Origin of the sequence: Bradyrhizobium sp. LA6.1, from assembly GCF_040547805.1 — a bacterium.
GTDB lineage: Bacteria > Pseudomonadota > Alphaproteobacteria > Rhizobiales > Xanthobacteraceae > Bradyrhizobium > Bradyrhizobium barranii.
Window position 1 is genome coordinate 452,873 of sequence record NZ_JBEPQK010000003.1, and the last position, 56,382, is coordinate 509,254.

Here is a 56,382-nt window from a genome sequence, read left to right on the forward strand (position 1 = left end):
GTGACGCCACTGATTTCGAGAGCTTCGCCAATCAGCTGGATCAACGCCAGTTTGCCACGCTCCGCGCCTTGTTGCAGCGATCAAGGCCCCACGAGAAATCTCCGACTGTAAGGTCTTCCCGACTCGGTCGCACGAAGCGCACCTCGCGACCGGCGCGGCTCAAGAACAAGAAGCGGAAGTGAAATAACGACGGCGTGGTAGCGCGATGTCAGTTGCTACCGCTTTCTCTCGCGCTCACCACGAGGGCCCGTGGGTCGGAAGGCCGATCGAGTATTTCTGGAAGAAATGCCGTTTGACTATAGGTCGATGATATTGGACAATATTTGTTTCACTGCCTTGCACATATTGATCACGGCCTAACGACCACCACCATCGGGAGGTAAGCAATGGCCTTCATCGCGTTTACGAAGGTGATCGATTTTACGACATTGACCGCCGAGCAGCGAAGACAACTCAAGAGCATTCTTGGAAAGCGCGAGAAGCAGCTCAAGAAGGCAATCAAGGATGTCGAGAGCGCCCTTAGCAAACTTGAACGAACAGGTGGCAAGTCCGGAAAGCGGGCGAAGGGCAGGCGTTGATCGGACGCTGATCAATTTACGTCAGGCATGATGTTGAGCGGTGCTGGTCAACAGCTGCCACGCTTTGGCTCATCTTTCATTCCTGAAACCGATTTCATTCCTGAAACTGAGCGTAGTTCGTCCACGAGATTTCTCGCGTCTGTCAGATCGGGTGTATCCTGACCTTCGGTGAACCAAGTGTATATAGGCTCTAAGAGGGACCAAGCCTCGAAATATCTGCCTTCGTTACTCCAATGCCGCGCGAGACAGATCGAGGCACGCAACTCCCACCAGCGAGCTTGTTGTCGCCGCGCAATCGCCACGGCTCGCTGCAGTGCGGCCTCTGCCTGGTCACGCCTGCCGAGTTTTAGGTTGATGTTGCCCCGAAGACGATACAACTCGGCCTCAAAGAAACTCTCCCCTGTTGTTTCGGCCAGCTGAACGCCTTCGTCCAGCAGGCGCAGTCCAACTTCAAGCTCTCCGAGCTGGGCATGAGCGAAGGCGAGATGGCCCAAATAGAGAGTGCGGCGGCACCGTTCAGAGTTTTGGTAAGTTGCCGTCAAAGCGCCGCGCATCAGTTCGATCCCGACTTGAAGATCCCCTCCTTGGGCTAATAGCGCTCCGCGGAAAAAACGTGCTCTTCGTTCAATTGCCGCAAATTCATGCTCGATGCTGAGCGATATCGCTTCGTCGGCGTGAGCCAAAGCGCGCTTTGCGTCGCCGCCGATTGTGCCCAGAACGACTATGTTCCCCAGGGCCAGGGCCGTCGTAAAGCTTTGTTCCCTCGTTCGAGCAAGAGTTTCAGTACGCTCGACGATTGTTGTAGACTGTTTAGGATAGCCAAGGACCAATAGCGTCGTCGAGAGCCACGCCAGGCTGTTCACCGCGTCATCGACTCCGAAGCGGCGATAGGTCGATATCGTGGCTGGATTGGTTGAGCACAGTGCGAGGGCGCGATCGAGGTGTTCGCGTGCGTCGGCGAAGGCACCCGTGAGATGCAATGATTGTCCAATAAAGCGCGTGGCTAGGACGGCCACGCCGGGATGATCATGCTCTGCGGCCAACGCGAGGCCGTACCGGGCATCCTCCAGCGCTGAGCTATACTCCGCGCGCATACTGTGGGCTAGGTAGCTGCCCCACAGGATCGTCATCCGTTCTTCTAGGCTGACACTTTCGCCTAGCAGCGCGCGAGCCCGTGAGAAGACCCGCGACGTTTCAGCCGCGGCATCGCCCTCAGTTGCGGCGACTGCAGGACCAAGGGCCAGATAGAAATCCAGTTCTTTGCGATCGCGTTGCGGCGAGCTGAGCAGTTGCTGGGTCAGCTCCATTCCTCGCGTGAGATGTTTTACAGCCTCGGCATTGGAGGAGCGCCCGAGCGCGCGCTTTCCGGCCTTGAGCCAATAGTCCGTTGCCTTCTCAAGCATGCCGGCTTCGGTGAAATGGTGCGCAAGGATTTCAGGGTCGTTCACGACGGCATCCTGGAATCCTTCCTCTAGCACGCGCGCTATTTGCGCATGGAGTTGCCGCCGCCGTGTCTTCAGCAGGCTCTGATAAGCCGCATCCCTCACCAATGCGTGTTTGAAGCTATAAATGGCATCCGGCAGGTCACCTTCGCGGAAAATAAGCCCGGCCTCCTCGAGTTCGGAGAGGGAATGCTGCAACCGTGTTTCCTCTCGAGCGACCACAGCCCGCATCAAGGAATAGGAAAATTCGCGACCGATGGTGGCGCCAATCTGGGCGATCTCCTTCACCGAATGCAGGCGGTCGAGCCGCGCCATCAGGGAGTCGTGAAGGGTTTCCGGGATGGCAAAGGGCGGTAACGGTCCCCCGAGCTGATAGCGATCCTGGCATTCGATCAGAATGCCAGCTTCGAGGACAGCCTTGGTGAGTTCCTCCACGAAGAGCGGATTTCCGTCAGTCTTTGTTACGATCTGCTTCATCACGTCGATCGGAAGCGCTCGGCCATTGGCCACCTGCGTGGCAACACCTTTGACATCATCTGGGTTGAGCCGTCCGAGGACCAGGCTTCCGACATTTGCAAGACCGGTCCAGGGAGGCTCGAACTCTGGTCGAAAGGTAACCAGCGCAAGGATAGACAACTGTCGGGCTCGCTCTACGATGAGGTCGAGCAATTCGAGGGTAGTGTCGTCGGCCCACTGAACATCTTCGATAAGCAACAGGATGGGCTGTTTGCGAGAACGGCTCTCGAATTGATCGAGCAGCGCGGCAAGTGTGCGGCGACGCTGCTGGGCGGGGCTTAGCTGCGGTTTTGGATAACGGCTCGCGAATGGGATCGATAGCAGCTCAGCAAAAAGTGGTACTACCGTCTGAACTTGCGGTGCTCTCAACGAGAGGAGTGCCTCCAGCTTGTCAAGCCGCGTCTCGACGGGATCGTCCGCCTTAAATCCGGCACTCCTTTCCAACTGCTCGACCACGGGATGAAGTGCGCTGTTGGCGTGGTAAGGCGAGCACTGATAACGGAAATGCACGTGTGGTTGATGCTTAGCTGCACGTTCAGCCAGAGCCGCTGCTAAGCGCGATTTCCCGATACCCGGCTCGCCTGAGATGAGAACGATCTGGCCTTCGCCCGTGCGAGCCAAACGTTGACGTTCCAACAAGAACTCCAACTCGGAATCGCGGCCGATGACAGGGGCGAGTTCTGTCGGACGCACCGCCTCAAAGCGGCTCTCGGAAGCCGAGACGCCCTGGACGGCCCACGCGCTCACCGGCTCGCTAATGCCTTTGAGGTGGTGGGCGCCAAGGTCGCGAAGACTAAAGATATCGCCAAGGAGACGACGGGTGGAGTCTGCGACGACCACGGTGTTCGGCTCGACCAAGGCTTGCACGCGAGCCGCGATATTGGGAGCGCCCCCAACCACGGAGTGCTCCCGAAGTTTGCCTTCGCCGCCCAGGTCACCGACTACCACCATGCCGGTAGCGATACCGATACGCACCGCGAGCGGTTCTCCAGCGCGGGTTTCAAGCCGTGCGACAGCAGCAATGATATCGAGCGCAGCTCTTACAGTTCGTTCGGGATCGTCCTCGTGCGCAATGGGATAGCCGAAATACGCAAGAATGCCGTCTCCGCGAAAGTCGGCGAGAAAGCCGTCATAGGAGCGCGTGATACGAGCACAAGCAGCGTGATAGGCATCGATGACGGCGCCCATATCTTCCGGGTCAAGGCGTGCCGTCAGGGCGGTCGAATCGACCAAGTCACAGATCATTACCGTGAGGTGGCGCCGTTCCGCGTATTGCGCAATTGCAGCATTCACGACAGTGGAGGGAAGGCTGGAGGGAAGCGCACTGATCGCATTCACGAGGCGTTTCCGGTCGCCGAGTGGGATGCCAACCTTTTCGAAGTCAACTTCTGTCAATTGCGGCAACACATCGCAATCTATGGCGTTCGCGATGAACAGGGACTCATGTCGTCCTAGGCCCAAACTTTTCAGCCAAGTCCCGATTTCCATGGCAGGACCCTTGTGTGTACGAACAGCTTCAGCGCATCAGAGCCGAATATTTGCTCGTCCTACTTAATTCTATTGGAAGCCATTCAAACGAACAGTTCGGCATGACCGCACCGACAATAGCATGCTGTCGGGTCCGGACATGTGAACAGCCTCGCAATTCGCAGCATCCAAATACCTGCGGAAACGCGCGAGCGCTTCCGGTTCGCGATGATGGTTGCGACCTGGGCGGCCCGTGAAATTGAGCGGACGATACGTCCGTGAAGCCAGGCCCGCCGGCTCACGCGGGCGGCCTACTTCGCGATCCGATATTTCCTGGCCGCCTTGCGCCTTGGTGGTGTATCCGGCGTACGCTGCTTTCCGAGGTCTCAAACAGAGGCAGGAGATAATGTCGGCTACAGAAATCCTAAAGAGCGCGCTCGCGCTAGCCCTTTATACTGCGGCGACAACAACGACGCTCGCAACCGCCCAAGAAGCGACATTTTCAGAAGGCGAGCGACTTGGCCTTGCGGCGTGTTTGTCCAAATGCCCCGATAACGACAAGGCATGCAACAATCGATGTATCTCGAGTTCTCAAACCAAGGGCCGTGTGTGGGGCGACGATGTGCGCGCTTGCATTAGGGGTTGCCGGGTAGGCACCCAAATGAAAGATCAGATATTTGGTTGTATAACGGGCTGCCGTCTTGATCGGATCGTCCGATAGAAGCGCGGTGGTAGCGTCGACACAAGCCGCTAGGGATTGCGGTACCGAAACGCAGGCGGCCCAAGCAGCAACCCGCCGGTTCACGCTGGCGGGCTGAGCGTCTCTCGCAATGCCCTAGTAGGCGCGGCGGCCGTGCCGCCGATAAGCTGCGGGGTTTTCCACGCCCGCGAAGTATGGATTAATGGCGCACTCTGCGGCGCGGCCCGATGCCGAAGCATTGCACTGAGGCAGCGATGTGTAGCTGCAATCGTAATAGTTGGCCCCCGCGCGGTAAACGTGCAGGCAAACCGGAAAGGCCGGATTATACGTCTGAGCTGCCGCCGGCTCTGTTGATGCCATCCCGATTGCCAAAATCGCCAAGGCCGGAGTACGCATTGGAACCTCCATTCGGACATTGAGAACGCGCGCGAAGCTCCACGAGCCAGTACTTCGATCGTACCCCGCGGAGGTCGCGACTGCGCCTGACGATCGCTACCAGCCCGCTGGTCACGCTGGCGGGCCGTCCCTTCTAAACTTCATTGCGATCGGTTCCGTTCCCGATCTGGAACTATACTGCTTTGGGCACAAGTGGACAGAACTGATTGCCGGTTTTTCCTATGCTCATGACCACCTGGCGACCCCATTACCGCCAAGGTAGCCTCCAAACGGCCCCGGCAACTTAGTCTTTTGCTGGGGCCGCTTTTGCGCTGGTGTCGATCAGCCGGACATAGGTCCCGCTCTCGTGCAGCTCGAGCCAGCCCTTCTCAACTGCATGCTTGATGCCGGCGCCGAACTCCAACCCGGTGGCCTTGAGCGTGTAGAGAAACGGAGCATTGAGCTTTTCGATGTGAATGCGACCGTCCTGGACAGCTTCAATGGTCTTCGCGAGCTCGACCAGTTTGCGGGCGGCGGCTTCAGGAGCGGCAAAGGCACGTTCGGCGGCGAGTTTCATGCAGATCGACTACCCGACTCTTCGTCCCCAGGCCGTACTGCTTCACCCGCACTTGTGGTTTTTGGCGTGCAGCGCGGTTCGGTCGCCAGTCATCTCACCGACGTAGTCGTCAATGGCGCTCATCAGCTTCTCGCGGTCGGCACGGCGATCCTTTCTGCCAAAGATGAGGTAGTGGCGAAGCCGGCCGAGTTCGGCCAGGTCGGCTGCTACCGCCTCGGCCCGCACTTCTTCCGCGCGCTGACGCATGCGCTCTTGGTGCCAAGCTCTCGCCGCCGCTCTGTTCTCTGCCTTGGTCATGACGCCATCGAACCGCGGCGCAGGCGAGAGTCAAATTATCGATTCCTAGCGGCGCGGAATGCTCGCGAGCTACTGCCGGTCGTGGGTGTGGATAGATGCGCGACGCCATCGCTGTGATTCAAGGACCGTCTTGTCGCTCCTTCGATGCATCGCGTCGAAACACGACAGTCCATCGCGACGTCGGAAAGCTGATGAGATCGGCGGCGGCATCAGTGTTGGGATCGGGCGTCGCCTCGTCCGAACTGCGACAAATCGACTCGATCTCACCGCGACGCTTACGGCGCCACCAAGCGACGATTGTACGTTCGATTGTGCGCTGAAGCGAAAACCACGAGCTAACTAATTGATTTTGTTGATGTTTTGGCGGAAGGGGTGGGATTCGAACCCACGGTACCCTTGCGGGCACGCCGGTTTTCAAGACCGGTGCCTTAAACCACTCGGCCACCCTTCCAGACCTTGAAATTGCTTAGCTTTTCGCCTCGGCACAGAGAACAGACGGTGACTCTGCTACCGGTTTGCTACCCAACGTCGTCGGTTCGCTTGTTTATGGCGGCGCGCAGCACGCCGTCAACCGTCGCGGCAGCTTCTCCCTGCATGTTCGGCATCAAGTGGCTGTAAATATCCATCGTGATCGCGATGGAAGAGTGACCAAGGCGCTCCTGTACGATCTTGGGGTGGATATTCGATGCGAGCATGTGGCTGGCGTGGCTATGCCGCAGGCCGTGCAGGGTAACCCGCCATTCCTTCAAGAATTCGGAAACGACATGGGTCAGGCTCCTCGGCTGCAGGGGGGTGCCGTCGGCTTGCGTGACCACATGCCAGTCATCGTCCGCCCGCACCCCGAGCCGAAGGAGCTCCTGGGCCTGCTGGAGCCGCCACCGGCGCAGTTCCTCAACCGCCATGGCGGGCAGGGCGACAGTCCGGGAGCGGCCGCTCTTGGCTTCCTTCTCTCGGATAGCGCCTGCGTCGGTCTGCTCAGTGCTGGCGACGACGGCGAGCTGGCCTGCGTCGAGATCGATCGCTTTCCACCGGAGCGCTGTGATCTCGCCGCGCCTGAGGCCGCAGAGGGAAGCCAGCACCAGCGGGATGAACAGCCGGCGCTCGCGCGCGGCGTCAAAGACGGCGGCGGTGGCGGCCGGAGCAATGACCGTGACGGTCTTCCTTTCGATCTTGGGCCGGTCCCGCTTTTCGAGGAGCGCGGCGGGGTTGCGGACGATCAGTTTCCAGCGTTCGGCTTGGCCCAGGGCCGAGTAAAGCACCCGGTGCATGTGGTGGACCGTGCGGGGCGATAGGCCGCCGCCGCCGTCGCGCCGGCCACTTTCGAGTGCCTTGGCATAGGCTTCGCTGATGTCGATAGGCTGCAGCTTGGAAAGGATCTTGCCGCCGATCAGGGGAGCGATGTTTTTCAGGGCGATTTGCTCGTACCGCTCATGTGTCCGCGGTGAGACGTTTGGCTTGATGTGCTTCAGCCAGCGATCGAAGTATTGCAGGACCGTCAGTTTGGACGGTTCGACGTAGCTGCCGTCGTTTGTCTCAGAGATCAGTCGCGCGCATTCGACCTGGGCTTGCCGCTTGGTACCGGTGAAACTGTGCCATTTGCGCTTGCGCTTGCCGGTGCCCGGGTCGCGCTGATCGAGAATGATCGCCCAATGTCCTGGAGACCGTTCACGTAAGTGTCCCTTCATTTGCCCCTCCGCTTGGCGTTGTTGAAAGCAATCCTGCATTCGTCGCTGTGAAACTGTGCGATCGTGCGTTTTCCGCCAGCGCGGCCGGCTTGGAACAACAGTCCGCAGTTTTTGCATGGCACCAGTCGGCCGCCACCGCTGATGAATTGGGCCATTTCCAAATTCATGGCTTGGAGAAGATCGCCGGGCTCCAGCACCATCACCGGTGGAGAACCTTCGCCGTGGCCGGGCACTAGAAGCACATCCACTGTCGCGACTTTGGCGTACGTCCCGCGAGAGTTGGCGATGCGAATGACGTTCGGGAGCGCTCGGAGGTTGCCGGACATGCGCTTGATCTCGGCTTTCCAGAGTGTGAGTTCTTCCGAAGGAGGTTTGCTGTGACGCGCCGAGGTGCATAGGAGGCCGTATTTTTCAGCGAAACCGAGGCACGATTCCGGCGAGCCATCCAACTGCGCGAACTCGAGATAGACGGGATACACAGCCCCGAGCCTTAGAGGAGCGTAATTCTCCCGGCGGTCCCCAACCTGAACAATCTTGCCGCCTTCAATCGCGTATGCGGCACGACCGGGTTTGGTCGAATAAGCACGGCTCCATTCAAAATTGATCGCAACCTCGGACATTTTGCCCCTGATACGGTGATGATACGGATGATGCACATTATCCAAATCAACCGTTGCAGTCAAGGACGGCGCGGGATTACCGTTTGCGCAAGTCAATTCATCGCAACCAGCGAGGCGAAAAATGAACGCGAACGACCGCGATCTTCCCATTACGATCTCGGTGCCTGAGTATGGACTTATTGCCCTCGGGCTGCATCGAAATGGCAGCTATGAGGCGGCGAAGGCCGGGGTTATCCCGGTGATCGAGGTTCAGGGGAAGAAGCGGGTCCCCGTGCGCGTCGCGCTGCGCAAGCTCGCCGGTGACGACCCGGACACCCTGAAGGCAGTGGCCGACGATTTTGCTTCGAAGTTCTTTCGGCTGAAGGGACAGGCGGCATGACCGAACCCGCCGCTCAAAAGCGGGTTCGGCATGCAGGCAGGAATCGTCGGGAAAACGATCATCTGGATATCTGCTCCGATCCGCAGTTCGCAACGTCCTCCCTGGATCCGCTCGCCGAGCCGATTGTGGTGTTTCAGCTCTGGAAAGGGCGCCGGCGCAACCAGTGCATTCGGCTGACGCTGTCCAGGCTTAACGGACGTGCGATCGGTGACCTGCGCGTTTTCTTCACCACCGAGACCGGCCACATGCAGGCGTCCAAGAAAGGCGTCGCCTTCGCGATCGAGAAGCTGCCGGAACTACGCCGCGCTCTGGAGCGCGCCGAGGCTAAGGCGATCGAACTAGACCTGATCGAGGCTACGTCATGAACTCGCCCGTCCGGCTCTCAGAGAGGGCGATGTTGGGCGACCTCGACGACTTCGTCGAGTGCTGCGGCGATCATGCGTGGTATCACGCCGACGGCTGGATCTCACTCCAGTTCGCTGCGGACAACCTGCAGGCGCTCGCCGAGCGTTGGGGTCTCGTCGCCGAGATCGGCCAGGACGGCGTGCAAGCCGTGATGGCCGAGGCCTTCGCACCCGCGCCCGAACTGCCGTCCGATTACGTTTTGCAGCTCGTGAAGCGGTTCGAGCTCGATGACCCCCGCGATCGCTGGAAATGGACGGGCAAACTGCCTCCGGCGCCCGAGAAGGCGTCTGAGCCACGTCCGCGGCCGATTCCGCAAAGCACAGTCGATGCCTTCAATTACGTCGTGAGCTTGGGCGACGCCGATCGCCTTCGCAAATGGCTTCGCGATCACACTAGCGTTGCCCACATGCTGGTCAGCGAGGCCGCTTGATGCTGAACCCAGCTAACCGAGCGATTCTCTTGCAGGTGTCCGAGGAGGAAGGTTTCCTCGACCGTGGTGATGCGGATCCTCGCAGCGATGTCCCGTCGGTGGATGGGTTCGAGGCATTCGGGGAGCAACCACCCGAATTGCCCGCGGGAGAAGGAAATAGGTCGGGGAGCGAGCAACAAGCGGCCGCTGGTCTCAAAGAGTGGGACGCCGGCGACGTCGTCGACATCCCGCCGCCGCGGGAATGGCTGCTCGGCAACCAATTCTGCCGCCGCTTCTTGTCAGGCTTGCTTGCCCCCGGCGCCACGGGCAAGACGGCGCTTCGGACGCTCCAGTATCTTGCGGTCGCCACGGGTCGGCCGCTCACCGGTCAGCACGTCTTCAAGCGCTGCAGGGTGCTCCTGCTGAGCCTGGAGGACGATGACAGCGAGCTCCAGCGCCGGCTCGCCGCCGCGCGTATCCATCACGGCATCGAGCCGGCAGAGCTCAAGGGCTGGCTGTTCTGTGCGACCCCTAAGGGCATCAAGCTCGCCGACATGAAGGACGGAGCGCGCGCGGCCGGGCCGCTGGAGGCGATGCTGCGCCAGGCGATCGCGACCCGGCAGATCGACCTGCTCGGACTGGATCCTTTCGTGAAGCTCCACGGCATGGAGGAGAACGACAACGGCGCCATGGACTTCGTCTGTGGCCTGCTCGTGAAACTGGCGATCGAATTCAACATCGCGGTCGACGTTCCGCATCACACCAAGAAGGGGCAGCAGCTCGCCGGCGATGCCGATGCCGGCCGCGGAGCCAGCGCCGCCCGGGACGCCGGACGCCTGATGTACACGCTCACCAGGATGAGCGACGGGGAGGGGGACACCTTTGGCATCCCGGCCGAGGAGCGGAAGCTGTACGTGCGGCTCGACTCCAGCAAGGTCAACATTGCCCCACCGTCGTCCGAGGCCACATGGTTCAAGCTGATTGGGGTCCGGCTCGAGAACGGCACACCGGACTACCCGCAGGGCGACGAGGTGCAGACCGTCATCCCATGGCATCCGCCTAAGACATGGGACGGCGTCAGCGGCGCCCAGCTCAACGCCGCCCTGGACGAGATTGAGGCCGGCATGCCGAACGGCCAGCGCTATTCGGACGCGGGCCCAGCCAAGACGCGCGCTGCATGGCCCATCGTGCAGCGCCACTGTCCGGACCGCACCGAGCCGCAGTGCCGTCAGATCGTCAACACGTGGGTGCTCAACGGCGTCCTGTTCAACGAGGACTACGACGACCCAGTTGACCGCAAGAGCCGCAAAGGTCTCCGCGTCTGCCACGGAAAGAGGCCGTCCTGATGCTGCGCCATTGCCTCAAAACCGTTGGCGCACCGTTGGCGCAAACCGGGCTGCGCCAACAACGCCAAAACCCTACCCATGGGGTTGTCGTTGGAGCACACGACAATGCCCCCCTCATGCGTTGGCGCAGTGATGGCGCACAACGCCTCGCGCGCATCCATCCACAACCCGCTATGCGCCAGCAGCGCTCTGCCTACGGCGACGCTCGCTAGCGCACCGCTGATCACCAAGGAATAGGCCCATGACCGACCAACCGACCCGCCAAGCCATCGCCGTTAAAGAAAGATCAGGGAAGCTCACCGTATCCGGCAAGCTCGCCCGAGCCATCGAGTTCATGGTCTGGGAGGGCGCACGTAGGCAGGACGCCGCCGAGAAAGCAGGACTCAAGGACCATTCCCTGCGTGCAGCGCTGCGAAAGCCGCATGTGCTCCAGCATTACAATGCGGAATTAGGTGTCTTGCGTGAAAGCGTGCGCGCCAAAAATTTCCACCGACTCGATGAGATAGCCGACGGCCCCAACGCGATGGCGCGCGTGCAGGCGATCCGGACAATGGAAGGGCAGGCGGAGGAGCAACGGAATGCGCCGGCGTCGACCGTGCGGCCAGGCCTAGTCATCGTGATCAACGCAAAGGCGACACCGACCGATGCGCCGGCAACGATCGACGTCACGCCGAACCTGTCTGGTAGCAATCACGGTAGCAGTGGTGAAGGCGTAGAATGAAAAGACGAGTGATTGCGACGCTTTGGCGCGAGACCTGCACCGGTTCGTCAATCCGGTCAGCGTTGAAACGGCAACTACACGGATGAGCATGATCGCTGTGATCGAGCATCCAAGAGAGATTGCAAGCGCATGCAAATCGGACGCTACTTACGGCGCGCAACGCACTACGAAAGGGATTTATGCGCACGAGGGCAGGGGGCTGCCTACGCTTTGGCGCGGCCGTCGGGTGGCACCCCCGGGGGGAAAATTCGCGGCTCGGCCAGGGCGCTGGTAACTCGCACGCACGCCTTCCTTCGAAAACACCCTGAGCCGATTTTTTTGGAGTCCTGAGAATGTCTGAACCTGAGACCGTTTCACCGTTCGCCGCGCCGGCGCGCGACAACGCCGGGGCCGTGTTGCCGCCGCTTCAGGCGCACACGCAGCGACCGGATCCGCAGCCGAGCGCGGAGGATATCCGATTGTGGGCGATGCCGGCCGGCCAGCGGGGCGAACTCGAGATCGCGGACCAGGTCCGTGAAGCGCAATCGACCGTGCACCGGCGCCAGCCCGACGGCACGGTGACGATCGAACCGCGCAAGCCCGGCGCCGAGCCGGCCGCGCCGAAACTGGGTGACCAGCCGGCGCCCGCCGGATCCACCCACGTAGACGGTGAGACGATCACGGTCGGCGACATGACGCTGACCTCGACCGAGGTCAAGGAGCTCTTCCAGGCGAAGGCTGACGCCGAATTGCGCAAGACGTCGCTGCCGGCGACGCCGGCGGATTACAAGGCTGAGCTCCCGGCTGATCTCCGTCTGCCTGTTGAGTTCAAATTCGACGAAGCGGATTCAGCGCTGTCCGACATTCGCAACCTGGCTCACAAGAAGGGCTGGTCTCAGGGCGACTTGTCCGATGTGCTGGGCATCTACGCGGGCATGAAAGCGCAGGAGCAGGCGCTGTTCAACACCGCCGCCGCGGCGGAGGTTGCCAAGCTGGGGGCGAACGGCGTGCAGCGCGTGACGGCGCTCGAAACCTGGATGCGCGGCATGGTTGGCGATGAGTTGGCCGGCGCCATGCGCGGCATGCTGGTGACCGAGAAGATCGTCCGGGGTTGGGAGACGCTACTTCGCAAGTTCACCACCCAGGGCGCCGCGTCGTTCTCGCAGGCGCATCGCGATCCGCCGCACATGCAAGGTCGCGTTTCCGAGGAGCAGTGGACTGGCATGTCCGAGGCCCAGCGCCTCGATTACGCGCGACAGTTTCCGCAGCCCACAGGAGCCCGCTGATGAGCACGCCTGATCGTCTTGGCCGAAACTGCCCCAATCCATCGGCCGCCTTGACCAAGTTGTGGGACGTGAGTGGCCCCAAGCCAATTATCGTCGAGCTCGCCGCAACGGACGCGCGGGATGCGCTCCAGCGATCGCCGACGATCTTTTTGTGGGCGCTGCCCGGCGAGACCGCGCCGCCAATCGATGTGGCGCAACCCGAGCAGGAGAGCGCGGCCTGATGCCGGCGCTCAGACCCATCGCTATTGCGGACAGCTACGGCGCCATTCATTCGGCGCTGCGCGCCTATGTCGACGAGGTGGGAATCTCGCGACTGGCGCTGGATGAACTCATTGGGTGGACGTCCGGCTACAGCTCGAAGGTACTTGGGCCACGGCCGACGAAACACCTCACGAGCAAGACCCTCAGCGAGCTCTTGCAGGCGACAGGCCTGGTCCTGATCGTCGCCCAGGATGTTTCTGCCTTCGCCCGCCGGCAGCACCAGTTTCAACGCGACGCTTCACAGGTTCGACCCGACAACGGTCGCAAGCGCGGCCCGCAGAGCATCAGGCAGGCAAGGGGGAATGCATGAGCACGTTCGTCGTCACCTTCGATGTCGAGGGGCATGACCATTCGCTGCGCGCGCATCGTGTTGAGATCGGGACATTCCTGGATCAAGTGAAACAAGCCGTCGGCGCCACCGAGCAGGCCGAGGGCATCATCACACGCAACGAGCCGTTCAAGCAGACGCCGATCGGCTCATGGAAGATCATCGACGACGAAACCGAGAAGGATTCCACCAATGGCTGACAATCAGAACGTGGGTTTGAAACAGCAAGGTTCGCTCGTTCAGATCATCGACACGGGCAACGGAAACGCGCGGCTGCGACTGAATTCGGTCAGCGCGAAGGAGTTCATGGGGCGCGATGCGCGTTATGTCGAAACGGTTGCCGGCGCGCTGGGGCCTGTGATCATCCTCGAGTCCGGCATGATTGGGAATTGATCACGTGTCTTGGATCGCGCACCGACTAACGCCCCGCAGTTCTCAGCCCTGTTGCGCCATCTGTCTCGTTCTCGACGAACGGAGGCCGGCCGTTCGGGGCTGGTCGGGATTCCCGATTTGCCGTGACCACTTGATCGCATGCGGCGGCCCCGAGGATCTTCGCCCGCCACCGCCGCGCTTCGTCGTGATCGATGGCGGCAAACGTGCGCTCCATGTCGCAGCTATCGCCGTCTGCGCCCTTATTGCAGCGCTGGTGTTCACACTATCGAGAGCGGCCGCCGAGCCGATGGCGCTGGTTGCTCCGACCGCCCCGATTTCAGAAAATAACAATCGCATCGCGACCACGGCATGGGTCAACAGTTGGGCCGCCAGCGCGATACCGCTCGCTTCCGGAAAAATCTGGATCGGCTCGGTCGGCAACATCGCAACGCCGCAGAGCTTGGGTACAGGCGTTGCAACTGCGCTTGGTGTGAACGTGGGCACGGCTGGTGCGCCCGTGCTTTTCAACGGAGCGCTGGGAACGCCTGCGTCCGGCAACGGCTCCAACCTGACCAATATCCCCACCACCAGCCTGACTGGCACGCTGCAGGCGGCGCAGGAGCCTGCGCACACCGGCGACTGCACGAATTCCGTCGGCAGCCTTGCACTGACCTGCACGAGCATCAACGGCGTCAACCAGACCACGGCCTGGACGACCTATGCCCCAACCCCGACGTCAGGCGGCGGCGCGTATACGTCGGCGAGCTCGTCCGGCTCGTTCAAGGTCATTGGTAAGCTGGTCCATTTCACAATCACGATCACCATCACGACGGTAGGGTCTGGGAGCGGCACCATCAACGTTGCGCTCCCAATCGGAACGACGGCGCGGGCAGCGAATGCGTCTTGTGGCGAGACGGCGCTGACAGGAAAAGGCGCTTCGGGCCGCATCGCTTCCGGCGGCAGCAGCATGATCATCATGTATGTCGACAACACCGCACCATCAGCGTCCGGCGTGACGATGACCTGCACCGGCATTTACGAACAGACCTGACGATCCATGATTGCAAAGATCCTTGGCGCGCAGCGCGATTTCTCTTACGGCGAGGTTGATGTCTCGCTGAAGCGGGCTGACGATCATCCGGCCCGCAAGGCCGGCCTCCGCCAGATGTCCAATGCGCGCATCTTGAACTCCGGGGCGATCCAGGTTCGCTCGGGCCGCCGTGCGATCTATCCGATCTCCAGCTCCACCAAGCGCATCGAGCGGTTTGCGATGAAGCCTGGCAAGGAGTTCGACATTGCCTTCACCCCTGGAAACGTGACGATTGTCGATCCTTCGACGGGCGCAAGCGTTGGAGCATTTACAAATCAGGGTAATGGCGCCGCTCTGCCTTGGGTGACAGATGCTGACATCGATTCCATCGTCTATGCATTTTTGAACTTTTCGATCTACATCTGCTTCGGCAACAGCATGCGCCCGCAGGTGGTGACATGGGACGGCGTATCGACGTGGTCGATCGCCGACTACAACGAATTGCTGGTCGGCAACCAGAAACGCACGCTGTTCTATCGGATCAGCCCGCAGGGCATCACGATGTTCCCGTCCGGCCGCGTCGGCGCGATCACGCTGACTGCCTCGCAGGCGCTGTTCACCGCGGCGTGGGTCGGCACGCGCATTCGCTTCGTCGGGCGTCAGGTCCTGATCACCGGCTACACCAGCCCGACTGTGGTCAGTGCGACCGTGCAGGAATCGCTGCCCGGCCGCCAGGCGCTGACCTTCGGCACCGACCCGGCTACCGCGTACAGCGTCGGCGACGAGGTGATCGGCATCACGTCCGGCGCCAAGGGGCTGATCGTGAACGTAGACAGCGGCGCCGGCACTATCACCGTGCAGTTGCTCTCGGCGCCCGTCGCCTCGGTCCCGGGCCCGACGGTAACCGGCTTCCTGGCAAACGAGGCAGTAGTGGGCCCGGGTGGCGGCTACACCACGTCTGATGCCGATGCTGTGAATAATCCGGCGCCGGTGACGGTGTGGGACGACGAAGTCATGAACGACTTCCGTGGTTACCCGGCGTCGTGCTTCGTCGATCAGTTTCGTCTCGGCTTCTGCAATTTCTCGTCCGTGACCGGCGGCATCTCGTGGTCGGCTATCAACGCGCCGACCGACCAATACACCGGCCCGAACCCGTCCGATGCCATGTTCGAACTCGCACCGCGCAAGGTGCAGGTCTACTACGTCATTGCCGGCCCCGAGGGCTCGGAGTTCGTCGTCTGCGATCGCGCACTCTATTACATCCCGATTTCGGTTACCAATCCGCTGAAGCCCGGCAGCGTTTCATTTCAGCTTCTGTCGAGCGACGGCTGCGCGCAGGTGCAGCCTCGTGTCTCGCAAGAAGCGCTCCTCTACATCAACGCTGGGCAGAATAGCGTTATGGCAGTTCTGGCCACGGGCGCTTACACGCGGCCGTTTAACACCAAAAACCTGACCGAGCTTCACGCGCACCTCTTCAACGGCATTCTCGCGATCGCGGCTCCGTCTGCCGATGGCACGTTCAATGAGCGATACGTCTATATTCTCAACGGCGACAAGTCGATCACCGTTGGGAAATACGACGCCGACACGCTGCAGGACAAGACGCCCGTGATTGGGTGGGGCCCTTGGTCAGGTGCAGGAATCGTTACGTGGGTTTCCGCCTACGCAGCTGATGTGAGCTTCACCTCGACCTATGGTAACGGCACCGGTGTCTGCGAGGTTCTTGACGACACGTTCTATCTGGATTGCGGACTTCCAGTGAATGCCGCGCCGGCGCCATTCGCGCCTCCGGTTGGAAAGGGACCGCTGTGGTTCATGGCCGGTCTGACCGTCTCGCTGATGGACCAGGGCACGCGGTCGATGGGGACCTATCAGGTTGACGCCAACGGCTACATCGTCCCTCAATTCAAGAAAGGTGAGGATCTGACACGGCTCGACCTTGTCGCAGGCCAGCAATGGACGATGAATGTTGAACCGTTCTGCCCGGACGCTCCTCCAGGGAACGATGTTGGACAGCGAAATCTCAGGCGCCGCGTGGCGCGCTTTTCGGCTCATGTTGTACACTCGACAGGCTTCGTGATGGGGCGGCTCTTCTCCGGGCCCACCACGCCGACATCACCACCGCTCGGGACACTGATGAACGCTCGACGCTTCCCGGCGTGGAATTTCGGCGATGATCCAACGCAGCCGCCGCCGCAGCGCGAGACCGCGGAGCGCATCCGGCCGCTGGGGCGCTCATACGACCCACGCGTCGTGGTGATCAAGGACACCCCGGGACCGTTGCTGATCGCCGAGCTCGACATCGAGGCAACGATTTGAGCCTCTTCTCGGTGCGTTGCGGCTTCCCGGCGCTGAATCATCCTCACGCGCATCAGCTCGCTCGGAAGGCGGGATGCGCGGACGCCGATTTCACCAACCTCCATGGCGCCCGGTGATCTCCTAGATCACCCTTTCACCGCGCAGGGCTTTCCGACCGGGTCGCCATGGAGCCTTCGTCCGATGCGCCTCGCTCGTCTCGTTCTCGCTCTCACCCTAATCGCCGGGGCAACTCCGGCCTTCGCACAAGCCCCCGGACCCGTACCGGCGCTGCCCGATGCAGAACGCCGGACGAGCTATTCGATCTCCGGCACGACATGCACGTGCAACGTCAACTTTGCGCTCTATGGGGACTCGACTGACTTTCAGAATTGGGTCGAGGTCTACCTCAATGGCGTGCGGGTCAACTTCAACGACACGACCTACGGCTGGGCCATCACGTCGCCGTCCGGATCGCTCGGCTCGATCGCGCGCCCGATCACCAATGCGGTGCTGACCTTCAATAGTGCTCAGACGGGGACGGTTCAGATCGTCGGCGCCCGTCGGCCGCGCCGCGCCGCGCAGTTCAGCGAGAACAGCGGCGTCTCCGCGCGCGACATGAACCAGGTCTTGACCGATATCGTCGCGACCCAGCGGGAGACGTGGGACAAGACGAATGACGTAACAGGTCGCGCGGTGCTAGCCGCGCCCGGCGAAACGCTCGCGTTGCTGCCATCTGCGGCCTCACGTGCAAACACCGGCGCATGCTTCGACAACAGCGGCAACCTCACATCCTGCATATCGGTGCCGTCGGGCTCCTTCACGCCTGGCAGCGGCATCTCCTTCACCGGAACTAACCCGACGACGATCGCGGCGGATATCGCGGCAGGCGGCGGCATTAACTTCTCCGGGAGCCACCCGCTTACCATTTCCAATGCGTACAAGGTCAAGTTCGCGTCGCAGTACGGCATGGCTGATTGGTGCGCGAATCTTGTGGCGGCTATCGCCGATCTCGGCAGCGTTCCAGGCAAGATCATCGTTGACGGCAACCAGACCACCAACGCCTGCAGCGGTGCTGGCAACATATCCCTTGGGAATGACCACCTTCTGTATTTCGTTGGTGGTGGCGTGTTCACGCTGAACCGTACAATCCAGTTCGGCAATTATGGATCCGGCATCGTCGGTGCCGGCGGTGGCGGCAACGGCGGCAACCCGCCAATCACGACCGGCAACGTGCTCAAGTGGACCGGCGCGACCGGAACGCCGATGCTGTACATGTTCGGATCGTCCTTTTCGCAATTCCGGAACATCGGTCTTGACTGCAACGGCGTGGCGAACTGCATCGGCATTTGGGTGAATAGCAATAACGTTCCGATTTCGACGCGGAACGTTATGGAGCACTTCGAAATCTCGGGCGCGCATGTTGGCATTATTATCGGCTCAGCTTCCACAAGCGCAGTCAGCGGTGCCGCGTGTAACTCGAACGTCAATCAGGATGGGTGCAGCGAGAACGACGTCTTCACCATCCGTCAGTTTCAGATCTTTGGCCAGTGTGGCGATACGACCGCTGAGGGTGTCCGCATCAACAGCCTGAACGCGGCGCAGTTGTCTACGCTCGGGCCTGGCAACATTCAGTGTGCCAATGTCGGCGTGAACGTCATCAACATGAACGACAATTTCACGATTACCGGTCTCACGCTCGGCAGCGTGTCCGGCACCAATCCAACGCTTATTCAGATTGGGGCCGGTGTTCTCAACGGTCCGGACATCGTCAGTTGCGAGAGCGAAGCAGGTTCGTTCGCCGTCGTTGATAACGCAACCGGGGGCACGCAGAACTGGAGCGGCAACCAGTTCAATCAGCCGAGCATCATCCAGGGTTCGGTTATCACTGTGTCAACGGGTAACATTTACAGCACGCTTACGGTCTCCGGTAATGCCGCTGTGACCTCAATTGGGGACGTCATAGTCGGTGGGCCGCCGACGCTTGGCGGTTCAGGACGGTTCATCACTGCCGGCAATATTCTGCCGGCTCCCGTTGCGGCGTTGCCAGCATGTGTTCCCGGTCGACGCGGTCAAAGCCAGTATGTGACCGACGCCAACGCGACCACCTTCAATTCGGTCGTCGCCGGGGGCGGCTCGAACATCCTCAGGGTTGGTTGCGACGGGACGAACTGGCGGATCGGGAATTAAAGGGCCGTGGAGTATGGCGGGCCTACATATCTTGTGCGCGCCATTGATGAACCCAATCAAGCTCAGACTCTGGCAGCACCGTTATCGGCTGACCGCCAAGCCCGGCGAGTGCAAAGAAGTAAATGTGCTGTTCATCTCCGTGCCCGCCGATAAGTCGAACTCTCACTTTGTTCATAGGCATAACTGGATAATTCTTTTCCGGATCTCCCCAAAAAAAGGCCGGGCTGAAGCCGGGATTAGGCGAGTTCACAGCTCTGAACACCAATTGAACCTCTATACGACCTCCTCTGACAATCGCATCCTTCAACTCTTTGATCAGGACGAATTGTGCAGGTTGAAACGACATTCCTAAGCCTAGCATGGGACTGGAAACGTCGAGCACAACTCGCAACCGATCCGTAGTAGTTGCGACGCTTCCGGAAAGTGTCAGTGGAATCTGGGCATCTCCCCATCCGTATTGGATGTTCCTAAGGAAGTCGGCCCGATGTTTTGGCAGAGGGGTGGCGGCACCGTCGGATTTGCGATCGATCGAGGGGGGCGCTGGCTCGGCGAGCGAGGACCCGATCTTTTTTTCATGTTCTGTGAGTCGCCGTTCAAGGATCGCGATTTCGGAGTTTTTGAACCATGTGCCCACGATGTAAGTGATGGCTGCACTGAGCATCGCTAGGCTCGCAAAAACCCAGGGCGCGGAGGAAAGCACGTTCCAGTTCTTGGACAACCATTCGATGGAATCAGCCAGCATGGGTTGAGCTAGCCCTAGCTCAACGTTAGAGGCAACAGATGGGCCGGGCGCAACCCCCAGCTTTCCCTTCCAGCAGTTTGACTCGCTAGGCAGATGTTATTCGTGCGGCGGCTTCACTCGCGCTGCTACTGCTGGCGGTGGATAGTCTCACCGCAGCCATTGACCCGCCGCGACTCAGGAGCTGGGTGGCTTACGTCCAGGCAGCCGCGCTCGGCGCTTCGGCGGCTTCCGCGAAGGCCTTGGTCCTAAGACGCTTGCAATGGCCAAATCGCCGATGAGTTTAGCTTCCGGTGACGGCTGCTTTGGATTCGCCTTTCTCTCTTCCGCCGCCTCGCGTACGGCGACCAGGTGATCATAACCACCAACGCGCGACATGAGACCGGCCAGGCGGGCCTTAGCCTTGATGCTTGGGCCAAGGCGGGCGGCTTCCGATTCGCGGAGATGAGTGAGTATGCGTTCGATGTCCCGGGGCTCGAATTTAAGACGGCTGCCCATCCGGAGATAGAAAGGGACGCCGGCAGCATCGACCGGGTTATCGACAAGCCAATACTTCAACCACTGCTGAGAGACACTTAACTCAGCGGCAGCTTGCTTGATGGTGAGGAGTCCTGTCATCGCGGCGAAGGGCTTGACGAAATTCTGAAGCCATAATGTTGGTCGAAGTAGCCGACGACGGCGGGCCAATATCGCCGATCGCCCCACAGCTTTTGCTTTTTCGGAAAGTCGCCGGGTTTGGCGTCCAGCATGCGCAGGTTCACGCGTGCGATCTTCTCAGGCACGCCAAGGCGCCGGATCAACTCCGCGTCGGTCAGGAACAGCTTGTCTCTCTCGCATTCGAGTGTTTGGGGTGATGGCGACGTCATGGCGATCCTCATAGGGCACCACACGAGGCTGACGCTTTCGACCGGCCTTGGCGAATCCGGATGCGCCGGCATCCCCGCAATCCACCAGCATGAGGACGCGCCGAGGCGCCCCGAAAGGGGATGGATTTTTAACCAAATCAGTGATGGGATGGCTCTGGGTTTGATCACCCTGACCAGAGCTAGGCCGCATTCCCTTGGTCAAGGAACCACTCGTTTGGCGACGAGTGATCGCGGCTGAAATGACGGACGCGCTTGGCGGCGCGGCTCCGACCGGCCTTTTATGGCCGGGGGCGAGCGTGCTGTCCAGAGGGGCAACCCTTAAAAGCGTCTCGACCAGTCGCTCTGGCTGGTGATCAACCCCCGGCTGCCCGGTCTGACACCGCGCACGGCTTTGATCGGCCAAACCCAGAGCACGACCATGAAAACCACCGTAGGAAGGCCAGCGGACTCCGCTGGTGAGCTTTACCGTCGGACAGGCATGCCCCCCGACCAGTTCTTCCAAGCGCTGGGGCGACTCCGCAGGGAGGCCCGGGACGAGATTGAGCGGCTGCTGGCCTTCCTTGACCGCACCGAACCTGATCCGGACATGGAGCCATCACTCGGTAGCCTCGGAGAGTATCATACCGACCAAAGGCGATGGGCAACCGGCGATCGGGGCGACCTCGAGGTGGACGCCGCCGAATCCGGCATCGGCGACCTTGACGGCTTGCTTGAGCAGGTTGGTTCGCAGGACTGGCAGCAAGGAGCGATGGCATGAAGGAAAATTCCTGGCACCGCCGCCACGCCATCCAGCTTGCCAGCCAACTCCCGGAAGGGACTGAGGACGCGATGATCATTCTGCGCCTGATGGCGCGGCTTGTTACTGACTTCCTGGACGCTCCAGAGCCAACACAGAAGCCGGCGCCGGTAGTAGTGCTGATCGGGGGCAACGAATGCGCCTGATTCGCCTCTACATCGGCCGGCTCTGCTTCAAGCTGAGCCTGCCTTGCAGTCGCTGGCAAGAACATCAGTGGGATATGACGACAGAGGCCCGCCGGTTCACGCTGGCGGACTCATGTTACATCAACCTTCAAGCGACCGGTGCCCGCCGGTCTATATCTCTGTTAACTCCCGCCGCCGGCTCACAAGGTCGGCGGACTTTCTTTGGACTTGGGAAATTTACGGGGTCACGCTGGCGGGCCTCTCAAGCCCAAATAAAACTTCGGAACAATTGTTCACTTCGGTACTTAGGAACATCGACACGGCAGGCGGCGGTTCGATGCTCGAAATGGTTTTGATAATGTCAGCGCTCGGGACTGCGCTGATCGGCACCATAATGATCGTATACGAGTGGCGCGCGCTGGTTGGTTACTGGCGCCTCAAGAGGCGCCCGCCGGCAAATTCCACAATGGACGTGCAATAGGCCACCTCAGTTGGCTGGTGGAACCAATTCCCAGGGTCGGCGTTTGGTCCCTCGCTTCTGGCTCAGCCCCTGCGGCCAGAAGACTGGAAATAGCGGCTCCGGTTCCCTAAGACTGGAGCCGTTTTTCATGTGCCTCTGCTGGCGGGAAATTACAGAGGTGACTTTGCGATCGCAAATTGCGGCGGCTTGCCGCTGTCGAAGTCCGGCCGAACCTCGGCGCCGCGATTACCGCAACCCCGGCAGACGAACCGCGGCTCGAGATCGGAGAGCCTCGCGGTGTCAGGCCAGCGGTCCGCATCCAGCGCTACGTGATGACCACAATGGCAATAGACCAGCACGCCGCGCACGCCCATTTGGCGCATCTCGCCAAACGTGATCTTGCGCGGTCGACCGTCACCGTGTGTAGGCGTGTGGCGTCTGGCAGGGCGAGGCATGCCGCCATCGAAAGCCCGCGATGGCAGGAGTCAAATTATCGATTCCTGGGGTCCCGTGGCTCGCTCGAGCTACTGCCGGTCGTGGGTGTGGAAGACTTCGTATCGTCCGTAAACACAATGTCCCATCGTGATGTAGGAAAACTGATGCGATTGTGCGCTACATCTGGGCCGGCTGGAGTGTCCGGTCGGCGCTCGATGCGCCATCTCGCCCAGAGATCGCGCCCAGCAGCTCCGATTGCAATTCCGCCAATCAGCCAAAACAGCGCTGTCATATGTCCGCCCCTAGCTTGGCTGGGCAGCCCGGTTGCTACCGGATTTGCTACCCAACTCATTAGGACGACGCGGGACGGACGGTAACGAAGAGGTGCGGACACTGGGAAATTTCCCAGTATTTCAGCACCAACCGGGACCGGCCATAACAAGCCGGTACCCCGATTCCAGAATTTCAAGACCGGTGCCTTAAACCACTCGGCCACCCTTCCGGACAGAGAATGGTTGTCGCTTAACGCAGTCGACCGCGCAAGGCAACGCGAAGTTGGCGCTTGCGGGGGAAAACCAAGTCCTATGGGGGAACAGGCCGGGAAGGGCGAAGCTCGGCTTCGTCGAGCAGTCGTTCGGCTCGGATTCGCTCACGGTGTGGCTCGGCTTCGTCCCACGACGACTGGAATGCACGCTGCGCTCAATCACGCAGCGTTTGATGACCGGACACGTCCGATGGCCGGCGCTGAGCTTGAGCAACGCACTCGTGCTCGCATCCGCCTCATCCGCACGACGCATGGCCAGATCTGTCGTTTTGATAAAGGTTGTATGAAATAGATCACGCAACCCCGAAAAATATTCGCGCTTGCTTCGACGTTGAAGGTGCGTGTCTACGTGACATCACCCAAAAGTTGTGCTTAGTCTCCGGCGGCCTTCTTCGTCTTGCTGTCCGGGGGCTGGAATGGACACCGAAGCATTGACCGTTGCTTATGCGCGCGTGAAGGCGATCCTGGATGAAGCTGCCGGCGATAGCACCGCTGATTATGGTGGCGCTGGACGGTTTTGGGACAAGGGCGCACAGGCGCTGGAGGCGGCCGAGATCTTCGGCATCAAGATGGTTGCTCCAGTGCCGGAGGGCCACGCCTGCTGCATCCCGCCGCATGCGCGCAGCGACGCGTCCGGATTGATCAAGGGATTGCGCGGTGAAGCACCGTTCGACGGCGGCCGGTTTCCGGCGCTGCCATGGGGCGGCAAGCGCGTCACGCCCGCGGACGTCGACCGCATTGCCGACTGGATCGATGCCGGCTGCCCGGATGATGCGACCAGCGTCGCAGTTGAGCTTGCGCCTGGCAAGCCGGCGAAGACTGCGACGGTGAAGGTGAGCGAGATCGCCGAATTTGCGGTTGCTGCCGACGGCTATTCGCCGGCCGCGGGTGCCGGCGAGCCCCGGCGGCGCATGAACATCGACTGCATGAGCGAGCCGCAGCTCGAACGCCTGCGCCGCGGCTTCCGCCGGCTTTACGATCTCGACCACTGGCCGGAAGACCGGCGCAACTACAACAACCAGGCGCTGATCCATCAGAACCATTGCCAGCACGGCTGGGAGCGTTTCCTGCCCTGGCACCGCGCTTATCTCTACGAGTTCGAACAGAACCTTCAGGACTTCGAGCCCGGGCTGATGCTCCCGTACTGGGACTTCACGATGCCGGAGTACCGGCCGGAGGAGCCGGACAAGGGCCGCATCATTCCGAATTCGATGAAGGCCTATCTCACCGAGGAAGCGGCGGAGACGCTGTTGGCGGCGCTCGACCCGGCGCCGACGGCGGCGCAGAAGAAGGCGATCCTGGCGCTCGCGCATGACCGCGTCACCTTCACCTCACAGCACCGCTTCTTCTGCTACGTCATCAGCAAGATCGGCTATGCGGCCGTCACGCCGGATACTGAGAATGCCAACCGCCAGCGCTTCATCGACGCGCTGCTGCACTCGAACTCGCTCTGGTATCCGCTGCGCTATCCGGCCGAATATCCCAAGGGACAGACTATCAACCAGGCGATCAACTATCATTACCCGTCGGCCGACGACATCGCCCAGATCCTGAGCCTCAACAATTTCCGCGACTTCGGCGGCGGCAGCATCTACGACGCGGCGTTTGGGTTCCTCGACCAGAATCCGCACAACACCATGCACATCTGGACCGGTGGGCAGAATCCGGATGCAGGGCAGGCGACCTATGTCTGCAAAGATGCCCCGACTGCGGCGGCTGCATCGCAATCCGACGCCGAGACCACACGTCTGCGCGCGCTCGCCAAGCGCCGCAACGATGCCGTACAGGTCGGCGGGCGCCGTTTCCACGCGCGCCCGGATCTTTATTCGCAGCCGCGCTCCGGCGACATGTTCAGCAACCTGACGGCCTCCTACGACCCGGTGTTCTGGCCGATCCACGTCAATATCGATCGGATCTGGTGGGAGTGGCAGAAGCTCAATCCGAATGCGCTGCCGGCCGATCTCGATTCCGTGCTGTCGCCGTGGAACTACACCATCCGCGACACGCTCGACATCGCGCCGTTCGGCTACGAATACGTCCGCAGCTCGCATTTCATGCCGGTTGGACTCGAGGCGCCGGTCAGCCGCTTCGTGTCGCAGCCGATCAATGTGCCGCAAGCCGCACGCAGCTTCAAACGCGCGGAGATCCGCCTGCATCAGGTGCCGCAATTGATGCGCTCCTGCTTCGTGCGCGCCTTCCTGAACGAACCCGGGGCCGATGCCTCGACGCCGATCAAGGGCAATCCGCACTACGCCGGCTACATCTCGATCTTCGGACATGGGGCCTGCTACGGCGGTCCCGGCCATTGCGATATCCCGCCGCCGCAGCCGCGGCGCTTCGACCAGCGCGGGCGCAGCCACAACACGCCACGCGTCCATCGCATCGACGTCACGGCCGCCGCGAGGCAGGCGCTCAAGAAGAAGGGCCCGCTGCAGATCACGCTGGTCGTGATCGGCGGCGACTACCAGGAGGAGAGGGAGCTTCTGAAGCTGGAAGGCGTGTCGATCAGTTTCCTGGATTGAGAAAGCGGCGGGGAAGTCATGGCGACGTATCGAATCCATCCGGGCATCGGCATCGCGCGCCTGGGCAACAGCGACAACGAATTCTACCTCGCGCCGGAGACGCCCGCGGCGATGCCGCTCGCCTGCGATAGTTTCGGCAATCCCCTGCACGGCCCCGACGGGGTCACACCCGTTCCGGTCAAGACGTTCAAGGATGCGCAGGGTCGCGTGAAGCGGCAGGCCGCGCGCTTCCAGATCTTCGTCTATGACGATGAGTCCCCGGAAGGCAGGCCGCTGGCGCTCGGCGATGCCGTGGAGGGCGGCGGCAATCATGGTGTGCTCGTCGACATCCAGTGGCGCGTCTATGTCGCCAACAAGAAGGCCTCCTGGTACCCGTTCACCGAGCTCAAGGGCGAGCATGGCTACGCGCCCGGCAGTGCGCGCCGCAACGCCGACATCACCGGCCAGGACCGCGACCTGCTCATCATCGATCCCGGCCCGCGCAGCGTGAACGCGACCACCAACCGGCGCGCGCATTTCGATCGCTCGGGCGGCCCCGGCGGCTATGCCACCACGTTCCCGCCGAGGGGCCTCCAGCCGTTCGACATCGACACGCTGGGCGAAATGATGACCGACAACAAGGGCCGCCTGGTCGTGCTCGGCGGTCACGGCAATTCGGGCATGGACGTCAACGGCAGCTTCGGTCCGAAGATCGAGGACTATGCCAACACCGACGGCTGGTACGACGACATCTCCGATGGGCCGGTGATGGCGCGGCTGATCATGTATTCGAAACAGGTCGGCCAGACCCGCTACATCGACGTCGAGTTTCCGGCCTGGGTCGTGGTTGGCTATCCGCGCTTCGTCCCTGAGATCCTCGACATGATCACGATGGACGAGGTGCTGTACGATCTCTATGTGCGCCAGTTCGCCACCGATACCGGCATCTATGGGACGCTCGGCACCTATGACGATCCGCAGCAGATCCCGTTCCGCGACGAGGCGGCGCTGCGTCACTGGCAGGCCGGCCGTCTTGCCTGGAATCGCAACTACCGGCCGTGGTTCTATCGCGACATCTGGCCGATCCTGTTCCGGCCGGATGAATTCAGGTATCTGAACGATATCCTTCAGCAATCGAACTACCCGCACGATCAGGCGCAGCGCGGCACGTTCGATCCGGACAAATTATCAAAGACCCCGAAACGCGCGACGCGGCCGACGGCGACGGCGACACCGTCGGATGCACCGTTGCGCGATGCCAGTCAGGGCGAAGCGGTCATGGCGGTGGCGGCGGTCGCAGGTCCGACCCACTATTCCAAGGCCGACGATCCCTACGGACCGATGCGCCGCTTCCTGTTCGATCTGTTGCGCCGTGCGGGCGAGGCCAATTCCTTCCAGGTGCAGGACCGGGCATCGTCGCGCGTCCATTCGCTGCCGCTGATGCCATTGCTGTGCGGCGACAATCCGCTGACCAACGAGACGCCGTCGAAGTTCCTTCATCTTACCCAGTACCAGCTCTTCATCCTCGGCCAGTGGGCGCGCGGCTGGTTCATCAACGAGAAGGAGGAGGGCTGGCTACCCGACGGCTATTCACCCTTCGCGCCTTATCCGAAGACACCGCCGAAGACCGGCCGCGAGCTCGACCGCGGCGTGCTCAGCAACGTGCTCGGCGGCGCCTTTTGTCCGGGCGCCGAGCTCGGCTGGGTGATGCGCAACCCTTCGATCTACTGGGCGCCGTATCGCATCAACGCCGATCGCAGCGTCTCGGATTTCCTGCAGAGCGCCGCCCAGGCCAACCAGGACCACGGCACCGTGATTGCCGACCCGACCTTCAACGTCAACTCGCCGCTCAGCCAGGACAACGATTTCGAGACCGGTCTTCAGCCGGGTGACCTCACCAAATATATGGGTCTGCCCTGGCAGTCCGATTTCAACGAGTGCACCACGCAGCCGATCAACATCACCTACGCCGACTGGAACAATCTGTGGCCGGGCAGCGACAATGACGATCGCTTGCGACGCGACGAGAAGACCTGGACCACATTGTGGTGGCCGGCGCATCGGCCGTTGCAGTCGTTCGAGATCGCCTCGGTCTCGAACGGAAAGCCCAATTACGTCTGGACCACTTGGAGCCGCGGCGTCCCGCAGACGCCGGTCGGCGACCTCAAGATGGTCACTGAGTGGTCGCTGCTCGGTTTCATCGTGCGCAATCCCTACGAGCCGGCCGTCAAGCCCGCCGACAGTTATCAAGGGCCCAAATACATCAGCGTCGAGCGAACAACCGGGTCGCGGCCCGATCCCAAAAGCGAGGCATCATGAGCGACAATCCATTCGTCGGACATTGGACCTATCGCAGCCTGCTCAACGATCCCGACGTCAACACGGCCTTCAACAATCTCGAATTCGGCCGCGGCACGATCGAGATCGCGGACGGGCCGATGCAGCTGCTGACCGGCACGATCGGCGGCCCGGGCTGGTCGCTCGCGCTGAAGGGATCGCGCGCCTACGGGGCGCCGATGCAGGTGCGTTTCCAGGGCACCGGCGTCGTCGGCGGCGAGGAATGGATCTACGATTATTGGGGCTCGCTGGTGCCGGCCTGGCCCAATGGCGTCGACCAGCGTCCGGCTATCGTCGGCTCGGTGATCCGGACCATCCCGCACAGCGGCGGCTCGCCCGGCACGGTGGCGCCTGCCGGCGTCGTGGCGTCGTTCTACGCAGTCCGGGCCGACTGACCTTGGCCGCGTTCGACATCATCGTTGCAGGCGCAGGTCCAGCCGGAGCGGCCGCTTCCCGCGCGCTTGCGATGTGCGCGCCAGAGCTTCGGGTGGCCGTGATCGCGCCGTCCGGGCGGCGCGGGCGCGGCGAAGGACGGGGCCCGGGACGAGACCAAGGACGAGGCGAGGTCTTGTCACCGTTGGTCCAGCCGGTGCTGCGGCAGTTGGGTCTGTGGCCGACTTTCCTGGCGCAGGGCTTTGCGCCGTCGCACCGCACGCTCACCTCCTGGGACCAGGCCGGCCTGACGTCGAGCGAATTGCTGCTGGAAGCGCGCGGGCCGTCATGGCGCGTTGATCGAATGGCGTTCGATGGCTGGCTGACGGCGGAGGGTTGCCGCGCGGCCGAGCGCGTCGATGCGAAGGTCTGTCATCTCGCGCGCGAGGCGGACGGCTGGTCGGTCGTTTGCGACGACGGCACCAGCCATTCGGCCCGGCTGATCATCGATGCGACGGGCCGCGCCCGCGCGCTCGCCGATCGCCAGGGGTCGCGGGCGAAAGCGCAGGACCGCCTGATTGCGGCCTATGCCGAGGCGACGACGTCGGGACCGGCGGCACCGGAACTGCTCGTCGAGGCCTTTGAAGACGGCTGGTGGTACACGATGGCACTCGACCAGGGCAGGCGCGCTTTTGCCTGCATGACCGATGCCGATCTCGCGCGTGGCCTCAGGCTGAACACGCCGGACGGCTGGCGCAGAGCTCTCGCCAGGACGCAATTCGTCTCGGCGCTCGCGAGCAAGATCATTCGGCTCGAACCACCCCGCTTGATCCCTGCGGGCAGTCGGTACGCCGCAACGACTGCCGGCTTCCATTTCCTCTGCGCAGGCGATGCCGCGAGCGCTTTTGATCCGATCTCGGGTCATGGCGTGGTCAAGGCCATGCGCTCGGGCGTGTTCGCCGCCTATGCCGCCAGCGATTGCCTCGCGCGCGGTGATGCGGCCGCTCTCGATCGCTACGGCGTGTGGATCGCGCGCGAAGCTGCGGCCTACGCGACGACGCTGAGCGAACACTACGGCAGTGTTTCGCGCTGGTCCGAGCGCCCGTTCTGGCGGCGCCGGCATGCCGACGCGCCTTCACGCAATCCTTCGAGCAGTCTTCTGGAACAGTAGGGCGGACAACATGATGAAGAGCTTCGCGCGAATTGGTCTTGTCGTCGCCGCGCTGGGACCGAGCCTTCCAGCATTCGCGGCGCCGGTTCCCCGTGCTTTCGAACCGCCGCCGACGCTGCCCGGACAGGGCAATGTCGTGGCCCTGGAGGCCGGCGTGGCGCCGGCTGTCGGCGGTTGCCGGCCGCAAGGATCGATCTCGCGCAGCGGCTCGATCGTCTCGGTGGTGCTCAACTTCATGCGCGGCCGCTTCTTCATCAACAACCCGGATCCGACCGATCCGCAACCCGATGGCCTCGACCCCGTCGAGCTGCGCTCCTATGGCGGCTGCAAGTCGGGCCCGGCGATCTTCATCAAGCCCGGCGATACGCTGCGCGTCGACCTGATCAACCAGCTCGCGAAGGACGACCCGAGCTGTTTGCCCAATCCGCCGGAGGGGCTGGGCTTGCCGGCGTTGGTCGGGTGCTTCAACACCACCAACCTACACACGCACGGCCTGCACGTTTCGCCTGCCGGCAACAGCGACAACGTGCTGCTCAACATCGCCCCACAGACGAAGTTTCCGTATGAGATCAACATCCCCAACGACCATCCGGCGGGGACGTTCTGGTATCACGCCCACCGTCATGGCTCGACGGCAGTGCAGGTGGCGAGCGGCGCCTCGGGCGTGCTGGTCGTCAAGGGCGAGCGACCCTATGCGCCACCGTCGCCGCAGAACCCGAAGCCGATTGCCGATATCGACACGGTCCTGCATGACGTCAACGGCGCCCCGTTCAAGGAGCAGCTCTTCCTGTTTCAGCAGATCGCCTATGCCTGCTTCGCCAACCAGCCGAACCAGCCCGGCGGCCCGTGGCAGCAGATCTACACCACGCAGGGACTCTACAACGCCAACAGTCCGGCAAATATCGCCAACGCGCCGTGGACGTGCCCACTGGCGACGTCAGGCAATCCGGTAAGCCCCGGCGTCGTCGAGAACTTTGGCTTGCAACTGGACTCATCGTCGATCTGGGACACCAATGGCCGCTTCACCAGCGTCAATGGCATCGTGCAGCCGACGCTCACCGTGCCGGCGGGCGAGATCCAACGCTGGCGCTTCGTGCATGCCGGCATTCATGACACGATTAACATTCAGCTCGTGCGCGCCACGCCGGTCGGCACAACGAACCTGATCGCGACCTCGGCGCTGAGCGGCAACCGCCAGCAGCAGAAGGCCGATCTTCTGGCCGCCTGCAACGCCTCGACGGGCACACTGATCCCGCAGTTCGAGATCGCATCCGACGGTCTGACCCGGACCAAATTGCGCACCGTGCACGCCTCGCAAGTCGGCGGCGTGCTCGAATCGAACTACATGCAGCCCGGCTATCGGAGCGACGTCCTCGTCGTATTCCCCTCGGACGGGGACTATTGCCTGCTCAACCAGGCGGCGCCGAAGGCTGAGCGCGTGTCCAACGGCAATGGCGGCGGGCAGGGGCCGACGACGCCGCAATTGCTGGCCTATGTCCATGTGCGCGGAGGCCAGCCCGTGACGGGGGACCTGCAGGCCTATGTCGGCAAGGCGCTATACGATGCCAATCCGACGCTGCCGGACGCCGTTCGCACCGGGCTGCGTGACGGCGATCTGCGGCCGTGGGCGCCATTCGAAAACCTTGCGCCGCCGGCTGCGGGCAGCCAGCAGCAGCAGGCGGCCTTCGCGATCAACTTCCCGGCCTTCACGGTCAACAACGCCTCGTACGATCCCGACGTGGTGAACTTCACGCGCGAGGTCAACACCACGGACGATTGGCTGCTGTCCGCGCAAGGCGAGCCGCACATCTTCCATATCCACGTCAATCCGTTCCAGGTGATCGACGTCACCACCACCAACACCAACGGTCAGCAGATATCGATCTACAATCCCGACGGCACCTGCAAAGCTGACATCGTGTATGCCGACAAGCAGCAACTGGCCAACCAGTATTGTGGCATGTGGCACACATTCCGCGACACGATCATCGTCGAGAACAACTATCAGATCCGCGTCAGGACGCGGTACGACCGCTACATCGGCGAGTACGTCCTGCATTGCCACATCCTGGACCACGAGGACGCGGGCATGATGGCCAATATCGCGATCGTTCCCGACCTCAACGCGCCGGGCGGCGGCCTCGGGATGGCGGGGATGCGCCATGCCAAGCAGCCGACGGCGACACCCGCGGCGACGCCCGTAGGCCACAAACATTGATCGTCACAGGAAGCAGGGAGGATTACGCGCGATGAAGATCGGCATCCCCGTCTACGACGGCGTCGACATGCTCGACGTCGCCGGTCCCTTCGAAATGTTCGACTGGGCCGACTTCGACGTCGAGGTCGTCGCGGCAAAGCCGGGAATGAAACGGTTTCGCAACCGGGGATTTCCGTTCGAGGTCGCAAAATCCTTCGCGGAATGCACCCAGTATGATGCCGTCTGGATTCCCGGCGGCGATCCAGACGCGCTCACCGAGATCATCAACGATCCGCAACGGACCTACGTCCAGTTTCTGACCAGGCAGGCCGCTGGTGCGAAGTACATGTGCTCGGTCTGCGAGGGAGCAATGCTGTTCGCGGCATCGGGCCTTCTCGACGACCACTGGGCGACGACGCACTGGGCTTTCCTGGAATGCTTCCCGACGCTGTTCCCGAAGGTGAAGGTTGCCGACGGACATCCGCGTTTCGTGCTGGATCGCAATCGCCTGACCGGAGCCGGAATATCCGCGGGCCTCGACGAGGCCCTGATGTTGATCACGCTGCTCGGAGGCACGGAGCTGGCGCGTCAGGTTCAGCAAAACACCGAATACTATCCGGATCCGCCCGTGCGCAGCGCGATTCCCGCAGCGCCGCAGTGCCCGCTCACAGGCGTCAAGCCGCCGGGGTCGACGCAATAGGTCAGGCCGACCGAATGCATCATCTAACTATCTGATATGTTGATACTTCAATCGGCCGCGTCGACTGCCGGGTTCAACTCATGGAACCGTTTCGTTGCTCGCGCGTTGTCTCCGCATGACCGAAGACCTTTCCTTCCGACGCAAACCCCTGACCCCTGAGCAGCGCCAGGCTCGTGATGCCGCACGCCGGATCGAGGCCGAAAAGGCCATGCGCGATCACGAAGAGGCCCAGAAGGCGTTTTACGCCAATAAGGAACGGCTGAGGGCCGAGCGGCTCGCGCGCGAAGCGGCCGAGGCGAAGGGCTGACCGAACGCGGTCGCCGCCCACAATCTTCTGAAGCGATCTCCCAACCGGAGACCGGCCGCTAATGCCGGTTGGACATTCCCGTTGCGCTCAAAGCCAGCTTGAGCGCCTGGACGGCGCCGGCGAACGCGCCGCGGGGCGCTTGCGCCTCGATCGCTTCGGCCGCGATGCGACAATCGTCGGCGACCTTGAGCAACCCGCTTCGCGCGAGATCCATGGTGGAGAGGGCAGCCTGCTCCAGGCAGACCCGTTCAAGCCGTCGAAACTCCCGCAGCTCTTTGTTCATGCGCCAGCTCTCGATGTCCCCCGGCCCATCCGGCGCCGAGTCTGCTTAACGGACGGTAAACATCTCTGCCTAGCCGATTTGGCTGGCGCGGCGCTGGTGCGTGCCGTGCCCACGCCCGGGCTGCGGTGCACCACCGCGCAGGCTTGACGGCCTCTGCCTTCCGGGAGGAAGATTCAAATGATCCTAAACTGACGAGAACCACGGAGACGTTCGCTCCCAGCCAGTCCGATTCTCCTCAGCGAAAACGCATTGGAGCTGACCATGACCACGTTCGACAAGCGCGAGCAGGGCTTTGAGGCCAAATTCGCTCACGACGAGGAATTCATGTTCAAGGCCACGGCCCGGTCCAACAAGCTGCTCGGGCTCTGGGCCGCGGGCCAGCTCGGGCTCAGCGGCGACGCCGCGGCAAGCTACGCAACGGCGCTGGTGACAGACAATCTGGAGAGCCAGAGCATCGACGATGTCGTGGGCAAGGTGTCCGGCGATCTTGCCGCCAAGGGCGTCGCGCGCGAGCAGGTCGCGCAGAAGCTTCAGGAGTGCCTGCACCAGGCGCTCGCGCAGCTCGAAGCAAGCAAACAATAAGAAGGCCGGCCGTTGCCCTCACTCGGCGTGCTTGCGCATTCCGGAGTCGCTGAGCCTGTCGACGTAGGCAATGCCGATCGCCGAGGCGATGAAGGTGATGTGGATCAGGACCTGCCACATCACGCCGGTCTCGGTGAAGCCGGCGCGGTTCGAGCCTAGATTGCCGGCCTCGATGAAGGTGCGCAGCAGCGCGATCGAGGAGATGCCGATGATGGCCATGGCGAGCTTGATCTTCAGGACGCTCGCATTGACGTGGCCGAGCCATTCCGGCTCGTCGGGATGACCCTGGAGGTCGAGCCGCGAAACGAAGGTCTCGTAGCCGCCGACGATGACCATCACGAGCAGGTTGGAGATCATCACGACGTCGATCAGCGCCAGCACGCTCATCATGATCTGCTGTTCGGTGAGGTCGATCGCGTGCCAGGAAAGATGCCAGAGCTCCTTGAGGAACAGCACGATGTAGACGCATTGCGCCACGATCAGTCCGAGATAGAGCGGCAGTTGCAGCCAGCGCGAGCCGAAGATGATCATCGGCAGCAGGCCCAAACGCGGCAACGGCGGGCGGGGTTCGGTGCGCAGTTCGGACTCGGGTCCAGGCTCAACCGACATTCAGGCAGCATCCTCGCGAGCTGAGATGATCTCGCCTTCATGTAACCCGACAAGATGGCCGGTGGAAGACGGCCAAGCCGCTGGCTGCGGCCGGCAGATCGCGCAGTCTCGTGCTACCGTGCCGAACGGCGAAAGAGTCAGGGCTTGAATCGGGAGGCGGGGGTGTCTTGGAGCGGCTTCGGCAAAAGGCTCGGCGGCATCGCGGTCGCCGTCGCAATCGTGGTTGGCGCCGGTGGCGCGGAGGTCTCGGCGACGCCGCTGACGCCGTTTCGCTACGAGGCGCAGGCGCAACGTCATTGCCCGCACGATCAGGTGGTCTGGCTCGATTTCAGGAAAGGCATCTACTACGGCAAGGGCCAGAAGCGGTATGGCCAGGGTTTCGACGGCAGCTTCGTCTGCCTGAGCGAGGCCCGCGACAGCCTTTATCGCCGCTCGCTATTGGGCCTGCGCTGAGCAGCGCGTGATTCGGAGGTTTGGGGGACGGCTATTTCCGGTCCGGCAGCTTTACCGGCACGTGCGGGGAGGTGCTGATCACCCGGGGGCTTCCGTCGGAATAGGTGCGGTCGCCGCGGATCAGCGATTCCAGAACCAGAAAAAATTTCTCAGCAAGCATTTGCGTCACCCTCGTTGGTGATGGCCTCTTGAAATGAGTCGAGGCGCCGAACGCAGAAATTCAATCAACTAAACGGGAGCAGGGCAATACCGGACAGAGCTGTATGCTGCATCGCGGTGTAGTTGTGGTTAGAAAGAAGGAGCCTGGTGGTGGTGCTCAGGCGAAGGCCAGTGCCACGAGGCTCGAGCAGAGAAGAAACAAGCCGCCGGCGGTCAGTGCCAGGAAGCCATCGGATACGAAGTCATGGTTGCGCATGGGACACCTGCCGCTCTCGTGTTCGATGCTCGGTCGGATCGATTAAGATTGTCCGAACGTGCCGTCTTGAAAGAGGTGATCCTTGCCGTCCGCGCGAATGCCCTCAGGCCCTCGTGCGGTAACCTTCAAACGCATGGGCCAGGAAGATCCCCGCGCTTACCAGACCCATCAGTGCCGAAACCGTCTCGATCATCATCAAATTCCAGTTCGCCCCTGCAACCGAGAAAACGCGTGCGGCCTTGCACAGTCAAAAGAATTCCAGTGAGCCACAAGACAATGGGGGTGGAGTGAGGATTTGGCGCAACAGAATGTCCAGGAGTGGTACAGAGCAGGGTGCCTGCGCTCCGTAGATCAACGGGGGAGAAGCGAACGCCCCGTTTACCATCCCGGCGTGAACGCTGTGGGCTCCCCATTTCCGCCGTGTTCGGGTTGCGTTATCCTTACTGCTTCCGACGCGGTGGTGGGCCGCCTCGGATTTTGGGACCGGACAGCGGCTCCCCCGTAGCCAAAGCGGGTTGGGTACGCCTCCGGCGAAGTGGTATTTGGGGCGCATGGGGATCCGACGGTCAGATTCGGTTTTGCGGGCCGCACGCGGTGTTGCCGCGGTCGCGACCTGCCTCGCGCTCGCCAATTGCGCCTCCTCGAACAAGTTCGCCAGTCGGGTCGATCCGAAATACGGCGTGTCCTCGAGCCCGCGGGTCGTGGCGTTTGGAGATCCGGTTCCGAAAGGCGGCGGCACCTACCGCGTCGGCAAGCCCTATGTTGTGGGCGGTCGGACCTACGTGCCGGAGGAGGACGTCAACTACCGCGCCGAGGGTATGGCGTCCTGGTACGGCGACGATTTCCACGGCCGCCTGACCGCCAATGGCGAAGTGTTCGACATGACTTCGCTGACAGCGGCGCATCCGACCCTGCCGATGCCGTCCTATGCGCGGGTGACCAATGTCTCGAACGGCAAATCGCTGATCGTGCGCGTCAACGACCGCGGGCCCTATCACGGCAACCGCCTGATCGACGTCTCGAACAAAGCCGCTGAACTCCTTGAATTCAAAGGCAATGGCGTCGCCAAGGTCCGTGTCGAATATGTCGGCCGGGCGCCGCTGGAAGGCTCCGACGACCGCCAGCTGATGGCGACCCTGCGCACCGGGATCCCGGCGCCGTCGCCCTCGATGGTGCGGGTTGCCTCGGCAAGGCCCTTCGTGCCGGAGCTGCCATCGTCGAACCGTAGCGCCATTCGCGGCGAGGTTCCGACGCCGGAAGGGCGGCCCTACAATCTCGGCAACACCTCTGCCGACATGGCGTCGCTCAACGCGACCTCGGAGATGTCGGCCTCGAGCCGCAGCCGGGGCCGGGGCCGGGCGCTCCAGAACGCGCGTGCCGTGTCCTATGACGAGGATGGCCGCTATGCGACCGAGAACGCGCCGTCATCGGCCGACGGCGCCGCCGAGGCCCGCAGCATCCTGAGCGGCCGCGGCCTCTACTAAGCAGGTACCAAGCCGGCAAATCCGGCGAGCGGCGTAGCGCCGCTGGCCCGTCGTCGCGCCCAGGGATCAGAATGGGATGCGCGCGCGTCCCGTGAACGTCCAGATCTGCGTGTTGCTGCCGATGCCGCCGAGTTCGGCGCCGAAGCCGACCGTAGTGCCGCCCGCCAGCCTTGCGCCGATGCCGCCCGTGATGCGGGCTGACCAGCCCTGGAGCAATGGTGTCGAAGCGAGCGGGATGCCGCCCGCAGCAACGATCGCGGCCGCATCGTCCTGCGTGAAGTAATAGTCGGCAAAGACGCCGGCATAGGGCGCCAGCAGCACGCTATCGAGCCACGGTATGGGGTAGGAGACCCTGTTGCCGGCAGACGCGCGGCCGCTCGAGAAGGTGCGGGCCGCCTGCTGGGTGCCGAGCGAGTCGACATAGGCGTTTTCCCGCTCCCAGATCGCGTAGACCTTGGCCGACGGTTCGATATTGAAATTGGCCCAGCTGTAGCTGCCGGTGAAGCCGGTCGCGAATATCCAGCGATTGCCGTTGAAGTTGCCTTGCGCCGTGCCGGCGGTGCCGTCATAGCCGATGCCGGAATAGGTCACGGCCACGTCGTAACGCAGCGTCGGGATGATCTTCCAGCCGAGATAGGCGCCGACGGTCCAGCCGTCGCCCTTCAGCTTTCCGTTGATGTCGGTCTGGGTGTAGCTGAAGTTCTCGTAGCCGCCGGTCACACCGACCAGCAAATTGGGCCGCGCCCGGTAGGTCAGTCCGGACAGCAGGTTGATCTGCTGGCCGAAGAGTGTGGCCTGGGTTGCACCCTGACCGATGTTGCCGGACGAGCCCCATTGATCGATGCCGCTGCCGCGCACGTCGATCCAGAACAGCCAGTCCTTCTGCTCCCTGAAGCGCGCAGCCGGTGCCTTGGTCGGAGCCGCCCGATCGATCGCGGCGAAGGCGTCATCGATCCGCGAGGAGCCGCGCCCGCGGCCGCCGGTCCGGCCGGGGCCGCCGTCGCCCGAATAGGCGTTCAAACTTTGAGAACCGGGCTGCTGACCGGATTTGGGCTTGTCGTCCTCATCGCCGTCGGGCGCGGCGGCGAAATTGACGCGCAGTCCGCCCGCGCCTGGCGTGATGTATTGCCCGCCGTCGCTGAACCCTTCGGAAATCGCGGTGTCAATCGAACCGGAGATCGCCTGTCCCGAACTCTGCGCCACGATCTTGGTGACGTTGAGCTGGAGGGCGCGCAGCTTGGCGCTGTCGGCGGGAATGTCGACCGACTGGTTCAGGGCCGGCGAGGTCGAGGCGTTGAAGGCCACACTGCCGTTGTAGGTCACCGTGATGCTGTGATTGCCGACGGCGAGCGTGGTCGTGGCAAAGGTGGCGACGCCGGCCGACAGGCTAGACGTGCCGATCGGCGTGCCGCCGTCGTTGAAAGTGACCGTTCCCGTCGGCGTTCCGCCCAAGCTGCTCACCTTGGCCGTGAACGTTACAGACTCGCCGTAGCTGCTCGGATTCTTCGACGAGGTGAGCTCCGTGGTGGTCGTCGCGGACAGATAGGTGAACCTGTCTGCCGCCGAGGTCGGCGACGTCCCTCCGGCCGTCGTCACGGTGACATCGACGGTGCCGGCGCCGGGCGGCGAGGTTGCCGTGATCGACGTTGCCGAATTAACCGTGAAGCTGGTCGCGTTGTTGGCGCCGAACTTCACTGCGGTGGCGCCGGTGAATCCGGTCCCCGTGACCGCCACGGAGGTGCTGCCGATCGCGGATCCGGAGCTCGGTGAGATCGAGCCGACCGTTGGTGCCGGCGTGTAGCTGAATTGGTCCGATGCCGATGTGGCGGACGTTCCGCCTGGCGTCGTCACGGTGACATCGACCGTACCGGCGCCGGCCGGCGAGACCGCGGTGATCGAGGTTGCCGAATTGACAGTGAAGCTGGTCGCATTGGTTGCGCCGAACTTCACCGCGGTGGCTCCGGACAACGCGGTGCCCGTGATGGTGACCGACGTTCCGCCGGCGAGCAGGCCCGCATTCGGCGCAACCGACGTCACCGCCGGCGTCGCGGCGTAGCTGAACTGATCCGCCGCGGACATTGCCGACGTTCCGCCTACCGTCGTTACCCTGATGTCCACGGTGCCGGCCCCGGCAGGCGATGTCGCGGTGATCTGGGTTGCCGAATTGACGGTGAAGCCGGCCGCCGTGGCGCCGAACGTCACCGCCGTTGCACCTGACAGATTGGCGCCGGTGATCGTGACAATGGTGCCGCCGCCCAGGGGGCCGCCTGTCGGCGAAATCGACGTGATCGAGGGAGGGCCGGCATAGGTGAACTGATCAGCCGCCGAGATCGCGGACGTCCCGCCCGGCGTCGTGACCCTGACGTCAACAGCACCGGCGGCCCCCGCCGGAGAGGTCGCGGTGATCGAGGTCGCTGAATTGAACGTGAAGCCGGCCGCGGCCGTCCCGCCGAATGACACGGCCGTGACGCCGGTGAAATTGGTGCCCGTGATCGTCACCACCGTGCCGCCGGCCGCCGGCCCCGACGTCGGCGAAAGCGACGTGACGGCTGGCGTGGCGACATAGGTGAACTGGTCGGCGGCGGAGGTGGCCGAGGTGCCGCCGGCTGTCGTCACCCTGATGTCGATCGTGCTGGTTCCTGCCGGCGACGTCGCGGTGATCTGGGTCGCCGAATTGACCGTGACGCCAGTCGCAGCCGTTGCTCCGAACACTACGGTCGTCGCGCCTGTGAAGTTGGTGCCGGTGATGGTTACGGTGGTGCCGCCAGCGCCCGGACCCGAGGTCGGCGAAATCGAAGTGACCGTCGGTGCCGGAACATAAGTGAATTGATCGGCTGCTGACGTTGCCGATGTTCCGCCCACGGTCGTCACCGTGATGTCGACCGTACCAGTGCCTGCGGGCGATGTCGCGGTGATCTGGGTCGCCGAATTGACCGCGAAACCGGTTGCCGCCGTTGCGCCGAACGTGACCGCAGTTGCTCCGGAGAAGTTCGTACCGGTGATGACCACGGTCGTGCCGCCGGTCTGCGGACCCGATGTCGGCGAGATCGACGTCACGGTCGGCGGCGCGGCATAGGTGAACTGATCCGCAGCCGAGGTCGCTGATGTCCCGCCCGGTGTTGTGACCCTGACGTCAACAGCACCGGCGGCACCCGCCGGCGAGGTCGCCGTGATCGATGTCGCTGAATTGAATGTGAAGCCGGCCGCCGCGGTCCCGCCGAACGTCACGGCCGTGACTCCGGTGAAGTTGGTGCCGGTGATCGTCACCGACGTCCCGCCGGCGGTGGGGCCTGCGGTCGGTGAGATCGAGGTGACAGTCGGGGCGGCAATATAGGTGAACTGGTCTGCCGCCGACGTCGCCGACGTCCCGCCGGCCGTCGTCACTCGGACATCCACGGTGCCAGTCCCGGCCGGAGATGTCGCGGTGATCTGGGTCGCCGAATTGACCGTGAAGCCGGCCGCGGCCGTTGCCCCGAACGTCACGGCCGTCGCACCTGTGAAATTGGTGCCAGTGATGATCACGTTGGTGCCGCCTCCACCTGGGCCTGAAGTCGGCGTAATCGAAGTGATGGTCGGCGCGGGGACGGGCAGATTGATCGTGAACGTGTAAGCGGTGTTTGCTATCGAACTGCCGGAGCAGCCCACGTTGAAATCGCTGCAGCCCGGCGCGTAATACAGGACGATCGAGTCCTGTCCGTTACCTGTCTTGCTGTTCAGCGTGATATCGATCTCGGCCTGGCCGGCCTTCGCGGATTGACCGTTTTGGTTCGGGTTCGTTGGATGAAATGTGTAAGTTGCCTTTGACGTGGTCGGATTATAATCGGCCGCTGTGAGCAGTGGGCTGCCCGAATGGCCGCTCGAATTTGCAATCGGTGCATTGTAAAAGGCATCTGTCCCCGCGACGGAATAGACGCCGTATACAACCGAGTCGTCGGCCGCGGCTGCGCCAACGGTCAAACACAGGCGGTAGATCTGACCGACCGACGTGAAGTTGATGGTCACGCCCGACGTCGAATCCGTCGTTTGATCGCAAGCCGCGTTCGCCGCTGCCATCGCGCCGAGCATCACGACGGCCGCGATGCAGATGCGTTGAGCCGCCCGCCAGAGAGAGCGCAATATCCGCGAAGGCTTAGCTTCACCATCGCGTGTCGGGGCCACCAATTCCCCGATTATCTCTGGAATGGCCACCGCAATCGCGTGACTCACCGGCCCCCCTTGGCGGCAGCTCTCGATAGAGCATCCGCCTAAAATCCCTGATTGTGAAATTATTCGCCTATATCGTTGCGTGCATTTGACGGGACGCGGTGCGCAACGCAAGCGAGCGAGCCAGCCAAACTGCCGAAACCAAGTCGCGGGCACTACTTTGCGGCGAACCGTTGCATAGCGGCAACAAAAGCGTGCTTTGATGGCAATCGACGGAAACGCTTGGCGTATCAATTTATGGTTGCGCTTGCGCTTGACTGTCGATGCTGGCTGTTCAACAATCTCGGCGAGTGGGCCGCAATAAATTCATTCTTTAATTTAAGTGCCGCCGTCGTAGTTTGCATCATCACGCGACGGGTCGTTAGTTTTTTGGGGGAGGGGTCATGCCGTTACAGCCGGTTCTCGGACAGATCATGCCTTTTGCGGGCGCAGTGATTCCCAGAGGTTGGGCGCTGTGTAACGGTGCGCTGCTGGCCATCCAGCAAAATTCCGCGCTGTTCTCGTTGCTCGGCACCTATTATGGCGGCAACGGAGTGACGACGTTTGCACTCCCGGATCTGCGCGGTCGCGCGATCCTCGGCTCGAGTGGCGCCGGCCAATATCCCGTGGGCATGACCGGCGGGTCGTATATGGCCAGCCTCAATGCGCAGCAGCTCCCGGCCCACAATCATTTCATTCAAGTGTCCGCAGCTGTCGGAGGAGGCGGACGCGGGAGCGTCCCTCCCACAGGCAACGTCTTCGCGACAAACTCACTGCCGGCGACCAACCCGACGAAGATTTTTGCCGCAGCCGGGAGCGGCGACACGCCATTGGCGATGGCCACCAATCTGGTGAACGAAGGCGGCAACCAGCAGCATAACAACATGCAGCCCTATCTCACGATCAGCTATCTGATCGCGACGCAGGGGATTTTTCCGTCGCGAAGCTGAGCGGCTGCACGGCCGCATTTTCGCAAACGTAATCCGTCCACTTCAATTTTCCCATATTCGCGCATTCGCCGATCGGATCGGAACGGGCGCACACCAAGGATCATATGCGATGGCAGATCCGTTTATCGGCGAGATCAGGTTGTTTGGCTTTCCGCGGGTGCCGGACGGCTGGTTCGCCTGCAATGGACAGTCGGTCTCGATTGCCCAGTTTGAGACGCTTTACGCCGTGATCGGCACCACCTATGGCGGCGATGGCGTCAACACGTTCAACCTTCCCGATCTACGCGGCCGTGTGCCGATCGGACAGGGACAGGGGACAGGCCTTCCGAACTATACGCTGGGCCAGCCCGGGGGTGAGGAGAACCACACCCTGATCGAAGCCGAAATGCCGACCCACAGTCATGCGCTGATGTCCTCGACCGTGACGGCAACGGATGTAACGCCCGGGCCGACCCTTCATCTTGCCACGGCGTCAGCAGGTGAACTCTACGCACCGATTGCGAACGCCGGGACGTACTCCACGATGGCCCCCTGCGTCGCCACTTCGGGCAACAGCATCGGGCACAACAACATGATGTCGAGCGTGGTTGCCAATTACTGCATTTGCTACGCGGGCGTCTTCCCTTCGTCCGGTTAGGCTGCGCACGCATCCGTATTCAGTCTCAAGGAAAGACAACATGTCAGATCCGTTCGTCGGAGAAATCCAGGCTTTTACGTTTCCTTTTGCAGTCGGCGGCTTCAACAGCGCCTGGCTGCCGTGCGGCGGCCAGCTCCTGCCAATTCAGGGTCACAGTGCGTTATTTGCACTCATCGGTACCTATTACGGCGGCAATGGCACGACCAATTTCGCCTTGCCGAACCTGAACGGTTCGGTCGCGATCGGTCAGGGGCAAGGCCCGGGATTGCAAAATTATGTCGTCGGCGAGACCGTCGGCAGTTCGACGGTGACGCTGATCGGCGACAACATGGCGAGGCACACGCACGCCCTGCAACTCGGCGACAAAAGCGCGACAGGCGCTACGGCAGGTCCCGGCGCGGCGGGGACCACGGTTGCGATCGACCCGAACTTCACCGGCTTCACGGCGCCACCCGGCAGTCTCACCTTGGTGCCAAGCGCCGTCACACTCACCGGGCAGAACCTGCCGCACGACAACATGCAGCCGACCCAGGCGATCGTCTGGTGTATCGCCTATGCGGGAATCTTTCCGGCTTTCGGCAGCTCCTGAACGATCTTGAGTGCGCGACGGCATGATTGACGGCGCGCCGCTCGACATCGTCCCGGACGATCCGGCTCTTCGGCTTCGGCCCGCAGGCCCGAATGACGAGCCGTTCATCCGGCGTCTCTTCGAGGAGGTGCGGACGGGGCAATTCACTGCGACCGGATTGTCCGGGCCGATCGTCGGCCAGATCATCGCGCAACAGTTCCGCAGCCAAGCGGCCGGCTATGCCGCGCAGTTTCCGGGGGCGATCTCGCTGATCGTCACACAGGAAGGGACCGCGATCGGCCGGCTGCTGCTTCATTGCGAAAGCGAGCACTGGCACATCATCGACATCGCGCTGCTGCCGGCCGATTGCGGTCGCGGCGCCGGCACGAAGATCCTCGACGCTCTCGAAGCGAGCGCACGGCAGCAGGGTGTCGGTGCGCTGACGCTCTCGGTGCTTGCGGACAATCCGGCCGCGCACAGGCTTTACCTGCGGCGAGGATTTGCCGAGATCGGGCAGGCGGACGCCGCCCACATCGCGATGAAAAAAGATCTCGCCTAACGCACAGCCACTTCGCGCAGGAACTTCAGCAGCGCAGCGTTGACCTCGTCAGGCCGCTCCTGCTGGACCCAATGGCCGGCGCCCTCGATGATCAGCTTCCGCGTCAGATTGGGCAGCACGCGCTCGAGCTCGTTGACGCGCTTGGCGCCGATCAGGCCGGTGATGACGGCGTCTTTCGAACCGGCAATGAAGAGGGATGGCTGGTGGATCTGCGCATCCTGCCAGGGCGCGGTCAGCTCCCAATTGCGGTCGAGGTTGCGATACCAGTTCAGCCCGCCGCGGAAGCCGGACTTGCGGAAGCTTTCGGTGAAATAGGCGAGGTCAGCCTCGCTGAGCCAGTTGGGCAGCGGTTCCTCGGCGAGCGCGTGACCGAGAAAGCCCTTGCCCTCCTGGACGAACATCGCGGCGCTGGGATCGGCAAGGCCGCGCCCGCCGAGCACGATGCGCATGGTGCGGGCGATGTCACGCTCGAACTCGGCCTCGGCGACGCCGGGCGTCTGGAAATACTGCCAGTAGAAATTGGTGACGCCGCCCTGGCGCAGCAGATCGAGCGGCTTGCCGCGGCCGCGGAATGGCGGCGGCACGCTCAGGCCCGCCACCGCAGTGAAGATGTCGGGCCGGAACAACGCCGCGTGCCAGGCGACCGGCGCGCCCCAGTCGTGGCCGACCACCATCGCCTTGCTCTCGCCGAGCGCCTGCACGAGGCCAACGATGTCGCCGACCGTGTCGAAGATCGAGTAGGCGGCAACGTCCGCCGGCGCCGAGCTCTGGCCGTAGCCGCGCATGTCGGGGGCGACGACGTGGAAACCGGCGTCCGCCAGCGCCGGGATCTGGTGGCGCCAGGAGTAGGATAGCTCGGGCCAGCCGTGGCACAGCACCACCAGCGGACCCTGGCCGGCTTCGCGGATGAACAGGTCGATCCCGTTGGCCTTGATGACGCGGGTGGACAACATCGCTTTTCCGCCTTGTTTCAGGGGTTTGGTCGGTAAATATGAGGTGCCACGATAGGGGCGCGCCGAGAATCGTGCAATCTCGGGTTCGGCGGCCAGCCCCGTGTTGTTCGCACCGGTTCCTGCTGTTAGAACGCCGCTCTCAGGGCTTCGCCATGGCATTTCGTCTTTTTCCGCTCGGTCGCACCCGGTTCTCCGCCGGTGCGCTGGCGCGCGGGCTGATCGCGGCGGTTCTGGTGGCCGGCATCGGCTGGGGCGGGGCCCTCTACGCCGCCAACCAGAGCATCCAGGGCGCCAAGAAAGCCGAGGATTCCGGCTTCGATGGCGACGCCCCCACCGCGATCCTGATCGAGGCCTCCAGCGGCAGCGTGCTGTTCGAGAAGAACGCCGACGAGCTGCGCGCGCCCTCCAGCATGATGAAGCTGATGACGGCCGAAGTGGTCTTCAATGCCATCAAGAAGGGCGACATCAAGCCGACCGACGAGTACCGGATCAGCGAGAACGCCTGGCGCAAGGGCGGGGCGCCCTCGGGCGGCTCGACCATGTTCGCCGCCATCAACAGCAAGGTTTCGGTCGACGACCTCCTGCATGGCGCGATCATCCAGAGCGGCAATGACGCCTGCATCGCGCTGGCCGAGGGCATCGCCGGCAACGAGAAGATCTTTGCCGCCGACTTCATGACCAAGCGTGCCCGCGAGCTCGGCATGACGAAGTCGACCTTCGGCAATTCCAACGGCTTGCCCGATCCCGGCAACAAGATGACGGTGCGCGAGCTCGGCATCCTCGCGCGCCACATCATTCTCGACTTCCCCGAATTCTACAAACTGTTCGGCGAGAAGGAGTACACCTGGAACAAGATCCGCCAACCCAACCGCAATCCTCTGCTCAATTCGATGGAAGGCGCTGACGGTCTGAAGACCGGCTACACCAAGGAAGGCGGCTACGGCATGGTCGGCTCGGCCGTGCAGAACGGCACGCGGCTGATCGTGGTCGTCAATGGCCTGGAAGATCCTGAGGATCGCGCCACCGAAGCCAAGAAGATGCTGGAATGGGGTTTTCGCAATTTCGAGACCCGCACCCTGATCGCGGCCGACCAGCAGGTTGGCTACGCAAAAGTGTTTGGCGGAGAGAGCCGCTCGGTCAAGCTGGTCGCCAAGACGCCCGTTAAGGTGATGGTGCACAAGAACGGCAGCGACAAGCTGATTGCGCGCATCGTCTATAGCGGACCGGTGCGCGCGCCGATCGAAGCCGGCCAGAAGGTCGGCGTGGTCAAGGTCTGGCGCAGCGGCAACATCGCGGTGGAAACGCCAGTCTATGCCGCCGAAGCGATCGGCACCGGCTCGACCATGCGCCGCGCGATCGACGGTGCCAGCGAGCTCGTGATCGGTATGTTCCGCGCGGGCGCCGAGAAGCTCTGATCATGAGTGAGAGCGCAGCACAGCGGCCGTCCGGGCGCGGACGCTTCATCACCTTTGAAGGCGGCGAGGGCACCGGCAAGTCGACCCAGATCAAGAAGCTCGCCGACCGCCTCAATGCGGCCAGGATGCGGACCCTCGTCACGCGCGAGCCCGGCGGCTCGCCGGGTGCCGAGATCATGCGCCACCTGGTGCTGTCGGGGATGGGCAAGCTGCTCGGGTCCGACGCCGAGACGCTGCTGTTCGCGGCTGCTCGCGATGACCATGTCCGCACCGTGATCCAGCCTGCGCTCAATCGGGGCGCCTGGGTGCTGTGCGACCGCTTCGCCGACTCGACGCGGGCCTATCAGGGCAGCCTCGGCCGCGTGCCGATGGGCCTGATCAACGCGATGCAGCGGGTCACGATCGGCGATCTCAAGCCGGACCTCACCCTCATCCTCGATTTGCCGGTCGAGATTGGATTGCAGCGCGCCGCCGTGCGTCGTGGTAGCGGCACACCTGACAGGTTCGAGGGCGAGCAGCTCAGCTTCCACCAGGGCCTGCGCGAGGCCTATCGCAAGATCGCCGAGGACGATCCCGGCCGTTGCGTCCTGATCGATGCCAATTCCGATCCTGACACGGTTGCTGGACGAGTCTGGACGGCGCTGCGCGACCGTCTTCTCCCAACCCCTGCATCGGTGGTTTCCCTATGAGCCCGCGCCAGGCCGACCGCGAAACCGCCATTCCGCATCCGCGCGAGACGAGCCTTCTGTTCGGCCATCGCGAGGCCGAGACGGCGCTGCTCGCGGCCTATCGCAGCGGGCGCATCCCGCATGCCTGGTTGATCGGCGGGCCGCAGGGGATCGGCAAGGCGACGCTGGCCTATCGCATGGCGCGCTTCGTGCTTTCCAACGGCCAGCCGCTGGCGCCGTCCGTGCAGCGCGCCGAGACCCTCGCGGTCGATCCAGATAACGCCGTGGCGCGGCAGGTTGCGGCCAGCTCGCATGGCGGGCTGTTGACGCTGGAACGCACCGCCAACGACCGCGGCGTGATGCGCACGGTGATCACCGTGGACGAGACGCGGGAGACGATCGGTTTCTTCGGCTCGACGGCCGCGGCAGAAGGTTGGCGCGTCTGCATCGTCGACACCGTCGACGAGCTCAATCCGAATGCTGCCAACGCGCTGCTGAAAATCCTCGAGGAGCCGCCGCAGCAATCGCTGTTCCTCCTGGTCAGCCACGCGCCGGCGCGTGTGCTCGCCACGATCCAGTCGCGCTGCCGCAAGCTGCGCCTGCGCCCGCTCGACACGGATGATGTGATCGGCGCCGCAGCTTCGACGGCTGACCTCGATCCGAACGATCCGGCGCTGCGCGAGGCCGCGGAGGCCTCCGAGGGCAGTGTCGCGCGGGCGCTGACGCTGCTCGGCGGCGATGCCCTGAAGCTGCAGCAGCGCACGGCGGCGCTGCTCGCGCGCCTGCCACAGGTCGATCCGCGCGAATTGCACACGCTCGGCGATTCGCTCGGCACCAGCGATCGAGTCGCGCTGGCGGCCTTCATCGACGGCATCGATCGCTGGATTGCGGAGCGCCTGCACTCCGACGAGGCCAATGCCAACCAGAATCTGCCGCGCCTTGCGCGCCTAGCTGAGGTATGGGAAAAGATCGTCCGCGCCGCGCGCGACACCGAAACCTACAATCTGGAGCGAAAGCCCTTGGTTTTCTCGGTGTTCGGCTGGCTGGCGGACGCAACGCGCTAGAGCATGATCCGGAAAAGTGTGCAGCGGTTTTCCGACAGGATCATACTCCAAATAATGACCTAACGCAGGTTCGTTTCCAAATTTCGAGAAGCCGGTAAAGGAATTCGTCGTGGCCACGCGAGCTAAGAAAACCGCCAGGGGCAAGAGCAGCAAGAAGAAGGCTGCCAACAAGGCCGTGAAGAAGGCCGTGAAGGCGCTCGCGCGCAAAGCTGCCAAGAAGGTCAAGAAGACCAAGAAGGCTGCCGTCAAGAAGGGCGTGAAGAAAAGCGCTGCGAAGACGACAAAGAAGGCCGGCAAGAAGGCTGCGAAGAAGCAGGTCGTCGCCAAGAAGGCGGTGAAGAAAGCGGCCAAAAAGGCAGCCAAATCTCCGGCGAAGAGCAAGGCTCCTCCGGCAAAGAAGGTCGCCAAGAAAGCGAAAGTGACCGCGCCTGCCGTGACCGCAGCACCGGCTCCTGTCGCCACGCCGCCGAAGGTTGTGAAGCCCAAGGTGTCGAAGCCCAAGGTGTCGAAGCCTGAGGCGCCGCCCGCGCCGAAGCCCGTCGCAGCTCCGCAAGCCGCAACTCTCGTTGCTGCGCCCGCGCGCGACAACGTCTTCTACATCTCGACCGCCATCGCCTATCCCAACGGCAGCCCGCATATCGGCCACGCCTATGAGGCGATCTCGGCCGACGTGCTGGCGCGCTTTGCGCGGCTCGACGGCAAGGACGTGTTCTTCCTGACCGGCACCGACGAGCACGGTCAGAAGATGGTCCAGACTGCGCAGAACGAGGGCCTGACCCCGTCCGCGCTCGCGACCCGCAATGCTGGCCGCTTCAAGGAGATGGACGAGCGTCTGAACGTGTCGTTCGACCGCTTCATCCGCACCACCGAAGAGCAGCACCATCGCTCCAGCCAGGAGATCTGGCGGCGCATGGAAGCGAACGGCGACATCTACGCCGACAGCTATGCCGGCTGGTACTCGGTGCGCGACGAGGCGTATTACGCCGAGGACGAGACGCGCCTGAACGACGACGGCGTGCGCCTCGGCCCGCAAGGCACGCCAGTCGAATGGGTCGAGGAGAAGAGCTATTTCTTCCGCCTGTCGGCCTATCAGGACAAGCTTCTGAAGCTCTACGAAGATCATCCTGAATTCATTGGCCCGGACTCGCGCAAGAACGAGGTGGTGAGCTTCGTACGCGGCGGCCTGCGCGATCTCTCGATCTCGCGCACGACCTTCGATTGGGGCGTGAAAGTGCCCAGCGACGAAGAGCACGTGATGTATGTCTGGGTCGACGCGCTGACCAATTACATCACCGGCGTCGGATTCCCCGACGAGAGCGACAAGAACTGGCGCTACTGGCCGGCCGACGTGCACATCATCGGCAAGGACATCATCCGCTTCCACGCGGTCTACTGGCCCGCATTCCTGATGTCGGCCGGCATTTCGCTGCCGAAGAGGGTCTATGCCCATGGCTTCCTGTTCAACAGGGGCGAGAAGATGTCGAAGTCGGTCGGCAATGTCGTCGACCCCTTCAATCTTGCCGACCAGTATGGCGTCGACCAGATGCGCTATTTCTTCCTGCGCGAGGTCTCGTATGGCCAGGACGGCAACTACAACCACGATGCCATCGTCGCGCGCATCAATGCCGATCTCGCCAACGACCTCGGCAACCTCGCGCAGCGCTCGCTGTCGATGATCGCCAAGCAGCTCGGCGGCGTGCTGCCGGAGCCGGGCGAGTTCAGCGACAACGATAAGGCGATTCTGGCGATGGCGGACGGCATGATCGCCGCATCGCGCGAAGCGATGGCGACGCAGCAGATCCATCACTGGCTCAACGCCGTGTGGGCCGTGGTCGCGGAGGCCAACCGCTATTTCGCGGGCGAGGCGCCGTGGGCGCTCGCCAAGACCGATCCTGTCAGGCAGAAGACGGTGCTCTATGTCACCGCCGAAGTCGTGCGCCAGATCGCGATCCTGGCCCAGCCGGCGATGCCGACTGCCTCGGGCCTGCTGCTCGACAGCCTCGGCATTCCCGCGGGCGAGCGGAACTTCGCGATGCTCGGGGGCGCCAAACGGATCGCGCCAGGCTCGACGCTGCCGGCGCCAACACCGGCGTTCCCGCGCTACATCGAGCCGGCGGCCTAGGGCGTTCGGGCGATGCTGGTCGACAGCCACTGCCATCTGGATTTTCCGGACTTTGCGGAAGACCTCGACGGGATCGTCTCGCGTGCACGTGCGGCCGGCATCGGCCGTATGGTCACGATCTCCACGCGGGTGCGAAAGCTCAATCAGCTTCTGGCCATCACTGAGCGCTACGATGACGTCTACTGCTCGGTCGGTACCCATCCGCACAACGCGGACGAGGAAGACGGCATCTCGCCGGACGAGCTGATCGGGTTGACCGGGCATCCCAAGGTCGTCGCGCTCGGCGAGGCCGGGCTCGACTATTTCTACGACAACGGCGCGCCGGAGGCGCAGGCGAGGGGCTTTCGCGCGCACATCGCCGCGGCCCGTGCGACCGGCCTGCCGCTGGTGATCCATACCCGCGAGGCGGACGAGGATTGCGGCCGCATCCTGGAGGAGGAGGCCGCCAAGGGATCGTTTCGCGCCGTGCTGCATTGCTACACGGGCGGGCGCGAGCTGGCGCTGAAGGCGGTGTCGCTCGGGCTCTATATCGGCTTCACGGGCATCCTGACCTTCAAGAAATCGGAGACCCTGCGCGCGCTTGCGGCTGAACTGCCGTCGGACCGTATTCTGGTTGAAACAGACTCGCCCTATCTTGCGCCCGGCAAGTTCCGGGGCAAACGCAACGAGCCGGCCTATGTGGTCGAGGTCGCCAAGGTGCTCGCCGAAATGCGCGGCGTGTCGCTCGATGAGATCTCACGCCAGACCACCGAAAACTTCTTCCGCCTGTTCTCCAAGGTGAAATCTTAGGACTGGGAGCCGCATGACGCTGACGCTGACGATCCTGGGCTGCGGCTCCTCCGCCGGCGTGCCGCGCCCGGCACTCGGCTGGGGCGCCTGCGATCCCAACAATCCAAAGAACCGCCGCCGCCGCTGCTCGCTGCTGGTTGAGCAGACATCACACCACGGCACCACGCGCATCGTGATCGACACCTCGCCCGACCTGCGCGAGCAGCTCATCGATACCAATGTCGACCACATCGACGCGGTGTTCCTGACCCATGAGCATGCCGACCAGACCCACGGCATGGACGATCTGCGCTCCGTCGTGCTCCACATGCGCAAGCGCATTCCGGTTTATTTCAACCAGTCGACCGCGAAAGACATCATGGCGCGGTTCTCCTACTGCTTCATCTCGCCCGAGGGCAGCGACTATCCGCCGATCCTGCACCGGCATTCGATCGAGGCCGGCGAAAGCCGGACCATCAGCGGCAAGGGCGGCGACGTGACCATGACCGCCTTCCTGGTCCAACACGGCCAGATTCCCGCGCTCGGCTATCGCATCGGCAATGCCGCCTACACGCCCGACCTCAACGACATCCCGCGCGAGAGCTGGGGCGCGCTGGAGAATCTCGATCTCTGGATCGTCGACGGCTTGCGCTACACCCAGCATTCCAGCCATTTCAGCATCAACGATGCGCTGTCCTGGATCGAGCGCTTCAAGCCGAAGCGGGCCGTCATCACCAACATGACGGCCGACGTCGATTACGAGGTGATCCGGCAATCGCTGCCCGCGGACGTGGTGCCGGCCTACGACGGCATGCGGCTCGAGACGCACTGATCGCGCCGGCTCGGTTCAGGCCGAGATCGCCTTCGACGAGCCGACCTCGTTACGCAGCAAGAATTTCTGGATCTTGCCCGTGGACGTCTTCGGGATCGGTCCGAACACGACGGCCTTCGGCGTCTTGAAGCCGCTCATATGCGTGCGGCAGAAGGCGATGATCTCGGCTTCGGTCGCGCTGGCGCCGTCCTTCAGTTCGACGAAGGCACAGGGCACCTCGCCCCATTTCGGATCGGGCTTTGCGACGACGGCTGCGAACAGCACGGCCGGATGCTTGTAGAGGATGTCCTCGACCTCGACGGAGGAAATGTTCTCGCCACCGGAAATGATGATGTCCTTGGAGCGATCCTTGATGATGACGTAACCGTGCTCGTCGAGCACGCCGAGGTCGCCGGTGTGAAACCAGCCGCCCTCGAAGGCTTCCTTCGTCGCCTTCTCGTTCTTGAGGTAGCCCTTCATCACGATGTTGCCGCGGAACATGACCTCGCCGATGGTCTCGCCGTCCCGGGGCACCTCCTGCATCGTCTGCGGATTGATGACGGTGACGCCTTCCTCGAGCGGGTAGGGCACGCCCTGCCGCCGCTTCATGCTGGCGCGCTCGGCGGCGGGCAGATCGTCCCAGCCGGGTTGCTCGGCGCAGACGGAGGCGGGGCCGTAGACCTCGGTCAGGCCGTAGACGTGCGTGAGCCTGATGCCGATGCTCTCCGCGCCTTCCAGCACGGCAACCGGCGGTGCGGCGCCGGCGATCAGGCCCACGACGCGGCGCGCGGCACTGCCCTTCGGCGCGTCGGGTGCGTTGATCAGCGTGTTGTAGACGATCGGCGCGCCGCACATGTGGGTGACGCCGTGCTGCTTGATCAGCTCGAAGATTTTTGTCGGCTCGACCTTGCGCAGGCAGACGTTGATGCCGGCGGCCGCCGCGATGGTCCATGGGAAGCACCAGCCGTTGCAGTGGAACATCGGCAGCGTCCAGAGATAGACCGGATGCTGGCCGAGTTGGCCGGCGAGGATGTTGCTGACGGCGTTCAGATAGGCGCCGCGATGATGGGTGACGACGCCCTTGGGATTGCCCGTGGTACCCGAGGTATAGCTCAGCGCGATGGCGTCCCATTCGTCGCCTGGCGGGATCGCCGCGAAGTCCGGGTCGCCTTGCGCAACCGCCGCCTCATACTCGATCTCGCCGATGCGCTTGCCGCCCTTGAAAGAGGCGTCGTCGACGTCGACGACGAACGGCTTCGGGCCCTTCATCTGCGCGAGCGCGTCGGTGATGACAGTCGAAAACTCCGGATCGACCAGGATGATCTTGGCACCGCCATGATCGAGTTGAAACGCGATCGAAGGCGCATCGAGACGAATGTTGAGCGCATTGAGAACGGCGCCGGTCATGGGGACGGCGAAGTGCACCTCGTTCATCGCCGGAATGTTCGGCAGCATCGCCGCGACGGTATCGCCGACGCCGATGCCCTTGCCGCCGAGCCAGGACGCAAATCGTTTGCAGCGCTCATGCGTCTCGCGCCACGTGAAGCTGCGGCCCTCATAGACCGTGCTGACATGGTTGGGATAGACGGCGGCGCTGCGTGCGAGGAAGCTCAGCGGGCTCAGCGGAACGTAGTTGGCGGGGGTCTTGTCGAGGCCGATGTTGTACTGGTTCTGCCGCTCGCTCATCGAACCCTCCTTGACGCCGCGCTCTACAGGAATCCGATCGAGATCCAGGGGAAGATCGCGACGATGATCAATCCCACCAGCAGCGCCAGCAGATAGCCCCAGATCGGCCTGATGCCTTCGGCCGGGTCGACGCGTCCGATGGCGCAGGCGGCATAATAGCCGACCCCGAAGGGCGGGGCGAATAGTCCGATACCCATGGCGAGAATGATCACCATGGCATAGTGCACCTCGTGCACGCCGACGGCACGGGCGATCGGAAACAGCAGCGGCCCGAACAGCACGATTGCCGGAATGCCCTCGAGCACGCTGCCGAGGATGGTGAAGGCCAGGATGGACACGGCGATGAAGGTCGCAGGCCCCCCGGGCAATCCGGTCATGGCTGAAGCCAGCGAGCGCGAGAAGCCGGATTGGGTGAGCCCCCAGGCCATGCCGGTCGCCGTGCCGATGATCAGCAGGATTGCGCCCGACAGCGACGCGGTCTCGACCAGCATGGGAAACAGCCGCCGCCAGTCGAAGCGGCGGTAGACGAGGAGACCGACCAGGGCGCCGTAGACGATGCCGATGGTGGAGACTTCGGTCGCGGTCGCAATGCCCTCGACCACGGCGTAGCGGATCACGAAGGGCAGCGCGAGCGCGGGCAGGGCGATGACGAAGGTCTTGCCGATCTCGCCACCCGTGGCGCGGCGGACATGGCTCATGTCCTCGTGGCGATAGCGCCACCACACCAGCATGCAGAGCGTGATGGCGAGCACGACGCCGGGCAGCAGGCCGCCGGTGAAGAGGGCGGCGATCGAGACGCCCGTGACCGAGCCGATCGTGATCAGCACGAGGCTCGGCGGAATGGTCTCGGTTTGGGCACCCGTAGCCGCAAGAAGTGCTACGAGGTCGCCGGGCTTGGCGCCGCGCTGCTTCATTTCCGGGAACAGCACGGGCGCCACCGCCGCCATGTCGGCCGCCTTGGCGCCGGAGATGCCGGAGACGAGGTACATCGCGCCGACGAGCACGTAATGCAGGCCGCCGCGGACATGGCCGAGCAGGCTCGCCAGGAACGCGACCATGGCCCGCGCCATGCCGGTCATCTCGATCAGGAGCCCCAGGAACACGAAGAGCGGCACCGAGAGCAGGATGAGGTGGCTCATGCCCTCGTCCATCCGCCCGACCAGCACCATGACCGGCGTCCGCGTGGTCAGCGCCAGATAGCCGAAGATCGCGAGGCCAAACCCGAACGCAATGGGAACGCCGGCAAAGACGCAGAAGCCGGCGACGCCGACGAAGAAGATGACGAGGTTGAGATTGCCGAGCGGCCGCAGAAAAGGCTGCGCCAGCCAAAACAGACCGACGATGACGGCAACCGATATCACCGCCGTCAGCACCATGCGGTAATCGGCGGCGCGCAGCAGCCGCAGCAGCGCGAACACCGCCATCAGGCAGATGCCGGCCGGCAGCGCCGCGGCGCGCCACATGTTCGAAATCTGGAGCGCCGGCGTGGTGATGAAGCTTTCCTCGTAGGCGTATTCGGCGGATGGCCAGACGATCAGCGCCAGGAACGCCAGCGCCGCGCAGGTCGCGACCACGTCCAGATAGCCGCGCACGGCCGGCCTGGCGCTCGCGACGAGCGCCGTCATGCGCATGTGCTCGGAGCGGCGGAATGCGACCGCCGCGCCCAGCATCGCCAGCCACAGGAACAGGATCGAGGCGAGCTCATCCGACCAGATCAGCGGCCGGTGCACGCCGTAGCGCGCGACCACACCCGCAAACAGGATCACGATCTCCGCGACCACCAGAATGGCCGCGGGGATCTCGACGGCGAGGCCGAGGATGCGCTCCAGCGAGGCCAGCACGAGGGATCGGTGAGGGGGCTGAACAGCCACCTCGCCCACCACTCCGGTCGCCTCAACCTCGACATGAGCCATCTCGATAAGAACCTCGGCGGCCCCAACGCGCGTTACGACAACTTGCCGACGGCCTTTTCCAGGAGATCCCAGGCCTGGTCGCCATACTTGCCCTTCCACTCGGCATAGAAGCCGGCGGAGCGCAGCTTGTCACGGAACGGCGCCACCGCAGGCTGGTTGAAGGTCAGGCCTTTGCCCGCGAGCTCCTGCTGGAGATTCGCATTGAGCTTGGCGGTATCCTCACGCTCCTTGACGGCGGCGGCGTTGATGTTCTTGGCGACGACGGTGCGCACATCCTCTGGCAGCGCGCTCCAGGCGCGGCGGTTGGCCAGGAACCAGAATCCGTCCCACATGTGGTTGGTCAGCGAGCAGTACTTCTGCACCTCGTACAGCTTGGCGGTCGAGATGATCGCCAGCGGGTTCTCCTGGCCCTCGACGATCTTGGTCTGGAGCGCGGAATAGACCTCGGCGAAATTGATCGAGGCGGGCGCGGCATCGAACGCCTTGAACATCGAGGTCCACAGCGGCGACACCGGCACGCGGATCTTGAAGCCCTTGAGGTCGTCGGGCCCGTTGATCGGCTTGCTCGACGACGTGGTCTGGCGGAAGCCGTTGTCCCAGATCTTGTCCATGACCTCGAGGCCGGCCTTCTTGATCTCGCCGCGGACATGGGCGCCGAGGTCGCCGTCCATGGCCTTCCAGACCGTGCCGTAGTCCGGGAACGCGAAGCCGATGCCGTTGATGGACGCGGCCGGCACCAGGGTCGACAGGATCAGGCCTGACAGCGTGAAGAACTCGACGCCGCCGGAGCGGATCTGGCTCAGCATGTCGGTGTCGGAGCCGAGCTGGTTGTTCGGAAATATCTGGAGGTCGAACTTGCCGTTGGTCTCGGCCTTGATCGCCGACGCCATCTCCTTGGCGCGCACGTTCAGCGGATGGGTGTCAGGCAGGTTGTTGGCGTATTTGTAGGTGAACTCGGCGCTCTGGGCGCGGGCCACATGGGGCGCACCGAGGCCGCCCAGGACCGCGGTCGCGGCGGAGGCCTTGAGAAGCGTGCGTCGGGAAAAGCTCATGGGTCTGCTTCCTCGGAAGTTTGTTGTTGTTCTGAGATGCAAACCTATACGGACGGAAGGCCTGAAGGTCATCTGCGATCTCGCGAGGTCTCGCTTATTGCAGCCGGACACCGTCGCGGCAATATCGGCTTTCGGCAGATAGACCGGATTCAAAATCTGAAAAACAACCCCATGCCACAGTAGCCGTTAAGAGCCGAGAGGCCGGTCGCGATCCTGATCGAAAACGGACGGCGAGCGAAGGCGCGGTGTCAGGAATTCGACCTAAATATCTGATCTAATTGTATATAAAGATATTCCATAATATACCTTATGCGAATTACGGATATGGCGGTCCGGGCTGGGGCCCGCCTGGCGCATGGTCGCCGAAATCCCTCCCCACCGTTCATGGTGAGCCGCCTTG

General features: G+C 63.0%; 54 protein-coding genes and 1 tRNA gene (1 of these 55 running past the window's edge). 37 read left to right on the forward strand and 18 right to left on the reverse strand.

Annotated features, from left to right (window positions below; all coding sequences use genetic code 11):
- A protein-coding gene (locus tag ABIB99_RS09300) for an NAD(P)-binding domain-containing protein (RefSeq protein ID WP_354175529.1) crosses the window boundary here: on the forward strand, positions 1–182 show its final stretch. 1,432 nt of this gene lie to the left of the window's left edge; 182 of the gene's 1,614 nt are visible here — the last part of the coding sequence; its start codon lies beyond the left edge, outside the window; it ends in the stop codon at positions 180–182.
- A gap of 204 nt (positions 183–386) precedes the next feature.
- Positions 387–578, forward strand: coding sequence for a hypothetical protein (locus ABIB99_RS09305; RefSeq protein ID WP_063983274.1), 192 nt, complete (start codon positions 387–389; stop codon positions 576–578).
- Between the two features lie 47 nt (positions 579–625).
- Here the strand turns inward: ABIB99_RS09305 and ABIB99_RS09310 are convergent, their stop codons facing one another.
- From ABIB99_RS09310 to ABIB99_RS09340, 7 genes are all read right to left on the reverse strand, one after another.
- Positions 626–4,024, reverse strand: a complete 3,399-nt coding sequence (locus tag ABIB99_RS09310) for an AAA family ATPase (protein ID WP_283016498.1) — start codon at positions 4,022–4,024, stop codon at positions 626–628.
- Between the two features lie 814 nt (positions 4,025–4,838).
- Positions 4,839–5,099 carry a DUF3551 domain-containing protein gene (locus ABIB99_RS09315; RefSeq protein ID WP_071917452.1) on the reverse strand — a complete coding sequence of 87 codons (261 nt, stop codon included), beginning with the start codon at positions 5,097–5,099 and terminating at the stop codon, positions 4,839–4,841.
- 283 nt (positions 5,100–5,382) lie between these two features.
- Complete coding sequence (locus ABIB99_RS09320; RefSeq protein WP_063983276.1) at positions 5,383–5,655, reverse strand: hypothetical protein; 273 nt, start codon at positions 5,653–5,655, stop codon at positions 5,383–5,385.
- 42 nt (positions 5,656–5,697) lie between these two features.
- Positions 5,698–5,952: a hypothetical protein gene (locus ABIB99_RS09325; RefSeq protein WP_038937372.1), complete on the reverse strand. Its 255-nt coding sequence runs from the start codon at positions 5,950–5,952 to the stop codon at positions 5,698–5,700.
- A gap of 361 nt (positions 5,953–6,313) precedes the next feature.
- Positions 6,314–6,403, reverse strand: a tRNA-Ser gene (locus tag ABIB99_RS09330).
- Between the two features lie 67 nt (positions 6,404–6,470).
- Complete coding sequence (locus tag ABIB99_RS09335; RefSeq protein WP_354175532.1) at positions 6,471–7,637, reverse strand: tyrosine-type recombinase/integrase; 1,167 nt, start codon at positions 7,635–7,637, stop codon at positions 6,471–6,473.
- A complete protein-coding gene (locus ABIB99_RS09340) occupies positions 7,634–8,320 on the reverse strand; it encodes a hypothetical protein (RefSeq protein ID WP_354175533.1) in 687 nt (228 codons plus the stop codon). The genes ABIB99_RS09335 and ABIB99_RS09340 overlap by 4 nt, the downstream gene beginning before the upstream one ends.
- 58 nt (positions 8,321–8,378) lie before the next feature.
- Between ABIB99_RS09340 and ABIB99_RS09345 the strand changes: the two genes are divergently transcribed.
- From ABIB99_RS09345 to ABIB99_RS44485, 13 genes are all read left to right on the forward strand, one after another.
- The gene (locus ABIB99_RS09345) at positions 8,379–8,636 is read left to right on the forward strand and encodes a hypothetical protein (protein ID WP_354175534.1); all 258 of its coding nucleotides are present in this window, start codon (positions 8,379–8,381) and stop codon (positions 8,634–8,636) included.
- A complete protein-coding gene (locus ABIB99_RS09350) occupies positions 8,633–9,001 on the forward strand; it encodes a transcriptional coactivator p15/PC4 family protein (protein ID WP_354175535.1) in 369 nt (122 codons plus the stop codon). Before ABIB99_RS09345 ends, ABIB99_RS09350 begins: the two co-directional genes overlap by 4 nt.
- Before the next feature lie 29 nt (positions 9,002–9,030).
- The gene (locus ABIB99_RS09355) at positions 9,031–9,471 is read left to right on the forward strand and encodes a hypothetical protein (RefSeq protein WP_354175536.1); all 441 of its coding nucleotides are present in this window, start codon (positions 9,031–9,033) and stop codon (positions 9,469–9,471) included.
- Complete coding sequence (locus ABIB99_RS09360) at positions 9,471–10,796, forward strand: AAA family ATPase (protein WP_354175537.1); 1,326 nt, start codon at positions 9,471–9,473, stop codon at positions 10,794–10,796. Before ABIB99_RS09355 ends, ABIB99_RS09360 begins: the two co-directional genes overlap by 1 nt.
- A gap of 241 nt (positions 10,797–11,037) precedes the next feature.
- The gene (locus tag ABIB99_RS09365) at positions 11,038–11,517 is read left to right on the forward strand and encodes a hypothetical protein (protein ID WP_354175538.1); all 480 of its coding nucleotides are present in this window, start codon (positions 11,038–11,040) and stop codon (positions 11,515–11,517) included.
- Between the two features lie 332 nt (positions 11,518–11,849).
- Entirely contained in the window at positions 11,850–12,782 is a 933-nt protein-coding gene (locus ABIB99_RS09370; protein WP_354175539.1) for a hypothetical protein, read from the forward strand.
- Positions 12,782–13,003, forward strand: a complete 222-nt coding sequence (locus ABIB99_RS09375) for a hypothetical protein (RefSeq protein WP_354175540.1) — start codon at positions 12,782–12,784, stop codon at positions 13,001–13,003. Before ABIB99_RS09370 ends, ABIB99_RS09375 begins: the two co-directional genes overlap by 1 nt.
- Positions 13,003–13,353, forward strand: a complete 351-nt coding sequence (locus ABIB99_RS09380) for a hypothetical protein (protein WP_354175542.1) — start codon at positions 13,003–13,005, stop codon at positions 13,351–13,353. Before ABIB99_RS09375 ends, ABIB99_RS09380 begins: the two co-directional genes overlap by 1 nt.
- Entirely contained in the window at positions 13,350–13,571 is a 222-nt protein-coding gene (locus tag ABIB99_RS09385; RefSeq protein ID WP_354175544.1) for a hypothetical protein, read from the forward strand. Before ABIB99_RS09380 ends, ABIB99_RS09385 begins: the two co-directional genes overlap by 4 nt.
- The gene (locus ABIB99_RS09390; protein WP_354175545.1) at positions 13,564–13,764 is read left to right on the forward strand and encodes a hypothetical protein; all 201 of its coding nucleotides are present in this window, start codon (positions 13,564–13,566) and stop codon (positions 13,762–13,764) included. Before ABIB99_RS09385 ends, ABIB99_RS09390 begins: the two co-directional genes overlap by 8 nt.
- 130 nt (positions 13,765–13,894) lie before the next feature.
- Positions 13,895–14,794 carry a hypothetical protein gene (locus ABIB99_RS09395; RefSeq protein ID WP_354175546.1) on the forward strand — a complete coding sequence of 300 codons (900 nt, stop codon included), beginning with the start codon at positions 13,895–13,897 and terminating at the stop codon, positions 14,792–14,794.
- 6 nt (positions 14,795–14,800) lie between these two features.
- A complete protein-coding gene (locus ABIB99_RS09400; RefSeq protein WP_354175547.1) occupies positions 14,801–17,092 on the forward strand; it encodes a hypothetical protein in 2,292 nt (763 codons plus the stop codon).
- 180 nt (positions 17,093–17,272) lie between these two features.
- Positions 17,273–19,258 carry a hypothetical protein gene (locus ABIB99_RS44485; protein ID WP_502917487.1) on the forward strand — a complete coding sequence of 662 codons (1,986 nt, stop codon included), beginning with the start codon at positions 17,273–17,275 and terminating at the stop codon, positions 19,256–19,258.
- Positions 19,259–19,280: 22 nt separating this feature from the next.
- On the opposite strand, the gene ABIB99_RS09410 is transcribed toward ABIB99_RS44485, so the two are convergent.
- Both ABIB99_RS09410 and ABIB99_RS09415 read right to left on the reverse strand, forming a co-directional pair.
- Positions 19,281–20,000, reverse strand: a complete 720-nt coding sequence (locus ABIB99_RS09410) for a hypothetical protein (RefSeq protein WP_354175550.1) — start codon at positions 19,998–20,000, stop codon at positions 19,281–19,283.
- Positions 20,001–20,611: 611 nt separating this feature from the next.
- Positions 20,612–20,935, reverse strand: a complete 324-nt coding sequence (locus ABIB99_RS09415; RefSeq protein ID WP_354175552.1) for a hypothetical protein — start codon at positions 20,933–20,935, stop codon at positions 20,612–20,614.
- A 346-nt stretch (positions 20,936–21,281) separates the two neighbouring features.
- Here ABIB99_RS09415 and ABIB99_RS09420 point away from each other — a divergent pair, with 346 nt between their 5' ends.
- Positions 21,282–21,620 (forward strand): hypothetical protein, encoded by a 339-nt coding sequence (locus ABIB99_RS09420; RefSeq protein WP_354175554.1) that lies wholly within the window; start codon positions 21,282–21,284, stop codon positions 21,618–21,620.
- Complete coding sequence (locus ABIB99_RS09425) at positions 21,617–21,805, forward strand: hypothetical protein (RefSeq protein ID WP_354175555.1); 189 nt, start codon at positions 21,617–21,619, stop codon at positions 21,803–21,805. Before ABIB99_RS09420 ends, ABIB99_RS09425 begins: the two co-directional genes overlap by 4 nt.
- Positions 21,806–22,414: 609 nt before the next feature.
- Here ABIB99_RS09425 and ABIB99_RS09430 read toward each other — a convergent pair.
- The gene (locus tag ABIB99_RS09430) at positions 22,415–22,699 is read right to left on the reverse strand and encodes a hypothetical protein (RefSeq protein WP_354175557.1); all 285 of its coding nucleotides are present in this window, start codon (positions 22,697–22,699) and stop codon (positions 22,415–22,417) included.
- 940 nt (positions 22,700–23,639) lie between these two features.
- Between ABIB99_RS09430 and ABIB99_RS09435 the strand changes: the two genes are divergently transcribed.
- From ABIB99_RS09435 to ABIB99_RS09465, 7 genes are all read left to right on the forward strand, one after another.
- Positions 23,640–25,745 carry a tyrosinase family protein gene (locus ABIB99_RS09435; RefSeq protein ID WP_063983277.1) on the forward strand — a complete coding sequence of 702 codons (2,106 nt, stop codon included), beginning with the start codon at positions 23,640–23,642 and terminating at the stop codon, positions 25,743–25,745.
- A gap of 18 nt (positions 25,746–25,763) precedes the next feature.
- The gene (locus tag ABIB99_RS09440; protein WP_354096340.1) at positions 25,764–28,043 is read left to right on the forward strand and encodes a LodA/GoxA family CTQ-dependent oxidase; all 2,280 of its coding nucleotides are present in this window, start codon (positions 25,764–25,766) and stop codon (positions 28,041–28,043) included.
- A complete protein-coding gene (locus ABIB99_RS09445) occupies positions 28,040–28,456 on the forward strand; it encodes a hypothetical protein (protein WP_283016475.1) in 417 nt (138 codons plus the stop codon). The genes ABIB99_RS09440 and ABIB99_RS09445 overlap by 4 nt, the downstream gene beginning before the upstream one ends.
- Positions 28,457–28,548: 92 nt before the next feature.
- Entirely contained in the window at positions 28,549–29,604 is a 1,056-nt protein-coding gene (locus tag ABIB99_RS09450; protein WP_354099683.1) for an NAD(P)/FAD-dependent oxidoreductase, read from the forward strand.
- Between the two features lie 10 nt (positions 29,605–29,614).
- Positions 29,615–31,822 carry a multicopper oxidase family protein gene (locus tag ABIB99_RS09455; RefSeq protein WP_354099682.1) on the forward strand — a complete coding sequence of 736 codons (2,208 nt, stop codon included), beginning with the start codon at positions 29,615–29,617 and terminating at the stop codon, positions 31,820–31,822.
- A 31-nt stretch (positions 31,823–31,853) separates the two neighbouring features.
- Positions 31,854–32,501, forward strand: a complete 648-nt coding sequence (locus ABIB99_RS09460; RefSeq protein WP_354175559.1) for a DJ-1/PfpI family protein — start codon at positions 31,854–31,856, stop codon at positions 32,499–32,501.
- Positions 32,502–32,616: 115 nt separating this feature from the next.
- Positions 32,617–32,808, forward strand: a complete 192-nt coding sequence (locus tag ABIB99_RS09465) for a hypothetical protein (protein WP_028153368.1) — start codon at positions 32,617–32,619, stop codon at positions 32,806–32,808.
- A 58-nt stretch (positions 32,809–32,866) separates the two neighbouring features.
- Here the strand turns inward: ABIB99_RS09465 and ABIB99_RS09470 are convergent, their stop codons facing one another.
- Entirely contained in the window at positions 32,867–33,091 is a 225-nt protein-coding gene (locus ABIB99_RS09470; RefSeq protein WP_028153369.1) for a hypothetical protein, read from the reverse strand.
- Positions 33,092–33,352: 261 nt separating this feature from the next.
- Between ABIB99_RS09470 and ABIB99_RS09475 the strand changes: the two genes are divergently transcribed.
- A complete protein-coding gene (locus ABIB99_RS09475) occupies positions 33,353–33,673 on the forward strand; it encodes a DUF1476 domain-containing protein (protein WP_063986370.1) in 321 nt (106 codons plus the stop codon).
- A gap of 18 nt (positions 33,674–33,691) precedes the next feature.
- On the opposite strand, the gene ABIB99_RS09480 is transcribed toward ABIB99_RS09475, so the two are convergent.
- A complete protein-coding gene (locus ABIB99_RS09480) occupies positions 33,692–34,282 on the reverse strand; it encodes a TIGR00645 family protein (protein ID WP_063983282.1) in 591 nt (196 codons plus the stop codon).
- Between the two features lie 162 nt (positions 34,283–34,444).
- On the opposite strand from ABIB99_RS09480, the gene ABIB99_RS09485 reads away from it, so the two are divergent.
- The gene (locus ABIB99_RS09485; RefSeq protein ID WP_063983283.1) at positions 34,445–34,735 is read left to right on the forward strand and encodes a hypothetical protein; all 291 of its coding nucleotides are present in this window, start codon (positions 34,445–34,447) and stop codon (positions 34,733–34,735) included.
- A 31-nt stretch (positions 34,736–34,766) separates the two neighbouring features.
- On the opposite strand, the gene ABIB99_RS09490 is transcribed toward ABIB99_RS09485, so the two are convergent.
- Positions 34,767–34,895 (reverse strand): hypothetical protein, encoded by a 129-nt coding sequence (locus ABIB99_RS09490; protein WP_256376408.1) that lies wholly within the window; start codon positions 34,893–34,895, stop codon positions 34,767–34,769.
- Between the two features lie 806 nt (positions 34,896–35,701).
- Between ABIB99_RS09490 and ABIB99_RS09495 the strand changes: the two genes are divergently transcribed.
- On the forward strand, positions 35,702–36,634 hold the full coding sequence (locus ABIB99_RS09495) for a septal ring lytic transglycosylase RlpA family protein (protein WP_063983284.1): 933 nt from the start codon (positions 35,702–35,704) through the stop codon (positions 36,632–36,634).
- Positions 36,635–36,700: 66 nt separating this feature from the next.
- On the opposite strand, the gene ABIB99_RS09500 is transcribed toward ABIB99_RS09495, so the two are convergent.
- Entirely contained in the window at positions 36,701–40,699 is a 3,999-nt protein-coding gene (locus tag ABIB99_RS09500; protein WP_502917493.1) for an IPT/TIG domain-containing protein, read from the reverse strand.
- A gap of 521 nt (positions 40,700–41,220) precedes the next feature.
- Here ABIB99_RS09500 and ABIB99_RS09505 point away from each other — a divergent pair.
- The 4 genes from ABIB99_RS09505 to ABIB99_RS09520 all read left to right on the forward strand — a co-directional run bounded on the left by ABIB99_RS09505 (position 41,221) and on the right by ABIB99_RS09520 (position 43,530).
- Positions 41,221–41,766 (forward strand): phage tail protein, encoded by a 546-nt coding sequence (locus ABIB99_RS09505; protein WP_283016471.1) that lies wholly within the window; start codon positions 41,221–41,223, stop codon positions 41,764–41,766.
- 109 nt (positions 41,767–41,875) lie between these two features.
- Positions 41,876–42,403, forward strand: a complete 528-nt coding sequence (locus tag ABIB99_RS09510) for a phage tail protein (RefSeq protein ID WP_354175563.1) — start codon at positions 41,876–41,878, stop codon at positions 42,401–42,403.
- Positions 42,404–42,443: 40 nt separating this feature from the next.
- Positions 42,444–42,992: a phage tail protein gene (locus ABIB99_RS09515; protein WP_208086838.1), complete on the forward strand. Its 549-nt coding sequence runs from the start codon at positions 42,444–42,446 to the stop codon at positions 42,990–42,992.
- Between the two features lie 22 nt (positions 42,993–43,014).
- Positions 43,015–43,530: a GNAT family N-acetyltransferase gene (locus ABIB99_RS09520; protein ID WP_354175564.1), complete on the forward strand. Its 516-nt coding sequence runs from the start codon at positions 43,015–43,017 to the stop codon at positions 43,528–43,530.
- Here the strand turns inward: ABIB99_RS09520 and ABIB99_RS09525 are convergent.
- Entirely contained in the window at positions 43,527–44,483 is a 957-nt protein-coding gene (locus tag ABIB99_RS09525; protein WP_354175566.1) for an alpha/beta fold hydrolase, read from the reverse strand. The two genes, ABIB99_RS09520 and ABIB99_RS09525, sit on opposite strands and share 4 nt — an antisense overlap.
- Before the next feature lie 152 nt (positions 44,484–44,635).
- Here ABIB99_RS09525 and ABIB99_RS09530 point away from each other — a divergent pair, with 152 nt between their 5' ends.
- The 6 genes from ABIB99_RS09530 to ABIB99_RS09555 all read left to right on the forward strand — a co-directional run bounded on the left by ABIB99_RS09530 (position 44,636) and on the right by ABIB99_RS09555 (position 51,352).
- Positions 44,636–45,898, forward strand: coding sequence for a D-alanyl-D-alanine carboxypeptidase family protein (locus ABIB99_RS09530; RefSeq protein ID WP_354175567.1), 1,263 nt, complete (start codon positions 44,636–44,638; stop codon positions 45,896–45,898).
- 2 nt (positions 45,899–45,900) lie between these two features.
- On the forward strand, positions 45,901–46,587 hold the full coding sequence (tmk, locus tag ABIB99_RS09535) for a dTMP kinase (RefSeq protein WP_354175568.1): 687 nt from the start codon (positions 45,901–45,903) through the stop codon (positions 46,585–46,587).
- The gene (locus ABIB99_RS09540; RefSeq protein WP_354175569.1) at positions 46,584–47,630 is read left to right on the forward strand and encodes a DNA polymerase III subunit delta'; all 1,047 of its coding nucleotides are present in this window, start codon (positions 46,584–46,586) and stop codon (positions 47,628–47,630) included. Before tmk ends, ABIB99_RS09540 begins: the two co-directional genes overlap by 4 nt.
- Before the next feature lie 109 nt (positions 47,631–47,739).
- Positions 47,740–49,752 carry a methionine--tRNA ligase gene (gene metG / locus ABIB99_RS09545; RefSeq protein ID WP_354175570.1) on the forward strand — a complete coding sequence of 671 codons (2,013 nt, stop codon included), beginning with the start codon at positions 47,740–47,742 and terminating at the stop codon, positions 49,750–49,752.
- Between the two features lie 12 nt (positions 49,753–49,764).
- Positions 49,765–50,541, forward strand: a complete 777-nt coding sequence (locus tag ABIB99_RS09550) for a TatD family hydrolase (RefSeq protein ID WP_063983293.1) — start codon at positions 49,765–49,767, stop codon at positions 50,539–50,541.
- Positions 50,542–50,554: 13 nt separating this feature from the next.
- On the forward strand, positions 50,555–51,352 hold the full coding sequence (locus ABIB99_RS09555) for an MBL fold metallo-hydrolase (RefSeq protein WP_063983294.1): 798 nt from the start codon (positions 50,555–50,557) through the stop codon (positions 51,350–51,352).
- Positions 51,353–51,367: 15 nt separating this feature from the next.
- Here ABIB99_RS09555 and ABIB99_RS09560 read toward each other — a convergent pair whose 3' ends face one another.
- The 3 genes from ABIB99_RS09560 to ABIB99_RS09570 are packed head-to-tail and all read right to left on the reverse strand — an operon-like array spanning position 51,368 to position 55,982.
- Positions 51,368–53,017: an acyl-CoA synthetase gene (locus ABIB99_RS09560; RefSeq protein WP_354175571.1), complete on the reverse strand. Its 1,650-nt coding sequence runs from the start codon at positions 53,015–53,017 to the stop codon at positions 51,368–51,370.
- A 23-nt stretch (positions 53,018–53,040) separates the two neighbouring features.
- Positions 53,041–54,930 carry a TRAP transporter large permease gene (locus tag ABIB99_RS09565; RefSeq protein ID WP_354175572.1) on the reverse strand — a complete coding sequence of 630 codons (1,890 nt, stop codon included), beginning with the start codon at positions 54,928–54,930 and terminating at the stop codon, positions 53,041–53,043.
- Between the two features lie 32 nt (positions 54,931–54,962).
- Positions 54,963–55,982, reverse strand: a complete 1,020-nt coding sequence (locus tag ABIB99_RS09570) for a TRAP transporter substrate-binding protein (protein ID WP_354175574.1) — start codon at positions 55,980–55,982, stop codon at positions 54,963–54,965.
- Between the last annotated feature and the right edge of the window lie 400 nt (positions 55,983–56,382).

Excerpts from the sequence above, each read along its gene's own strand:
- ABIB99_RS09385 (WP_354175544.1), top strand. The coding sequence starts at position 13,350 with ATGAGCACGTTCGTCGTCACCTTCGATGTCGAGGGGCATGACCATTCG.
- ABIB99_RS09360 (WP_354175537.1), top strand. The coding sequence starts at position 9,471 with ATGCTGAACCCAGCTAACCGAGCGATTCTCTTGCAGGTGTCCGAGGAG.
- ABIB99_RS09560 (WP_354175571.1), bottom strand. The coding sequence starts at position 53,017 with ATGAGCGAGCGGCAGAACCAGTACAACATCGGCCTCGACAAGACCCCC.
- ABIB99_RS09320 (WP_063983276.1), bottom strand. The coding sequence starts at position 5,655 with ATGAAACTCGCCGCCGAACGTGCCTTTGCCGCTCCTGAAGCCGCCGCC.
- ABIB99_RS09435 (WP_063983277.1), top strand. The coding sequence starts at position 23,640 with ATGGACACCGAAGCATTGACCGTTGCTTATGCGCGCGTGAAGGCGATC.
- ABIB99_RS09520 (WP_354175564.1), top strand. The coding sequence starts at position 43,015 with ATGATTGACGGCGCGCCGCTCGACATCGTCCCGGACGATCCGGCTCTT.
- ABIB99_RS09515 (WP_208086838.1), top strand. The coding sequence starts at position 42,444 with ATGTCAGATCCGTTCGTCGGAGAAATCCAGGCTTTTACGTTTCCTTTT.
- ABIB99_RS09390 (WP_354175545.1), top strand. The coding sequence starts at position 13,564 with ATGGCTGACAATCAGAACGTGGGTTTGAAACAGCAAGGTTCGCTCGTT.
- ABIB99_RS09505 (WP_283016471.1), top strand. The coding sequence starts at position 41,221 with ATGCCGTTACAGCCGGTTCTCGGACAGATCATGCCTTTTGCGGGCGCA.
- ABIB99_RS09500 (WP_502917493.1), bottom strand. The coding sequence starts at position 40,699 with ATGCTCGGCGCGATGGCAGCGGCGAACGCGGCTTGCGATCAAACGACG.
- ABIB99_RS09305 (WP_063983274.1), top strand. The coding sequence starts at position 387 with ATGGCCTTCATCGCGTTTACGAAGGTGATCGATTTTACGACATTGACC.
- tmk (WP_354175568.1), top strand. The coding sequence starts at position 45,901 with ATGAGTGAGAGCGCAGCACAGCGGCCGTCCGGGCGCGGACGCTTCATC.
- ABIB99_RS09570 (WP_354175574.1), bottom strand. The coding sequence starts at position 55,982 with ATGAGCTTTTCCCGACGCACGCTTCTCAAGGCCTCCGCCGCGACCGCG.
- ABIB99_RS09525 (WP_354175566.1), bottom strand. The coding sequence starts at position 44,483 with ATGTTGTCCACCCGCGTCATCAAGGCCAACGGGATCGACCTGTTCATC.
- ABIB99_RS09310 (WP_283016498.1), bottom strand. The coding sequence starts at position 4,024 with ATGGAAATCGGGACTTGGCTGAAAAGTTTGGGCCTAGGACGACATGAG.
- ABIB99_RS09455 (WP_354099682.1), top strand. The coding sequence starts at position 29,615 with ATGATGAAGAGCTTCGCGCGAATTGGTCTTGTCGTCGCCGCGCTGGGA.
- ABIB99_RS09460 (WP_354175559.1), top strand. The coding sequence starts at position 31,854 with ATGAAGATCGGCATCCCCGTCTACGACGGCGTCGACATGCTCGACGTC.
- ABIB99_RS09325 (WP_038937372.1), bottom strand. The coding sequence starts at position 5,952 with ATGACCAAGGCAGAGAACAGAGCGGCGGCGAGAGCTTGGCACCAAGAG.
- ABIB99_RS09510 (WP_354175563.1), top strand. The coding sequence starts at position 41,876 with ATGGCAGATCCGTTTATCGGCGAGATCAGGTTGTTTGGCTTTCCGCGG.
- ABIB99_RS09480 (WP_063983282.1), bottom strand. The coding sequence starts at position 34,282 with ATGTCGGTTGAGCCTGGACCCGAGTCCGAACTGCGCACCGAACCCCGC.
- ABIB99_RS09425 (WP_354175555.1), top strand. The coding sequence starts at position 21,617 with ATGAAGGAAAATTCCTGGCACCGCCGCCACGCCATCCAGCTTGCCAGC.
- ABIB99_RS09415 (WP_354175552.1), bottom strand. The coding sequence starts at position 20,935 with ATGCCGGCGCATCCGGATTCGCCAAGGCCGGTCGAAAGCGTCAGCCTC.
- ABIB99_RS09335 (WP_354175532.1), bottom strand. The coding sequence starts at position 7,637 with ATGAAGGGACACTTACGTGAACGGTCTCCAGGACATTGGGCGATCATT.
- ABIB99_RS09565 (WP_354175572.1), bottom strand. The coding sequence starts at position 54,930 with ATGGCTCATGTCGAGGTTGAGGCGACCGGAGTGGTGGGCGAGGTGGCT.
- ABIB99_RS09475 (WP_063986370.1), top strand. The coding sequence starts at position 33,353 with ATGACCACGTTCGACAAGCGCGAGCAGGGCTTTGAGGCCAAATTCGCT.
- ABIB99_RS09380 (WP_354175542.1), top strand. The coding sequence starts at position 13,003 with ATGCCGGCGCTCAGACCCATCGCTATTGCGGACAGCTACGGCGCCATT.
- ABIB99_RS09400 (WP_354175547.1), top strand. The coding sequence starts at position 14,801 with ATGATTGCAAAGATCCTTGGCGCGCAGCGCGATTTCTCTTACGGCGAG.
- ABIB99_RS09375 (WP_354175540.1), top strand. The coding sequence starts at position 12,782 with ATGAGCACGCCTGATCGTCTTGGCCGAAACTGCCCCAATCCATCGGCC.
- ABIB99_RS09445 (WP_283016475.1), top strand. The coding sequence starts at position 28,040 with ATGAGCGACAATCCATTCGTCGGACATTGGACCTATCGCAGCCTGCTC.
- ABIB99_RS09370 (WP_354175539.1), top strand. The coding sequence starts at position 11,850 with ATGTCTGAACCTGAGACCGTTTCACCGTTCGCCGCGCCGGCGCGCGAC.
- ABIB99_RS09550 (WP_063983293.1), top strand. The coding sequence starts at position 49,765 with ATGCTGGTCGACAGCCACTGCCATCTGGATTTTCCGGACTTTGCGGAA.
- ABIB99_RS09430 (WP_354175557.1), bottom strand. The coding sequence starts at position 22,699 with ATGCCTCGCCCTGCCAGACGCCACACGCCTACACACGGTGACGGTCGA.
- ABIB99_RS09345 (WP_354175534.1), top strand. The coding sequence starts at position 8,379 with ATGAACGCGAACGACCGCGATCTTCCCATTACGATCTCGGTGCCTGAG.
- ABIB99_RS09465 (WP_028153368.1), top strand. The coding sequence starts at position 32,617 with ATGACCGAAGACCTTTCCTTCCGACGCAAACCCCTGACCCCTGAGCAG.
- ABIB99_RS09315 (WP_071917452.1), bottom strand. The coding sequence starts at position 5,099 with ATGCGTACTCCGGCCTTGGCGATTTTGGCAATCGGGATGGCATCAACA.
- ABIB99_RS09365 (WP_354175538.1), top strand. The coding sequence starts at position 11,038 with ATGACCGACCAACCGACCCGCCAAGCCATCGCCGTTAAAGAAAGATCA.
- ABIB99_RS09530 (WP_354175567.1), top strand. The coding sequence starts at position 44,636 with ATGGCATTTCGTCTTTTTCCGCTCGGTCGCACCCGGTTCTCCGCCGGT.
- ABIB99_RS09420 (WP_354175554.1), top strand. The coding sequence starts at position 21,282 with ATGAAAACCACCGTAGGAAGGCCAGCGGACTCCGCTGGTGAGCTTTAC.
- ABIB99_RS09470 (WP_028153369.1), bottom strand. The coding sequence starts at position 33,091 with ATGAACAAAGAGCTGCGGGAGTTTCGACGGCTTGAACGGGTCTGCCTG.
- ABIB99_RS44485 (WP_502917487.1), top strand. The coding sequence starts at position 17,273 with ATGCGCCTCGCTCGTCTCGTTCTCGCTCTCACCCTAATCGCCGGGGCA.
- ABIB99_RS09540 (WP_354175569.1), top strand. The coding sequence starts at position 46,584 with ATGAGCCCGCGCCAGGCCGACCGCGAAACCGCCATTCCGCATCCGCGC.
- ABIB99_RS09490 (WP_256376408.1), bottom strand. The coding sequence starts at position 34,895 with ATGCTTGCTGAGAAATTTTTTCTGGTTCTGGAATCGCTGATCCGCGGC.
- ABIB99_RS09355 (WP_354175536.1), top strand. The coding sequence starts at position 9,031 with ATGTTGGGCGACCTCGACGACTTCGTCGAGTGCTGCGGCGATCATGCG.
- ABIB99_RS09495 (WP_063983284.1), top strand. The coding sequence starts at position 35,702 with ATGGGGATCCGACGGTCAGATTCGGTTTTGCGGGCCGCACGCGGTGTT.
- ABIB99_RS09555 (WP_063983294.1), top strand. The coding sequence starts at position 50,555 with ATGACGCTGACGCTGACGATCCTGGGCTGCGGCTCCTCCGCCGGCGTG.
- ABIB99_RS09350 (WP_354175535.1), top strand. The coding sequence starts at position 8,633 with ATGACCGAACCCGCCGCTCAAAAGCGGGTTCGGCATGCAGGCAGGAAT.
- ABIB99_RS09410 (WP_354175550.1), bottom strand. The coding sequence starts at position 20,000 with ATGCTGGCTGATTCCATCGAATGGTTGTCCAAGAACTGGAACGTGCTT.
- ABIB99_RS09440 (WP_354096340.1), top strand. The coding sequence starts at position 25,764 with ATGGCGACGTATCGAATCCATCCGGGCATCGGCATCGCGCGCCTGGGC.